General features: G+C 59.6%; 43 protein-coding genes and 3 pseudogenes. 18 read left to right on the top strand and 28 right to left on the bottom strand.

The window, feature by feature from the left end; all coding sequences use genetic code 11:
• Positions 1–105: 105 nt before the first annotated feature.
• The 5 genes from PMI36_RS21140 to cpaB form a co-directional block, all read right to left on the bottom strand.
• Entirely contained in the window at positions 106–996 is an 891-nt protein-coding gene (locus PMI36_RS21140; protein WP_008069709.1) for a type II secretion system F family protein, read from the bottom strand.
• The gene (locus tag PMI36_RS21145) at positions 993–1,877 is read right to left on the bottom strand and encodes a type II secretion system F family protein (RefSeq protein WP_008069708.1); all 885 of its coding nucleotides are present in this window, start codon (positions 1,875–1,877) and stop codon (positions 993–995) included. Before PMI36_RS21145 ends, PMI36_RS21140 begins: the two co-directional genes overlap by 4 nt.
• Positions 1,878–1,887: 10 nt before the next feature.
• On the bottom strand, positions 1,888–3,168 hold the full coding sequence (locus tag PMI36_RS21150) for a CpaF family protein (RefSeq protein ID WP_008069706.1): 1,281 nt from the start codon (positions 3,166–3,168) through the stop codon (positions 1,888–1,890).
• Complete coding sequence (locus PMI36_RS21155; protein ID WP_008069704.1) at positions 3,165–4,370, bottom strand: AAA family ATPase; 1,206 nt, start codon at positions 4,368–4,370, stop codon at positions 3,165–3,167. The genes PMI36_RS21150 and PMI36_RS21155 overlap by 4 nt, the downstream gene beginning before the upstream one ends.
• An 89-nt stretch (positions 4,371–4,459) precedes the next feature.
• Positions 4,460–5,389 carry a Flp pilus assembly protein CpaB gene (cpaB, locus tag PMI36_RS21160; RefSeq protein WP_008069702.1) on the bottom strand — a complete coding sequence of 310 codons (930 nt, stop codon included), beginning with the start codon at positions 5,387–5,389 and terminating at the stop codon, positions 4,460–4,462.
• A 324-nt stretch (positions 5,390–5,713) separates the two neighbouring features.
• On the opposite strand from cpaB, the gene PMI36_RS21165 reads away from it, so the two are divergent.
• Positions 5,714–5,929 carry a Flp family type IVb pilin gene (locus PMI36_RS21165; protein ID WP_008069700.1) on the top strand — a complete coding sequence of 72 codons (216 nt, stop codon included), beginning with the start codon at positions 5,714–5,716 and terminating at the stop codon, positions 5,927–5,929.
• Positions 5,930–5,998: 69 nt separating this feature from the next.
• A complete protein-coding gene (locus PMI36_RS21170; RefSeq protein WP_008069698.1) occupies positions 5,999–6,400 on the top strand; it encodes a response regulator in 402 nt (133 codons plus the stop codon).
• Between the two features lie 186 nt (positions 6,401–6,586).
• Here PMI36_RS21170 and PMI36_RS21175 read toward each other — a convergent pair whose 3' ends face one another.
• Both PMI36_RS21175 and PMI36_RS21180 read right to left on the bottom strand, forming a co-directional pair.
• Positions 6,587–7,441, bottom strand: a complete 855-nt coding sequence (locus PMI36_RS21175) for a MaoC family dehydratase (RefSeq protein ID WP_008069697.1) — start codon at positions 7,439–7,441, stop codon at positions 6,587–6,589.
• A gap of 2 nt (positions 7,442–7,443) precedes the next feature.
• On the bottom strand, positions 7,444–8,796 hold the full coding sequence (locus PMI36_RS21180; RefSeq protein ID WP_008069696.1) for a 3-oxoacyl-ACP reductase: 1,353 nt from the start codon (positions 8,794–8,796) through the stop codon (positions 7,444–7,446).
• A 271-nt stretch (positions 8,797–9,067) separates the two neighbouring features.
• On the opposite strand from PMI36_RS21180, the gene PMI36_RS21185 reads away from it, so the two are divergent.
• The gene (locus tag PMI36_RS21185; protein WP_008069695.1) at positions 9,068–10,345 is read left to right on the top strand and encodes an acetyl-CoA C-acetyltransferase; all 1,278 of its coding nucleotides are present in this window, start codon (positions 9,068–9,070) and stop codon (positions 10,343–10,345) included.
• A 7-nt stretch (positions 10,346–10,352) separates the two neighbouring features.
• On the opposite strand, the gene PMI36_RS21190 is transcribed toward PMI36_RS21185, so the two are convergent.
• Positions 10,353–11,381 carry a bile acid:sodium symporter family protein gene (locus PMI36_RS21190; RefSeq protein WP_008069694.1) on the bottom strand — a complete coding sequence of 343 codons (1,029 nt, stop codon included), beginning with the start codon at positions 11,379–11,381 and terminating at the stop codon, positions 10,353–10,355.
• A gap of 83 nt (positions 11,382–11,464) precedes the next feature.
• Here PMI36_RS21190 and PMI36_RS21195 point away from each other — a divergent pair, with 83 nt between their 5' ends.
• Positions 11,465–12,256 carry an AraC family transcriptional regulator gene (locus PMI36_RS21195; protein ID WP_008069693.1) on the top strand — a complete coding sequence of 264 codons (792 nt, stop codon included), beginning with the start codon at positions 11,465–11,467 and terminating at the stop codon, positions 12,254–12,256.
• A gap of 128 nt (positions 12,257–12,384) precedes the next feature.
• Here PMI36_RS21195 and PMI36_RS32395 read toward each other — a convergent pair whose 3' ends face one another.
• On the bottom strand, positions 12,385–13,113 hold the full coding sequence (locus tag PMI36_RS32395; protein WP_371917492.1) for a methyl-accepting chemotaxis protein: 729 nt from the start codon (positions 13,111–13,113) through the stop codon (positions 12,385–12,387).
• A 129-nt stretch (positions 13,114–13,242) separates the two neighbouring features.
• Positions 13,243–14,331, bottom strand: a pseudogene (locus PMI36_RS32390) (cache domain-containing protein); the annotation flags it as partial.
• Between the two features lie 447 nt (positions 14,332–14,778).
• Here PMI36_RS32390 and PMI36_RS21205 point away from each other — a divergent pair.
• Both PMI36_RS21205 and PMI36_RS21210 read left to right on the top strand, forming a co-directional pair.
• Positions 14,779–15,672 carry a PA4780 family RIO1-like protein kinase gene (locus PMI36_RS21205; RefSeq protein WP_007907116.1) on the top strand — a complete coding sequence of 298 codons (894 nt, stop codon included), beginning with the start codon at positions 14,779–14,781 and terminating at the stop codon, positions 15,670–15,672.
• A gap of 254 nt (positions 15,673–15,926) precedes the next feature.
• Positions 15,927–17,141, top strand: a complete 1,215-nt coding sequence (locus tag PMI36_RS21210; RefSeq protein WP_008069690.1) for an MFS transporter — start codon at positions 15,927–15,929, stop codon at positions 17,139–17,141.
• On the opposite strand, the gene cueR is transcribed toward PMI36_RS21210, so the two are convergent.
• The 3 genes from cueR to PMI36_RS21225 all read right to left on the bottom strand — a co-directional run bounded on the left by cueR (position 17,095) and on the right by PMI36_RS21225 (position 20,473).
• Positions 17,095–17,508 (bottom strand): Cu(I)-responsive transcriptional regulator, encoded by a 414-nt coding sequence (gene cueR / locus PMI36_RS21215; protein ID WP_007907120.1) that lies wholly within the window; start codon positions 17,506–17,508, stop codon positions 17,095–17,097. The genes PMI36_RS21210 and cueR overlap by 47 nt on opposite strands.
• Entirely contained in the window at positions 17,505–19,898 is a 2,394-nt protein-coding gene (locus PMI36_RS21220; RefSeq protein ID WP_008069689.1) for a heavy metal translocating P-type ATPase, read from the bottom strand. The genes cueR and PMI36_RS21220 overlap by 4 nt, the downstream gene beginning before the upstream one ends.
• A 191-nt stretch (positions 19,899–20,089) precedes the next feature.
• Positions 20,090–20,473: a hypothetical protein gene (locus PMI36_RS21225; protein WP_008069688.1), complete on the bottom strand. Its 384-nt coding sequence runs from the start codon at positions 20,471–20,473 to the stop codon at positions 20,090–20,092.
• A 162-nt stretch (positions 20,474–20,635) separates the two neighbouring features.
• On the opposite strand from PMI36_RS21225, the gene PMI36_RS21230 reads away from it, so the two are divergent.
• Both PMI36_RS21230 and PMI36_RS21235 read left to right on the top strand, forming a co-directional pair.
• Positions 20,636–20,833: a heavy-metal-associated domain-containing protein gene (locus PMI36_RS21230; RefSeq protein WP_008069687.1), complete on the top strand. Its 198-nt coding sequence runs from the start codon at positions 20,636–20,638 to the stop codon at positions 20,831–20,833.
• Positions 20,834–20,927: 94 nt separating this feature from the next.
• Positions 20,928–22,124 (top strand): multidrug effflux MFS transporter, encoded by a 1,197-nt coding sequence (locus tag PMI36_RS21235; RefSeq protein WP_008069686.1) that lies wholly within the window; start codon positions 20,928–20,930, stop codon positions 22,122–22,124.
• Positions 22,125–22,132: 8 nt separating this feature from the next.
• Here the strand turns inward: PMI36_RS21235 and PMI36_RS31680 are convergent, their stop codons facing one another.
• A complete protein-coding gene (locus PMI36_RS31680) occupies positions 22,133–22,303 on the bottom strand; it encodes a hypothetical protein (protein ID WP_008069684.1) in 171 nt (56 codons plus the stop codon).
• A gap of 274 nt (positions 22,304–22,577) precedes the next feature.
• Entirely contained in the window at positions 22,578–23,591 is a 1,014-nt protein-coding gene (locus PMI36_RS21240) for a zinc-binding alcohol dehydrogenase family protein (protein WP_008069680.1), read from the bottom strand.
• 117 nt (positions 23,592–23,708) lie between these two features.
• On the opposite strand from PMI36_RS21240, the gene PMI36_RS21245 reads away from it, so the two are divergent.
• Positions 23,709–24,638, top strand: coding sequence for a LysR family transcriptional regulator (locus PMI36_RS21245; RefSeq protein WP_008069678.1), 930 nt, complete (start codon positions 23,709–23,711; stop codon positions 24,636–24,638).
• 32 nt (positions 24,639–24,670) lie between these two features.
• On the opposite strand, the pseudogene PMI36_RS0129435 reads toward PMI36_RS21245, so the two are convergent.
• A pseudogene (locus PMI36_RS0129435) lies at positions 24,671–25,147 on the bottom strand (cupin-like domain-containing protein); the annotation flags it as partial.
• A gap of 130 nt (positions 25,148–25,277) precedes the next feature.
• Between PMI36_RS0129435 and PMI36_RS0129430 the strand changes: the two are divergent.
• The 6 genes and pseudogenes from PMI36_RS0129430 to PMI36_RS21260 all read left to right on the top strand — a co-directional run bounded on the left by PMI36_RS0129430 (position 25,278) and on the right by PMI36_RS21260 (position 29,790).
• Complete coding sequence (locus tag PMI36_RS0129430) at positions 25,278–25,502, top strand: response regulator transcription factor (protein WP_032830208.1); 225 nt, start codon at positions 25,278–25,280, stop codon at positions 25,500–25,502.
• Between the two features lie 460 nt (positions 25,503–25,962).
• Complete coding sequence (locus tag PMI36_RS32385; RefSeq protein WP_219734692.1) at positions 25,963–26,238, top strand: toxin-activating lysine-acyltransferase; 276 nt, start codon at positions 25,963–25,965, stop codon at positions 26,236–26,238.
• Positions 26,239–26,339: 101 nt separating this feature from the next.
• Entirely contained in the window at positions 26,340–26,519 is a 180-nt protein-coding gene (locus PMI36_RS0129425; RefSeq protein WP_032830206.1) for a hypothetical protein, read from the top strand.
• Positions 26,520–27,085: 566 nt separating this feature from the next.
• A pseudogene (locus PMI36_RS31910) lies at positions 27,086–27,223 on the top strand (LysR family transcriptional regulator); the annotation flags it as partial.
• A gap of 316 nt (positions 27,224–27,539) precedes the next feature.
• Complete coding sequence (locus PMI36_RS21255) at positions 27,540–28,274, top strand: ArsR/SmtB family transcription factor (RefSeq protein ID WP_008069673.1); 735 nt, start codon at positions 27,540–27,542, stop codon at positions 28,272–28,274.
• Positions 28,275–28,407: 133 nt separating this feature from the next.
• The gene (locus PMI36_RS21260) at positions 28,408–29,790 is read left to right on the top strand and encodes an MFS transporter (protein WP_008069672.1); all 1,383 of its coding nucleotides are present in this window, start codon (positions 28,408–28,410) and stop codon (positions 29,788–29,790) included.
• Positions 29,791–30,011: 221 nt separating this feature from the next.
• On the opposite strand, the gene PMI36_RS21265 is transcribed toward PMI36_RS21260, so the two are convergent.
• The 6 genes from PMI36_RS21265 to PMI36_RS21290 all read right to left on the bottom strand — a co-directional run bounded on the left by PMI36_RS21265 (position 30,012) and on the right by PMI36_RS21290 (position 36,270).
• Positions 30,012–30,965: an adenosine deaminase gene (locus tag PMI36_RS21265; RefSeq protein ID WP_008069671.1), complete on the bottom strand. Its 954-nt coding sequence runs from the start codon at positions 30,963–30,965 to the stop codon at positions 30,012–30,014.
• 81 nt (positions 30,966–31,046) lie between these two features.
• A complete protein-coding gene (locus PMI36_RS21270) occupies positions 31,047–32,012 on the bottom strand; it encodes a 2-oxoglutarate and iron-dependent oxygenase domain-containing protein (protein WP_008069670.1) in 966 nt (321 codons plus the stop codon).
• Positions 32,013–32,163: 151 nt separating this feature from the next.
• Positions 32,164–33,246, bottom strand: coding sequence for a BMP family ABC transporter substrate-binding protein (locus tag PMI36_RS21275; protein WP_008069669.1), 1,083 nt, complete (start codon positions 33,244–33,246; stop codon positions 32,164–32,166).
• A gap of 349 nt (positions 33,247–33,595) precedes the next feature.
• Positions 33,596–34,954, bottom strand: coding sequence for an 8-oxoguanine deaminase (locus PMI36_RS21280; protein ID WP_008069668.1), 1,359 nt, complete (start codon positions 34,952–34,954; stop codon positions 33,596–33,598).
• A 253-nt stretch (positions 34,955–35,207) separates the two neighbouring features.
• Positions 35,208–35,894: an SDR family oxidoreductase gene (locus PMI36_RS21285; RefSeq protein ID WP_008069667.1), complete on the bottom strand. Its 687-nt coding sequence runs from the start codon at positions 35,892–35,894 to the stop codon at positions 35,208–35,210.
• Positions 35,895–35,919: 25 nt separating this feature from the next.
• A complete protein-coding gene (locus tag PMI36_RS21290) occupies positions 35,920–36,270 on the bottom strand; it encodes a MerR family transcriptional regulator (RefSeq protein WP_008069665.1) in 351 nt (116 codons plus the stop codon).
• An 82-nt stretch (positions 36,271–36,352) separates the two neighbouring features.
• Between PMI36_RS21290 and PMI36_RS21295 the strand changes: the two genes are divergently transcribed.
• Positions 36,353–36,775, top strand: a complete 423-nt coding sequence (locus PMI36_RS21295) for a hypothetical protein (RefSeq protein WP_008069662.1) — start codon at positions 36,353–36,355, stop codon at positions 36,773–36,775.
• Between the two features lie 80 nt (positions 36,776–36,855).
• Here PMI36_RS21295 and PMI36_RS21300 read toward each other — a convergent pair whose 3' ends face one another.
• From PMI36_RS21300 to PMI36_RS21325, 6 genes are all read right to left on the bottom strand, one after another.
• Positions 36,856–37,782 carry an ABC transporter permease gene (locus PMI36_RS21300; protein ID WP_008069660.1) on the bottom strand — a complete coding sequence of 309 codons (927 nt, stop codon included), beginning with the start codon at positions 37,780–37,782 and terminating at the stop codon, positions 36,856–36,858.
• Complete coding sequence (locus PMI36_RS21305; protein WP_008069658.1) at positions 37,782–38,888, bottom strand: ABC transporter permease; 1,107 nt, start codon at positions 38,886–38,888, stop codon at positions 37,782–37,784. Before PMI36_RS21305 ends, PMI36_RS21300 begins: the two co-directional genes overlap by 1 nt.
• Positions 38,889–38,899: 11 nt before the next feature.
• A complete protein-coding gene (locus PMI36_RS21310; RefSeq protein ID WP_008069656.1) occupies positions 38,900–40,465 on the bottom strand; it encodes an ABC transporter ATP-binding protein in 1,566 nt (521 codons plus the stop codon).
• A 621-nt stretch (positions 40,466–41,086) separates the two neighbouring features.
• Positions 41,087–41,668, bottom strand: a complete 582-nt coding sequence (locus tag PMI36_RS21315) for an IMPACT family protein (protein ID WP_008069655.1) — start codon at positions 41,666–41,668, stop codon at positions 41,087–41,089.
• A gap of 7 nt (positions 41,669–41,675) precedes the next feature.
• A complete protein-coding gene (locus PMI36_RS21320) occupies positions 41,676–42,326 on the bottom strand; it encodes a TetR/AcrR family transcriptional regulator (protein ID WP_008069654.1) in 651 nt (216 codons plus the stop codon).
• 196 nt (positions 42,327–42,522) lie between these two features.
• Positions 42,523–43,443 carry a LysR family transcriptional regulator gene (locus PMI36_RS21325; protein WP_008069653.1) on the bottom strand — a complete coding sequence of 307 codons (921 nt, stop codon included), beginning with the start codon at positions 43,441–43,443 and terminating at the stop codon, positions 42,523–42,525.
• Positions 43,444–43,582: 139 nt separating this feature from the next.
• Between PMI36_RS21325 and PMI36_RS21330 the strand changes: the two genes are divergently transcribed.
• On the top strand, positions 43,583–44,932 hold the full coding sequence (locus tag PMI36_RS21330; RefSeq protein WP_008069652.1) for an aspartate aminotransferase family protein: 1,350 nt from the start codon (positions 43,583–43,585) through the stop codon (positions 44,930–44,932).
• A gap of 65 nt (positions 44,933–44,997) precedes the next feature.
• Positions 44,998–46,491, top strand: coding sequence for a CoA-acylating methylmalonate-semialdehyde dehydrogenase (locus tag PMI36_RS21335; protein WP_008069651.1), 1,494 nt, complete (start codon positions 44,998–45,000; stop codon positions 46,489–46,491).
• The last annotated feature ends 101 nt before the right edge of the window (positions 46,492–46,592 follow it).

Below are 46,592 nucleotides of genomic sequence, written 5' to 3'. Positions count from 1 at the left end.
AAGCCCGCTCCCACAGTTGAACCGTGTATATCCGCAAGAAATTGGTTGGCTGTCAGGTCGCCTTCGCGGGCAAGCCTCGCTCCTACGGGATCGTAGCGGTGCTTTTCAACGACCAAAAGCCCGGGCCAATGCGGTGAAGCTGGGGCCAGCCAGTACGATCAGCAGCGCCGGGAAGAGAAACAACATCATCACCACAGACATTTTCGCGGACATCTTGGAGATGTATTCCTGCAAGCGTGTCAGGCGCCGGTCATCGAGCAGTAGTTTGAGTCCCAGCAGCGATTTCATGGCGCCGCCGCCCTGGTGGATCAATTGCTGAAGAATCACACAGGTGTCGGTGAATTCGTCCACCGCCAGTAACTGGGTGGCCTTGTTCAGTTCTTCGCCCAGTTCCAGTCCGGAATCGACCCGGGTCAGTATCAGGCGCAGTTCATGGGTCAGGGCCGGTAGTAACTGTTTGCCTTCGATGCTCAGTACTCGCAGCGACTGCTCCACCGCCATGCCGGATTCGAACAGGATGCGCAGCAGCGGAATGAAGGTCGAAATCTCGATCGCCAGTTGTCTTTGCCGACGGTACGCGGCGGCGGCCAGCAAGCGTTTGGGCAGCAAGTAACCGAAGGCGGTGGCGAAGGCCGGGGTGATCCAGTGGTTGTTCACCTGCGGGAAGAACACGCTCTGGATCAACAGACTCAGGATCAACGCAAGCACCGGTATGCCGATCTGGCAGGCGGCGAACAGCGAGCGTTGCCGGGCGCTGCGCCAGCCGAGGCGGTTGAGCAGCATTTGGGTTTCGTTGTCCAGTTTGACCGAGCGTTGACCGATACGGCTGTTGCCCAGCGCTTGCAACCAGTGACTGACGCGATGGTCGTTCAGCGGTTTGCCGTCCAGTCGTTGAGCCACTTGGCGAGCACGTCGATGTTGGTCCAGCAGCCCACTGAGCAGCAACAGCGTGGCCGCCAGAAACAACAGTGCGCTGATCAGCAGGGCTATTTTCATACGCTGCGCAACATGCGCCACAGCGCCAGGCAACCCACAACCTGCAGGCCAAACGCGGTCGCGAGCATCATTTGCCCCGAGCTGCTGTTCCACATGGCGAGCAGGTACTTCGGATTGGACAGCAAGAAGTAGCCGACGAGCCCCACAGGCATCAGGGCCAGCACCATCGCCGTGATGCGGGTTTCGCCCGTCATGGCGCGCAGTTGGCGCGCAGCCTGGTCGCGTTCACGGACCATTTTGATCAGGTTCTCAAACAGCTCACTGGCATTACCGCCGTAGCGGTGATTGACCTTCAGGCCCAGCGCAAACAATCGAAACTCGTCTTTCTCGTACAGTTCGGCGAAGTCCGTGACAGCGTCAGGCAGGCTGACGCCCAGGTGCACATTGCGCTGAACCCGGCCCATGGCGTTTTTCAGTGGGTCTTCGGCGGCGTCGATGGCGACCAGCACCGCATCGGCCAGGGTGCGTCCGGACTTCAGACTGCGCACGGTGTGATCAAGCAATGGCGGCAGTTGTTCGATCATGCGCTTGAGCCGGCGCTGATAGCACCAACTGATGTACAGCCGCAGAGCCAGAGGTGGCATCAGCAACAACGCCAGCAAACCGATCCAGCTGGCGAGGGCAAACCCCAGCAAAATGCCCACGGCCCAGAGCAACAGCCACAACCTCAGGCGCTCGGTGGGACGACCGAGGCCGGCGCGTAGAAAGGCCCGTTCCAGGCCGGCCCAGGATGATTTCGCCACCGCCAGTTGCGGTTGTCCCTGCATCAAACGACCGAGGGTTCGATCGATGCCGGTCTGGCGCAGGCCGTTGTAGAACAAACGGATCGACAAACCCAGCAACGTCAGGCAAATCAGGATGAGCAGCGCCGGTTTGAGCATGCCGTGATCCTTAGTGCGATAAGGGAGAGAGCGCCGATTCGCGACGCAGCTTTTCGCCGGCGGGGTTGACCGCCTCGCGCAGAAAACCGAAACCGGTGCGTCGATCAAACTTGAATAGCGTATTGGTCACATACACGTCATCACGAATACCCACGACCTCCACCACTTCGCTGACGCAGCGGCGGCCATCGGGCAGGCGCGTCAACTGGATCACCACGTCCAGCGCGGCACAGATCATTTGCCGCAGCGTGCGCTCAGCGATGGTGCGGCCGGTCAGGCCCACCAGGGTCTCCAGGCGCAATAGCGCATCCTGGGCGTTGTTGGCGTGCACGGTGCTCATGGAACCGTCATGCCCGGTGTTCATCGCGGTGAGCACGTCGACCACTTCGACACCGCGAATCTCGCCGAGGATGATCCGGTCCGGGCGCATCCGCAGCGCGTTGCGAATCAGATCGCTGGCCTTCACTTCGCCGTGGCCTTCGGCATTCGGCGGTCGGGTTTCCAGGCGTACCACATGAGGATGGCCCAGTTGCAGCTCGGCGACGTCTTCGATGGTGACCAGGCGTTCGTGAGGGGCGATCAACTGGCTGAGAATGTTCAGCAACGTGGTCTTGCCGGTGCCGGTACCGCCGCTGACAAGGATGTTGCAGCGCTTGCCCACGGCCTCCTGAATAAACTCAAAGATCGCCTGATCGATGGTTTGCATCGCCATCAGATCGGAGCTTTTGAGCATGTCCTTGCGGAATTTTCGAATCGACAGGCACGGGCCATCGAGGGCAATGGGCGGGATGATTGCATTGACCCGGCTACCATCGGGCAAACGCGCATCGACCATCGGTGAAGACTCGTCGAGCCGTCGGCCCAGGGGCGCGAGAATCCGTTGCATCACCCGTTCGACGTGGTGGTCGTCGATGAATCGCAGGTCACTGAGGTGCAACACACCCTCGCGTTCGACGAACACCCGGTGCGGGCCGTTGACCAGAATTTCGGTCACCGTCGAATCACGCAGCAACACCTCCAGGGGGCCGAAACCGGTGAGCTCGTCGACGATTTCCTCAGCCAGTCGCTCCATCTCATAACGGGAAATCGCCAGGTGCAGACGAGCGATGTACTCGGCGACTTTGTCGATGACGAACTGCGACAGCATTTGCCGCGAACCTTCCAGCAGGTTTTTTCCGGACTCTTCGATGGCGTCGATGATGTAGCGGTGCAGCACCAGTTTCAGGCCTTCATGGTCGGTATTGCCGGCCGGCCCGTGGGGGGGCGCGCCGAAGAGTTTTTCCCCGCTCATGGCGCGCCCCTCAATCGGTCGAACCAGCCAGCCTTGGGTTTGTCCAGGTCTTCGGAGCGTTTGGCCAGTCGTTCGCCGAGGGCGCGCAGGCTTTGGGTCAGGTTTTCGCGCGGGGCCAGCTCGAACAGGCTCACCCCCTGATTCTTGGCGTTGAGCCGTACTTCCGGGCTGTAGGCAAGGACCGCGATAACCTCCATGCCGAAGCTTTTGCTCAAGGTATCGGAGTCTGGCGCGACATTGCGCAGATAGCGGTCCACCAGCAACCTGGCGTGGTCGAGCTTGAGGCCTTTTTCGCGCCAGCGGCCGAGCACCTCAAGGTTGCGTCGGCAGTCGAGCACATTCTGATCGGTGTACCACAGCAACTTGTCGCAATGGCTGACGAAGGTACGCAACGCCTCGCTGTCCGACTGGCCAGTGAGGTTCACCACGATGTGCTGGAAATGCTGGCGCAAGGCGCTGAGCAGCATGTACAGCTCGGCGGCACTGGTCTGTTCCAGCGGTTCGTCGTTGCTGGCGTAGGCGAGAATCCGCAGCCCGGCGTCACAGGTCGTGAAAGCACTGTCGATCAGTGTCGCGTCCAGACGCCGCAGATGGCGCAACGCATCGCCAAAATGAAACGAGCTCTCCAGCCCCAGCAACGCAAGGCTGTCGCCACGCGGCAGGCCCAGATCCAGTAACAGTGTCTGCTGACCGCTCTTTTGCACCACGTGCGCCAGGTGGTTGGCGAGCAACGCGCCGTCGGCATTGCTCTGCGCACCGTAAAGCACGGTCAGGCCACCCTGTTGACTCTGTTGCATATTCGGCGTCACGGTCGGCAGGCGTTTGCTCAGGCGTCGCACCAGGCCGGCAACTTCACTGGAACGTGAACCGTAAGAAACGAAATCCCGCGCACCGGCACGCATGGCATTGAGCACGAGTTGGTTGTCCATGCCGTCGCCCAAGGCAACGATTGCCAGCATCGGTTTGGCTTCCAGGGCACCCTCGATCAACGCGCTCTGGGCCACCACATGCTCCCGGTCCAGACCCACGAACACCAGGCTGGCGAAGGTCACGTCCACCAGCGTCAAGAGTTCATCGAGGTTGCCGCCACCGGCGCTGATCACCCGGCCCAAAGGGGCAAGCGCACCTTGCAGCCACTCGAAGTCGGTGCTGTTGCGCGTGATCGCGAGGAACGTCTGGCTCAGGTTCTGGGGTTGGCTCATAGCGATAATCCGCCGCGTTTATCGAAGTGGCCGTTGTCGAGGAAGTACCGCGTGAAGCGTCTGCGCATGGAGAAGCGTCCTCGCTGGATTCAGTGCGTTTGTTGGGTGACTTCATTGCCGCGGATGACTTCCACGCTCGACTTGCGCGGTGCTGCGCCGCCAGTGGCGGGTTTGGGTGTGCCGACCAGGGCCAGTTGACTGAATTGCACCAGTTCGCGATTGACACTGGCCAGGCTCACCTTTGAATCGCGGTTGCCGGCCCAGTATTGGTTCAGGCGTTTTTCTTCGGCGCTGCGCACGGCCAGGCGCAAAACCCCGACCTGAGCCGCGAGCATCAGGCGACTCAAGAGGGGTTCGGGGACCGCAAGCAAAACGGTGCGAGCGCTGGCGCGCAGTTGTTCTTGCTTGAGTCGTTCTTCGTGACTGCGCGCCGGGTGGGCAGGCAGACCATCGTTCATCAGCCCCAACTGGTCACCGACACCGAGCACCCGCAATGCCGGAATCACCACTTGGGCCGATTGCTGGAGGTTGTTGGTGTCCATGCGCAGAAACAGCAAGACGTCGACATAGTCGCCGGGGCTCAGTTGACCGCCGACATTGACCACGTCATCCGCCGCCACGGCGAGGGCACGCTCATCAGGGCGGATCATTCGCGCCAGCGCACCGCCGGCTTCGAAACTTTCATCATTGAGCCAGCTGCCGGCAGTCAGCGTGCGCCAGGGCGTACGGCCAATGGCTTGATCGAGACGGGACAGGCTGCCGGCCGGGGCGGTACGGAGTTTCTCCAGCGTCACGTCGGCGGCGCTAATTTGCTCGAACGGCGCGATGTCACGCAGCAGCACAACCACTGGCTGGCGAGTCGGGTCGTCTGCCGGTGCCAGTATTGGGGCCGATGATGTGCCGGATTGCGCGACGGATTCGGGTGCCGGTTGGCGACTCAGCGCCAGCCCCCAGTAACCGGCAATGATGGCGCCTACCAGAAACAGCCCGGCCAGGCCCATGGTGACGCGACTGTTCATGACGGCTCTCCCTTTCCTGCTGCGTAACGCCCCCAAGAGTTCTAATGAGATGACTTCGCAATCAGGCAGCTATGAACATGGAACTATTTCGCTATTTGACGGTAGCGCAGGTAGAGCAAAAAGCCATTACAGGGCGGTAAATATCTGACAAAAGTAACGGACTGAAGCCAAAAGCACAGTTTTATGACGCCAGTGAACCGATTACTACTTAAGTATTAATAGGTTCTTACAGTTGTTGGTCTGGGGTTTGCCGACAATGCTGATGCTGGCATAGGGGAATCATGTTGCGGCCGTGCAACACCCTCCTGTCATAGGAGACACGTCATGTCCTTTACTAAAGTGATTCAGAAGATCAAATCCGAAATCATTTTGTTCAAATACCTGGCCAAAGATACGGAAGGTGCCTCGGGCATCGAATACGCGATTATTGCGGGTATGGCAGCGGTTGCGTTGGTGGTGTTCATGGAACCTATTTCGGGAGCGGTAACCGATATTTTTACCGTGCTCCGGGATTCGCTAGTGCCTCCTCCTGCTTCTTGATGCCGACAGCTTGCTAACCTGCCAGGGCGGTTCTAACGTCAACGCTTAGTCCATTGCAGGTGTTTATTTATGAATGCTCCCGCGCTGCTACGCCAACAGCTGCTTCTGGTCGACGATGAGGAGGATGCGCTGCTGGAACTGGCCGAGTTGCTGGAGGGCGAGGGCTTTACTTGTTTTACGGCAACGTCGGTCAAACTCGCCCTTCAGCATTTGACTTGTCACCCTGATATTGCGCTGGTGATTACCGATTTGCGGATGCCGGAGGAGAGTGGCATGTCGTTGATCAAGCGGTTGCGTGAGCATACGGCTCGTCAGCATTTACCGGTGATCGTGACGTCGGGGCATGCGGATATGGATGATGTGAGTGATATGTTGCGGTTGCAGGTGCTGGATTTGTTTCGCAAGCCGATTTATCACGTGCGGTTGTTGGAGACGTTGAATAATTTGTTTCCTGGGGTGGTCAGTTCCTGAGTCGGCCCCCTCGCCAATCCCCAGATGAAGAGCGGTATGAGGATTTTTGATCGTTCCCACGCTCTGCGTGGGAACGCCTCTACGGACGCTCTGCGTTCGGCTCTTGGGACGCGGAGCGTCCCGGGCTGCATTCCCACGCAGAGCGTGGGAACGATCAGACAGTGGAGCCGCGTATGTACCGGATAATCAGGCAACAGGCCGCCACTGCCCCGCCATATGCTCAATCTCCCCCGCCCCCATCAACTGAAAATCCCCGCTGGCCCCCGCCGCACTGGACATCAGCGTCACTTCACTGGGAAGGCGCACCGGTTTCCTGAACTGCACCGCAATCTCGACGTTGGCCGTCGGCAAATGATCGCTCAGGGCTGCCAGCGTACGCGCCTTGTTCCACAGGCCATGGGCGATGGCGCTAGGGAAACCGAAGAGTTTCGCGCTGATCGCACTCAGGTGGATCGGGTTGTAGTCGCCGGACACCTTGGCGTACCGCCGGCCAATGTCTGCAGGCGCTTTCCAGTGGGCCACTTCGGTCAGCGACAGCGTCGATGCAAACGCTTCCTCGACCGGCTCGCCTTCCAGTTTGACGCCGCGACAGAGCATCTGGCTTTCCGCCTCCCACAGCACGCCCAACTGATCGTCGAGCGTCGTCACCAAATCGAACGTCGCCCCCTTGGCATGGGGTTGCAGGTTCTGCACGTTCACGCTGACCCGCACCCGGTGCACACCGCCCATGGGGCGCAATACGCGGATGCGATTGCTCAAGTGAATCAGCCCCAACAGCGGGAACGGAAACGCTTTGGCGGTAAGCAATTGCATCTGCGAGGCAAATGCCAGGATGTGTGGATACGTCGGTGGTAGCAGCCCGTTGTCGGCGAAACCACAGACTTTTCGATAAGCCTCCAGGCGTTTCGGATCGACATTGACCCAGCAGTGATAACCCAGGTCAGGCAGCGTGGTGCCGGTGATTTTGCGGCGCGTTGCCGCCTTCACATACAGCGTTTGCAGGCCCGGTTCGCTATGGAGAGTGTGCCAGTCGGTGGTCATGGTCAGGCTCCCAAAACGCTTTGCCCGCAGACGCGCAACGCCTGCCCGGTAAACGCTCCGGTGCCCGGTTGTGCCAGCCAGGCCACAGCTTCGGCGACGTCTTGCGGCAGGCCGCCCTGGCCCAATGAACTCATGCGCCGCCCGGCTTCGCGCACGCCGAAGGGTAGGTGTGCAGTCATTTGGGTTTCGATGAACCCTGGCGCCACGGCATTGATGCTGATGCCGCGCTCACTCAGCAGCGGCGCCCAGGCCTGGGCCAGGCCGATCAACCCGGCCTTGCTCGCGGCGTAGTTGGTTTGCCCGCGATTGCCGGCGATGCCGCTGATGGACGCCAGCAGGATCACTCGGCCGTTGTCGCGTAAGGTGCCGCTGTCGAGCAACGCCTTGGTCAGTACTTGCGGCGCGTTGAGGTTGACCGCCAGCACCGCGTCCCAGAATTCCGGGGTCATGTTGGCCAGGGTTTTGTCCCGGGTGATGCCTGCGTTGTGGACCACGATGTCGATGCCGTCGGGCAAGTGTTCGATCAGCTGTGTGGCGGCGTCTTCGGCGCAGATATCCAGCGTGATGCCGCGCCCGCCGAGGCGTGCGGCCAGGGCCTCGAGATCGTTCTTGGCCGGTGGCACGTCGAGCAGGATCACCTCGGCACCGTCGCGGGCCAGGGTTTCGGCGATCGAAGCGCCGATGCCGCGCGCCGCGCCCGTCACCAGAGCCTTGCGCCCTGACAAGGGGCGACTCCAGTCCATCACCTGCGCCTCACACGCCTTCAAGCGAATGACTTGTCCGGAAATGAACGCGCTTTTGGGCGAGAGGAAAAACCGCAATGGGCCTTCCAGTTGATCTTCGGCACCTTCGCCGACATAGATCAGCTGCAACGTGCCGCCGCTGCGCAGTTCCTTGGCCAGCGAACGGCTGAAACCTTCCAGGGCGCGTTGGGCACTGGCGGCGAACGGGTCGCTCAAGGTCTCCGGCGCCCGGCCAAGAATTACCAGGTGCGCATGATGATCGAGGTTTTTCATCAGCGGCTGGAAGAACTCGCGCAACTGTTTCAGCTGATCGACCTGCACCAGATCACCGGCGTCGTACACCACGGCTTTGAGTTTCTGGCCGTGGCCGGGAATCCACGCGCTGGCCAGGGTCGGATCGGTGCCGTAGCTGTAAATCGTGTCGGTCAGGCGGTTGGCGAGGGTGCTGACTTTTTCCGCCAACGGGCCACCGCCAATCAACAGCGCCCCCTCGATAGGCCGCAACCGGCCTGCTTGCCAGCGTTCCAGTCGTACCGGTGACGGCAGACCCAGGGCACCGACCACACGATGGCCGATGGACGAATTGGCGAAGTCGATATAGCGGTCAGACATGGATCACGCTCCAGCAGCTGGGGTTAAAAGTGTGGACCAGGAATGGCAATTAGTCGTTCGATCCACGAGATACGGCCTACGCTTGAACATTGCAGGTTGGTTTGGGATTGGGTTTAGCAGGACTTTCAGGAAATGCAGCCCCCTGTGGGAGCGGGCTTGCTCGCGAAAGCGGTGTGTCAGTCAACGGAGATGTTGAATGGGCCGGCCCCTTCGCGAGCAAGCCCGCTCCCACAGGGTTTGGTGTTCATAGTTGATTAAAAGGAGCTTTTTCATGACTCAGCTGCGTCGCGTCGCGATTATCGGTGGTAACCGTATTCCCTTTGCCCGGTCCAACGGGCCGTACGCCACTGCCAGTAACCAGGCGATGTTCACCGCAGCGCTGGAAGGCCTGATCGAGCGCTATAACCTGCACGGTGTGCGCATGGGTGAAGTGGCGGCTGGAGCGCTGCTCAAGTATTTGCGTGATTACGGCCTGACCCGCGAATGCGTGCTCGGCTCGCGGTTGTCGCCTATGACGCCGGCCTATGACATCCAGCAAGCCTGCGGCACGGGGCTGGAGGCGACGTTGTTGGTGGCGAACAAAATCGCCCTGGGTCAGATCGAATGTGGCATTGCCGGCGGCGTCGACACTGCCTCGGACGTACCGATCGGGGTCAACGAAAGCCTGCGCAAGATCCTCCTGCAAGCCAACCGCGCCCGAAGCACCGCCGACAAACTGAAAACCTTCCTGCAACTGCGCCCCCGCCACTTGATGCCCGACTTTCCAAGCATCGGCGAGCCGCGCACCGGCCGGTCGATGGGCGAACACTGTGAAATGATGGCCCAAACCTGGAGCATCCCGCGTGACGAGCAGGATCAGCTGACCCAGCAAAGCCATCAGAAGCTGGCCGCGTCCTACGCCGAAGGTTGGCACAACGATTTGATGACGCCGTTCCTCGGCCTGACCCGGGACAACAACCTGCGCCCGGACCTGACCCTGGAAAAACTGGCCTCACTGAAACCGGCCTTCGAGAAAAGCGCCAAGGGCACCCTGACCGCGGGCAACTCCACGCCACTCACCGATGGCGCGTCGGTGGTGCTGCTGGGCAGTGAGGAATGGGCGAAAGAGCGCGGCTTGCCGATCCTCGCCTATTGGCGTGACGGCGAAGCGGCGGCGGTGGATTTCGTCAACGGTGCCGAAGGCCTGCTGATGGCGCCGGCTTATGCCGTGCCGCGGTTACTGGCGCGCAATGGCCTGACCTTGCAGGACTTCGATTACTACGAAATCCATGAAGCGTTTGCCGCGCAAGTGCTGTGTACGTTGAAGGCCTGGGAAGATCCGGAGTTCTGCAAAACCCGCCTTGGGCTCGACGCACCGCTGGGCTCCATCGACCGCAGCCGGCTCAACGTCAAGGGCAGCTCACTGGCCGCCGGGCATCCGTTTGCCGCCACCGGTGCGCGCATCGTCGCCAACCTGGCGAAGCTGCTGGACGCGGCGGGCAAGGGCCGAGGGTTGATCTCGATCTGCGCCGCGGGCGGTCAGGGCGTGACGGCAATTATCGAGCGCTGATTGCGGATTACTGGGGGTTGAGCAGTGCCGCGCGTTGCTGCGCGGCCAGTTCCCGGTTGCGGTTGGCGTAACCCTCGGCCATCACCGAGCAGACGATCAGCTGCAACGGGTGATAGATCATGATCGGCAGCAGGATCAAGCCAAGGCCGGGGTTGGCACCGAAGATCAGCGCCGCCATCGGTGCGCCGGCCGCCAGGGATTTCTTGCTGGCGCAGAACACCGCGGCAATCTCATCGGCGGGGCTGAACTTCAGCGCGCGAGCGGTGCGGGTGGTCATCCACAGGATGATTGCCAGCAACATCGCACTGCCCAACAGCGCAGTCAGAATCACGCTGTTGCCCTGTTGCTGCCACATCCCCGAGACCATCGAGTTGCAGAACGCCGAGTACACCAGCAGCAGAATCACCAGTTTGTCGGCGATGTTGGTGTAGCGCTTGTGCCGAGCGAAAAACTTGCCCAGGAGCGGCCGCAGCAATTGCCCGAGCACCAGCGGCAATAGCAGCATGGCGCATAAATCGAGCAGGGTTGAGCCCAGATCAATGCCACCCGCGCCGCTGCCGACCACGAAGCTCACCAGCAACGGTGTCAGAAAAATCCCCAGCACGCTGGACAGGCTCGCGTTGAGAATCGCTGCCGGTACGTTGCCGCCCGCGCTACCGGTCAGGGCCACGGACGAGGAAATGGTCGAAGGCAGGGCGCAGAGGTAGAGGAAGCCGAGCATCAGCAGTGATGGAAAGTGCGAGCCCAGCAATTTGTCGCTCAGCAGCCAGATCAACGGAAACACCGCAAAGGTGAAGGCTTGAACCATCACGTGCAGCTTCCAGTTTTTCAGCCCGTGGCTGATTTGCTCACTGGAGAGGTTGACCCCATGGAGGAAGAACACCAGAAACACGCCGACGTTGATCACGTACTCCGCGTGCATCCCGCCGCCAATAGCACCGAAAGTCGGGAAGACATACGCCAGCAGCGTGGCGATCAGCATGCCGCACAAGAACCAGTCGGTGACCACGCGTTTGAGGTGTTTGAAGGCATGCATACCGGCACCGAATACGTTTGTAAGAATTGATGACTTAGCCTAACGTCGGCTCCATCAGCCGTCTTGCGACATAAGGCCAATCAATGCCGACTAACGGACAACTTTCCCTCGAACGCACCATCCCGGCACTGACGGCGTTGCCGCGTCCGTTGTATGCACGAGCGGAAAGTCTGAACGCCGGTTCGTGGACGTCGCCTCATCGTCACGATTGGGTGCAGTTTTCCTACGCCATCAGCGGCGTTCTTGGTGTGCATACCGCCGAAGGCAGTTTCTTTGCGCCGCCACAGTGGGGGATCTGGATTCCGGCGGATCTCGAGCATCAGGTCGTGACGTCGATGCGTGCCGAGATGCGCAGCCTTTACGTGCGCCGCGAGGACTGCCAATGGGCGGAGGGGCGTTGCCGGGTGCTGGAAGTCACGCCATTGGCGCGGGAGCTGATCAAACGCTTTTGCCTGCTTCCCGTGGAATATCCACAGGGCGACAGCCAGGAAGCGCGATTGGTGGGCGTGCTGCTGGATCAGTTGGCGAGTCTGCCTGAGGTGGGGTTTTCCCTGCCGCTGCCCCGGCATGAACGTTTGCTGGGTTTATGCAACGAGCTGATCGACAGCCCTGAGCGCAATGCGACCTTACAAGAATGGGCCGAGCGTTTGGGCTCGTCGGAGAAAACCTTGATGCGCTTGTTCCAGCGTGAAACCGGGTTGAGCTTCCGCGGCTGGCGGCAGCGCATGCGGCTGCTGTCGTCGCTGAGTTTGCTGGAGGAGGGGAACAGCGTGACCAATGCCGCGCTGTCTTGTGGGTATGACTCGACGTCGGCGTTTATTGCGGCGTTCAAGGGGTTGTTCGGGTTTACCCCGGGGGAATTGTTCAAACAGTAACACCACCGGACCAATGTGGGAGCGGGCTTGCTCGCGAAGAGGCCGTCAGATTCAACATCTCTGTTGGCTGATAGTCCGCTTTCGCGAGCAAGCCCGCTCCCACACTGGATCTGCGGTGTTCTTGGATATCAGGTCCTGAACCGTCGAACCAACCCATCCAGCTCATTCGACAACCCAGCCAGGCTCTGCGAGTCCAGTCGCGCCGAGTTCGCCAGTTCCGCCACCAACTGCGCATCGCCATGAATCTGGCTGATGTGGCGATTGATGTCTTCCGCCACTTGATGCTGTTGCTCCGCCGCCGTGGCGATTTGAGTGTTCATGTCGCGAATCACATCCACCGATTCACGAATTTGCCCAAAGCTGCTGCGCGCTTCACCGATGCGGGTCACCGATTGCTGCGACACTTCCAGGCTCGCATGCATCTGCTGCGTCACCTGGCTGGTGCGCTTGGCCAGGTTGCCCAGCAGCCCGTCGATTTCCGCCGTGGAATCGGCCGTCCGTTTGGCCAGGGCGCGAACTTCATCCGCCACTACCGCAAAACCACGACCCTGTTCACCCGCCCGGGCCGCTTCGATGGCGGCGTTCAGGGCCAGCAGGTTGGTCTGTTCAGCGATGGAACGAATGGTCCCGAGGATCGACTGAATGTCGTTGCTATCGCGCTCAAGTTGTTGCATCGACTGCGCCGACTGTTCGATTTCCTGGCTCAAGCGATCAACACTGCTCACTGCGGCATCGATCTGCTGCTGACCTTCGCGCGCCTGGCGCTGGCCGCTGTCGGCCGACTCGGCGGCCTGGCTGCAGGAGCGTGCGACTTCGTTGGCGGTGGCGACCATTTCGTGGAACGCCGTGGACACCATGTCCACCGCTTCACGCTGGCGCCCGGCGGCTTCGGCCATGTCGCTGGACACCTGCGTCGAGCTCTGGGAGGTGGCGAGGATCTTGGTCGCGGCGCCGCCGATGCTTTGAATCAAATTGCGAATCGCCGTCAGAAACTGGTTGAACCAGTTGGCCAATTGAGCCGTTTCGTCGCTGCCACGGATTTGCAGGTTCTTGGTCAGGTCGCCTTCACCTTGGGCGATGCCTTCCAGACCACTGGCCACGCTGCGGATCGGTCGCACGATCAGGCTGGCGAAACTGGCGCCGACGATGGCGAAGAACACCGCCAGTACCGCCGCGATGATCGCGATCAGCCAGGTCAGTTGAGTGGCCGAGCTCATCACGTCGGTCTGCTTGATCAGGCCGATAAAGGTCCAGCCCAGTTGTTCCGACGGCCAGACGTTGGCCATGTAACGCTCGCCATTGAGCTCCACTTCTACCAGCCCTTTGCCGGCCTTGGCGAGTTGCGCGTAACCGTCGCCGAGACTGGTCAGGGCTTTGAAGTTGTTTGCTGGTTGCTTCGGATCGACCAGCACCGTGCCGGTGTTTTCCACCAGCATCAGGTAGCCGGTTTCGCCGAGTTTGATCTGTTTGACGATTTCAGTGAGCTGCTTGAGCGTCACATCAATGCTGACCACGCCGCCGTTGGTGCCCAGTTTGTTGTCGATGGTGCGCACGGTGCTGACGTAAGTCGCGTCATCCTGGGCCCAGTAATAGGCTTCGGTGCGAAATGGTTTGCCGGGTTTGGCCTGCGCGGCCTTGTACCACGGGCGCTGGCGCGGATCGTAATTGCTCAGCTTCGCATCGTCCGGCCAGGACACGTAACCGCCCGCCGCCGTACCGAGGATGGCGTAGGCGTAGGCCGGGTGGCTGTTGCCCAGGTCCTGAAGGAGGGCGAAAACCTTTTTGTCCGACTCGCCTTGGGGAATACTCTCGGCGTTGGCGCTCATGTAGGTCTTGAGGCTGTCGTCGGAGTTCTTGATCAGCGGTTGGGTGGCCAGGTAATCGACGTTCTGGCTGATGCCATCAAAGAACAGCTGCATGGCATTGCTGACCTGACGAATCTCGCGGCCGCTGCCATCGACAAAATTATCCTTGGCATCGCTGCGCAAGTTCAGCACCACGAGGGTGGCGACCAGCACCACGGGCAAGCAGGCGATGATTGCAAACGCCCAGGTCAACTTCTGTTTAATGTTCATCCGCGCTCCAGTTTTTTCTTGTAGGCCCACGCAGTGCAGATGACTCGCGGATTATTGGCAGCCGAAAACGTTTGATACACCCCGATCCTTGAGTGCGCCCTCGTTATCATTGTCGGGGCGATTGTCGGACAATTCCTTTTCTCTCTAATGACTTCGGCTGAGGAACGTGGAAATTGAGGCCTGTTGAGAAAAATCCGGCGAAGGGTAGGGATCTACGTGTCAGATTCTGTCGCAAATGCCCTTGTAGCCCTTCGTCAACAAGTGGCGCAGGCTCAGCTATGATCTTGAGCGGTCGATGAGTTGTGTCTGATTAATCCGGCACATTGTGTGCTTCTTGATGTTCATGGGAACGTTCATAGGTCGGCAACCCCTCCCGCGAATGAGTGGATTGCCGTATAACGAATGACTTTCGCGTGTTTGGTAATAAAGGACCCACAATAAAAGCTGATGAAGACTCCAAAACGCATTGAACCCCTGATCGAGGACGGTCTGGTCGACGAGGTGCTGCGCCCACTCATGAGTGGTAAAGAAGCAGCTGTTTATGTGGTGCGCTGCGGCAACGAGCTGCGTTGTGCCAAGGTCTACAAGGAGGCGAATAAACGCAGTTTTCGTCAGGCGGCCGAGTATCAGGAAGGCCGTAAGGTGCGCAACAGCCGACAGGCTCGAGCGATGGCCAAGGGCTCCAAGTTCGGCAAGAAAGAAACCGAAGACGCCTGGCAGAATGCCGAAGTGGCGGCGTTGTTCCGCCTGGCCGGTGCCGGTGTGCGAGTCCCCAAGCCGTATGACTTCCTCGAAGGCGTGCTGCTGATGGAGCTGGTGGCCGACGAGTACGGCGATGCCGCGCCGCGTCTGAACGATGTGGTGCTGGAGCCGGACCAGGCGCGCGAATATCACGCGTTTCTGATTTCGCAGATCGTGCTGATGCTGTGTACCGGCCTGGTGCACGGTGACCTGTCCGAGTTCAACGTGCTGCTGACGCCAACCGGCCCGGTCATCATCGACTTGCCTCAAGCGGTGGATGCGGCGGGCAACAACCACGCGTTCAACATGCTGGAACGGGACGTGGGCAACATGGCGTCGTACTTCGGTCGCTTTGCACCGGAGTTGAAACGCACCAAGTACGCCAAGGAAATGTGGGCGTTGTATGAAGCCGGCACCTTGCACCCGGCCAGTGTGTTGACCGGCGAGTTCGACGAGCCGGAAGAGCTGGCGGACGTCGGCGGGATCATGCGCGAGATCGAGGCGGCCCGTCTCGATGAAGAGCGCAAGCAAGCGATCCGCGCAGCGGACGACGCGCCACCGAGCAAAGCCGAAGAACCGCCTCCGCCCTGGATGCAGTGATCGGTTGACCCAAAACCCGGCTTCGGCCGGGTTTTTTGTTCAGTGGATCATCGAATACCAAAACTTGGCGAAGATCCAATGTGGGAGCGGGCTTGCTCGCGAAGGCGGCGTGTCAGTCAACGGTGATGTCGACTGACACGCCGCCTTCGCGAGCAAGCCCGCTCCCACAGTAGATTGTTGGTGTAAGTGAAGCCGTGTTCACACCACGCCCTTACACCAGCGATCTTCGAACCCCCCACACTCAAGGACTGAATGTGAACTCCACCCGCAATGCCCAACTGATCATCGCCGCCCGGCTGATTTCGGACTTCGGCGCTTTCCTCAACATGGTTGCCCTGGCCACCTACGTCTACCTGCTCAGCAACAGCGCCATGAGCGTCGGGATCTTCCTCGCCAGCCGTGTAGCCGGGGGGATCTTTGCCAGTTTGATCGGCACCCGGTTCTATCGCCGCTGGGCCGGGCGACTGCCGCTGATTGCCTTCGACCTGCTGCGCGCCGGTTTGCTGGGCCTGCTGCTAGTGTTGCCGGTCACTCAACAAGCGCTGCTGCTACCGCTGATCGCGTTCGGTTTGGGGTTCGGCAATTCGATGTTCGCCATTGGCCTCAACAGCCAATTACCGCACATGATCGATAAGGCGCAGTTGCTCAAGACCAACGCCTGGATGACCTCGGCATCATCTGCGGCGATGGTCGGCGGGAGTCTGGTGGCAGGGTTGTTGGTGGCGGGGTTTGGCTTTGAAACGGTGTTTGCCCTGAACGTGGCCACTTACCTGTTGGCGGCGTTGTTGATTGTGCCGCTGCGGTTTCCCAGACCTGCACCCAGCGATGAACCCCATCACCAACAAGGCGAATGGTCAGCCCTGCGTCAGGGTTTACGCACAGCGCCGGTGCTGGCGGCGATGCTTGCCGTCGCGATGGCCGACACTTTGGGCAGCGCCGCACACAACGTCGGCTTCCCGATCATTTCAAAACTGCTGACACCCGAGTCGGCCAGCACCACCCTGGGCCTGATGCTGGCGGTCTGGGCCAGCGGGAAATTCATTGGAGCGCGAATCGCCAGTCGCCTGAAAGGTACGGACAACGTTCATCTGGAACGGCGATTTTTCTTTGGCGTGTTGCTGATGTCCTGCGGCTTCATCCTGATGTTTCAGCAGCAAACGCTTTACGGCTTGCTGCTGTTTTCATTGCCCGCAGGCTTGGGCGACGGGTTCTCGGAAGTTGGCCTGATGTCGCGCCTGCAACGTGAACCGGACAACCTGCGCCTGCCGATTTTCAGCTTTTTGACGCTGCTGCAAATGACCGGGTTCGGCATCGGCATGTTGATCGCCGCGCCGTTCTATTCGTGGTGGACGCCCGGCGCAGTGGTGTTGTTGTTTCACGGCATTCCCCTCACCACGTTGCTGGTGGTGAAGGGGTTGGCGCTCAGGAATGGGCGGGTTCGGCGCAGCAGCCCGACGCCAGCTCCTTGAGGATCGGGCAGTCCGGGCGGTGGTCGCCGTGGCAATGCTCTACCAGGTCTTGCAGGGTGTCGCGCAGTTGGCCGAGTTCGCGAATCTTCTGGTTCAGCTCGTCGATGTGCTGACGGGCCAGCGCCTTCACATCAGCGCTGGCTCGCTGACGGTCCTGCCAGAGGGTCAGCAGTTTGCCGACCTCTTCCAGCGAGAAACCCAAATCCCGAGAACGCTTGATGAACGCCAGAGTATGCAGATCGTCGTCGCCATAGACCCGATAGCCGCTGTCGGTACGATGGGCAGCCTTGAGCAGGCCGATGGATTCGTAATAACGGATCATCTTTGCGCTCAGACCGCTCTGGCGGGCCGCTTGGCCAATGTTCATCGGTGATCCTCCAGGTCTTTGGGTTTCCAGGTTTTCAACAGTAACGCATTGCTGACCACGCTGACGCTCGAGAGCGCCATGGCTGCGCCGGCCAGCACCGGGTTGAGGAAGCCGAACGCCGCCAGTGGCAGGCCGATCAGGTTATAGACGAAGGCCCAGAACAGGTTTTGGCGAATCTTCGCGTAGGTCTTGCGGCTGATCTCCAGCGCCGCCGGCACCAGCCGTGGATCGCCGCGCATCAGGGTGATCCCTGCCGCGTGCATGGCGACGTCGGTGCCGCCACCCATGGCGATGCCGATGTCTGCCGCGGCAAGGGCCGGTGCGTCGTTGATGCCGTCGCCGACCATTGCCACCACACCGGTTTTTTTCAGTGCGGCGACGGTGGCGGCTTTGTCCGCCGGCAATACTTCGGCGTGGACATCGCTGATGCCCAGCGCCTCGGCGACCACCTTGGCGCTGCCGCGGTTATCGCCGGTCAGCAAGTGGCTGCTAATGTTCCGTGCGCTTAAGCGTTGCACCGCTTGCAAGGCGCCGGGTTTGAGCGTGTCACCGAAGGCGAACAGGCCGAGCACCCGTGGCTCGGGGCTTTGTGCGATCAGCCAGGACAGGGTCCGGCCTTCGGTTTCCCAGGCCGTTGCGGAGTCAGCCAATGGTCCGGCGCTCAGGCCGCTCTCTTCCAGCAGGCGCCGATTGCCCAAAGCCAGTCGCCGACCATCGAGATTGCCGGCAATGCCGCGCCCGGTCAGCGATTGACTGTCGCTGACATCAGCCACGGTCAGGCCGCGCTCGGTGCAGGCATCCAGCACAGCCTTGGCCAACGGGTGTTCACTGCCGCGTTGCAGCGCACCAGCCATTTGCAGCAAGGCGGCTTCGTCACCTTCGATGGCACTCAGATGCGCGATGCGCGGTGTGCCCGAAGTCAGCGTGCCGGTCTTGTCGAACACCACGGCGCTGACTTCATGAGCGCGCTCCAAGGCTTCGGCGTCCTTGATCAGAATCCCGTAGCGCGCCGCTACACCCGTGCCGGCCATGATTGCCGTCGGCGTGGCCAGTCCGAGTGCGCAAGGGCAGGCGATCACCAACACTGCGACGGCGTTGATTAACGCGGTTTCCAGAGGCGCGCCGTACAGCCACCAACCGAGCAGGGTCGCCAGCGCGATCAGCAGAACCACAGGCACGAACACCTGGCTGACTTTATCCACCAGTTTCTGTATCGGCGCTTTCGCCGCCTGCGCGTCTTCGACCAGGCGGATGATCCGTGCCAGTACGGTTTCTGCGCCGAGCGCCAAGGTCTGAACCAGCAGCCGACCTTCGCCATTGATGGCACCGCCGGTGACCTTGTCACCCGGCTGTTTTGGCACCGGCAGGCTCTCGCCGCTGATCAGTGCTTCATCGGCGTGGCTCTGGCCTTCCACAACGATGCCATCCACCGGGAAGCGTTCGCCGGGTTTGACCATGACCAGATCGTTGAGGCGCAAAGCGCTGATCGCAACCTCCTGCTCACGGCCATCAATCACCTGAATGGCTCGCTCCGGACGCAAAGCTTCGAGGGCGCGGATGGCGCTGGCAGTCTGGCGCTTGGCGCGGCTTTCCAGGTATTTGCCCAGCAATACCAAGGCGATCACCACCGCCGAGGCTTCGAAATACAGGTGCGGCAGGCGACCGACAGCGGTGGCCCACTCGTAAACGCTCAAGCCGTATCCGGCGCTGGTGCCCAGGGCCACCAGCAAATCCATGTTGCCGGCACCGGCGCGCACGGCTTTCCACGCAGCGACATAGAAGCGTGCGCCGAAGACGAACTGCACCGGGGTGGCCAACGCAAACTGCACCCACGCCGGGAGCATCCAGTGCACGCCGAAAGGTTGCAGCACCATCGGCAGCACCAGCGGCAAAGCGAGGGCGATGGCCGCCAGCAAGGCCCAGCGTTCGCGATGCAGGCGTTGCTGTTGAACGTTGGCTTGCGGGTGTTCGACTTCCCAGACGCTGGCGGAGTAACCGGCTTTGGTCACGGCGTCGATCAGGGTTTGCGGATCGACCTGGCCGAGCAGTTCGAGGTGCGCACGTTCGTTGGCCAGGTTAACGCTGACACTCTTCACGCTCGGCACCTTGGTCAGCGCCCGTTCGACGCGGCCGACGCAGGACGCGCAAGTCATGCCGTCGATGCTCAATTCCAGGGTCTGCTGTGGCACGCTGTAACCGGCCTGCTGCACCGCGTCCATCAAGGCAGGCAGGCTATCACTGGGCGCTTGAACCCGAGCCTGTTCGGTGGCCAGATTGACGCTGACGGCCGTGGCGCCGATGACTTTGCTCAAGGCTCGCTCGACACGTCCGGCGCAACTGGCGCAGGTCATGCCGGCAATCGGCAGATCGAAGGTGGTAGATTCGGACATCGGTCACGCTCCCTGTAGAAATTACCTACAGGATCAACCTTGCCATGCTGGCAAGGTCAAGCGCCACTCTGAAAATCGCCGCAGGTCTAATGTGGGAGCGGGCTTGCTCGCGAAAGCGGTATGCCAGTCGACATCATCGTTGACTGACACGCCGCCTTCGCGAGCAAGCCCGCTCCCACATTGGTTTTGCGTCAATACTCGAGGGCGGCAGGCTTGAGGTACATCCCTTCCTGCGTCATTGCAATCCGGAACTTCAACACATCCCCGGCCTTGAGCGTGATGTTCTGCGAACCCGGCGCGAGCATGCCCGGGTTGCAACCCGGCACCTGGCCCGGCAGCAGTTTGAGGCGCAGGGACACATTGCCCGGCGGCAGGTTGAACGAGGTGCTCTGTTCCTGGAACAGTCGCGCCGATAGCTGATCCTGGATGTACACGCCGATCTCGCAGGAAGTCGAAACCTCCAGGCGCTCGCGGGAAATGATCAGCACGCCATAATCCTCCCCGGCGGCTTGAACCGAAGGTGTCGCGGCAAATAGGCTGAGGAAGCCAAACAGGCTGAGAGCTGACCAGCGCATGGCTGAAATCTCCTGATGTCGAGTCATAGATGGACGCAGCTTGGCCGAGCGTGGCGCCGATTGCCAGCCCGGCAGCTTGCTTCAGAACTTGACCTTGCCATGGTGGCAAGCTCGAGACTGCCTGCACCCCTCATTAAAGGGTTTCATTCCAGGAGTTGTCCCATGCAAGTGTTCAATGTTGAAGGCATGTCTTGCGGTCACTGCGTCAAGGCCATCACTCAGGCGCTGCAAGCCAAGGATCCCGCGGCCAGTGTGCGCATTGATCTGGCGGCAAAAGAAGTCGGCGTTGAAAGCGCACTGACGGCCGATCAGGTGATCGCCGCGATCAGCGAAGAGGGCTATGGCGTCAAATTGGCCTGAGTTTTTTAATAGTTAGCGACCTAACGGAATGTTCAAGGCGTCCACGCAAGGCTAGACTGTCGGCCTGCCGATCCCTGTCTAATCTGGACGCCTGATGAACTTTCGCACAATCCTGATTCTCGGCGCCTTGAGCGCTTTCGGTCCGCTGGCGATCGATTTCTATCTGCCGGCATTTCCGGCGATGGCGCTCGCTTTCGGCACCGACGAAAAACACGTTCAACTGACCCTGGCGGCCTATTTCCTCGGCCTGTCCATTGGTCAACTGGCGTACGGCCCGGTGGCCGATCGCTTTGGGCGACGCATTCCCTTGCTGACAGGTGTCGGCTTGTTCACCGCCGCTTCATTGGCCTGTGCTTATGCGCCGACGCTGGAATGGCTGATTGGTGCACGTTTCGTCCAGGCGCTGGGCGGGTGCGCGGGCATGGTGATTTCGCGGGCGGTGGTCAGCGATAAATGCGATGCGGTGGGTTCGGCGAAGGTCTTTTCGCAGTTGATGCTGGTGATGGGCCTGGCGCCGATTCTTGCGCCAATGCTGGGCGGGTTGCTGGTCAACACGACGGGCTGGCAATCGATCTTTCTGGCGCTGACCGGTTTCAGTGCACTGGCAGGGTTGGCGGTGGCTCTCGGGTTGCCGGAAAGTCTGCCGGCCCATGTGCCGCGCCAACCGTTGTCGGGCGCGCTGCGTCAGTACGGTCGGTTACTGGCGGACCCGATCTTCCTCGGCCATGCCCTGACCGGCGGTGTCGCCATCGCCGGAATGTTTGCCTACATCGCCGGTTCACCGTTCGTCTTCATCAAGCTCTATGGCGTGCCGGCCGAGCATTTTGGCTGGCTGTTTGGAATTAACGCGGCGGGTTTCATTCTGGTGGCCCAGGTCAATGCCCGGATGCTGGCCAAGCGTGGTCCGGCTTTTTTACTGGCGCGTACTGTCTGGTTCTATCTGGCGGGCGGCCTGGCCCTGTTGGCGGTCAGCGCGTTGCACACCGAACAGTTGTGGCCGTTGCTGATTCCGCTTTTCCTCTGCATCGCCAGCCTGGGTTGTATTGTGCCTAACGCGTCGGCCTGCGCTATGAACGGGCAGGGCGCGCGGGCGGGCAGTGCCTCGGCGATGCTCGGTTGCCTGCAGTTCAGCGTTGCCGCCGGGGCCGCAGCATTGGTGGGTGTTTTACACGATGGCAGCGCCATGCCCATGGCCATGGTCATCAGCCTGTGCGGGATTCTGGTGGTGAGCGCGGCGACGCTCACCCGGCGTTTGCAAAATGCCCGGGCGCTGACGCAAGCCCAGGTCTGAGGACGGACTCAGCCAGCAGCGCGATGCTGACGGTCGGGAATCTGATGGGGCGCGTGCAAGCGCGCTTCAAGCGTTTTAGTGAAGGCCAGGGCTTCGGCCTCACTGCGGAACGTCACAGCGTGTTGATCCAGGTGGACCTGCCAGCGGGATGTTGCCACTTCTTTTATCAGGATCTTCATTGCTGAACTCCTATCGTAAAAGACGTCTCGTAAAAGACATCACATAAATGATTGTTCGCAGAGTTTTCGATTGTAGACCCGAATACGATCGCAATTGTGACAACGGTCAATTCTCTGACTGACGGCAAAAATTCGCCGGCTCCTACAAGACCGAAACATCCGGGATGTACGCCGATCCACGTAGGAGCTGCCGAAGGCGGCGATCTTTTGATTTTGCTTTTAAAACACAAGATCAAAAGATCGCAGCCTCCGGCAGTTCCTACAAAGGCTGCGATCAGAACCCTTCAAGCACAATTTTGCCCTTGGACTTGCCGCTCTCCAGCAGAGCATGGGCACGCCGCAGGTTGGCCGCGTTGATGGTCCCGAAGTGCTCGCCGACCGTGGTTTTCAGCGTGCCCGCATCGATCAGCCCGGCGACGCGGTTGAGCAGGTTGTGCTGCTCGATCATGTCTGCGGTTTCGAACAGCGAGCGGGTGTACATGAACTCCCAGTGCAGCGACAGGCTCTTGCGCTTGAGCTTGGTCACGTCCAGCGACTTCGGATCATCGATCAGCGCCAGTTTGCCTTGCGGCGCCAAAGCCTCTACCAATTGATCCAGATGTTGATCGGTCTGGGTCAGGCTGGCGACGTGGGTCACCTGCTCGAACCCGGCACGTTTGAGTTCTTCGCCCAGCGGCTGGCTATGATCGATCACCTGATCGGCGCCCAGGTCACGCACCCAGCTCTGGGTTTGTGCACGGGAAGCGGTGCCGATGACCTTCAAGCCGGTGAGCTGGCTGGCCAATTGCGTGAGGATCGAACCCACTCCGCCAGCGGCACCGACGATCAGCAGGCTCTGGCCTTCATCGGTTTTGCCTTCGCGCACTTGCAGGCGTTCGAACAGCAATTCCCACGCGGTAATGGCGGTCAGCGGCAGGGCGGCAGCTTCGGCGAAACCGAGGGTTCTCGGCATATGGCCGACGATTCGCTCGTCCACCACATGCAACTCGCTATTGCCGCCGGCACGGGCGATGGAGCCGGCGTAGAACACTTTGTCGCCGGCCTTGAACAAGGTCACTTCGCTGCCGACGGCCTTGACCACACCGGCCACGTCCCAGCCCAGCACCTTTGCCGCGCCGCCTTCCGGCTGGACGTTCTGGCGAACCTTGGTATCCACCGGGTTGACCGAGATGGCTTTGACCTCCACCAACAGGTCGCGCGGGCCGGCGACCGGTTCTGGCAGTTCGATGTCTTGCAGGGATTTTTCGTCGCTGATGGGCAGGGAGGTGTAGTAGGCAATGGCTTTCATGTGGGCTCTTGGGAGGGAATGATTTCGATGGGACAGATGATTGGTTATTTCCCGGCAAGATAAAACCCGCTAAAAGAGCAGTCTCTTTCAATATTTTTTTGATAATCAGGGCTGAAGATGTTGCGTTTCGATGACTTGCAGTTGTTCGTTCGGGCCGCGGACCTGGGCAGTCTGTCGGCGGCGGCGCGGGTGATGGATATGTCGGCGGCGGTGGCCAGTGCGGCGTTGAAGCGCATCGAACAACAACTCGGTGCCCGCTTGCTCGCCCGTTCTACCCGCAGCCTGCGCCTGACCGCCGAAGGCGAAGGTTTTCTGGAATACGCCCGGGCAGCCTTGAGCAATCTCGATGAGGGCCGCCGCTTGCTGGCCAGCGGGCAGGATCAGGTCAGCGGCATTTTGCAGCTGTCGGCGCCTTCGGATTTCGGTCGCAACCTGCTGTTGCCATGGCTCGATGAGTTTCAGCGCGAGCATCCGAAACTCACGGTACGGTTGCTGCTGGGTGACCGCATCGCCGACTTGTTTCGCCAACCGGTGGACATTGCCCTGCGGTATGGCGAGCCGGAAGACTCGAGCCTGGTGGCGTTGCCCATCGCCCCGCAGAACCGTCGTGTACTCTGCGCGGCGCCGAGTTACCTGGCCCGGCATGGCGAACCTCGGTATCTGGAGCAATTGGCTCAGCACAATTGCCTGTTATTCATGCTCGGTAGTCGGGTTCACGATCACTGGAGTTTCCACGATGGCAAACGCGAAGTGAGCCTGACGGTCAGTGGCGATCGCTTCAGTGACGACGCCGATGTTGTGCGTCTGTGGGCCGTCGCGGGGACGGGGATTGCGTATAAGTCCTGGCTCGATGTCGCCGCCGATGTGCTGGCCGGTCGGCTGAAAGTGCTGATGCCGGAGCTGCTCTGTGAGCGTGCACCGCTGAATTTGCTGTGCGCCCATCGCGCACAATTGAGTAAGCCGGTGAACCTTTTGCGGGAAATGCTTGCCAGCCGATGCGCTCGAATAAGCAGTCAATTTCCGACGAAATCGGATGTCGATCATTAGTCGCAGACACGCCAAATGAGTACGAGAGATGCTTAATCCCCCAGCAATGCATAGGTCTCGCTACGAATGGCGTCCACCCAAAAGTTTATTGAGAGTGACAAGCTCAGCGAGCTGACCTCGTGGTACCAGCCCTCGGGTAAATACAACATATCGCCAGGTCGTAGTTGAAGGTGAAAGAATTTCACCTGCCTCGCCTTAGGAAACCTGTCGAAGTCCGGAGAGGACGGGTTGAAGTCACAGCCCTCCAGCCCGCCCTGGGGTGAAGTTGACCAACTGCCTAATGCTTCGCGGTGGTGCGGCGCGGCTAGCAGTATCGCCTTTTCACCCCAAACTTGAGCAAAAAGGTTGTCGGAGTCGTCACGATGAAGTGGGGTTAGCGTACCTTTCGGGCCCAACCAGAAGCGTGGGGGAAGATATAGGCGCCTTTTGAAGTAATCGGGGAACCTGATCAATTCGCGTGCTGATCCGTTGCGGAGATTCCTGTGGGCTCCGCCAGGCCTTCGAGGCTCGCTCTGGGGTGGACGGGTAAATTTCTTGCCTGGCTATTCGTATCACCCCAGCTATCTCGCATTACATGGCTGTAGGAACAGCATGGCCGGTGACCGGGAATTGATTGTGCAAACGTTGCCTGAATGACGAATGGAGCAGTACTTGAGAATTACCAGAAGAGAGCGCGAAGTTATACTGTCACTAGTAAATGGATTGACTAATAAACAAATCGCTCAGCAACTGGGTATCAGTAAATATACAATCAGGGATCACCTTTCATCCATATTTGAAAAAATGGATGTCACAAGTCGTATCGAGCTAGCCGTTTTGGTTGTTGGAATGAAAGAAAACCTCTGGTGTGCTATTTCGAAATAAACGTCGTCGCGAGGTAGTCATAGTCTTCTAATTTTTTTATCAAGAAGCACTTATATTGAAGATGGCTATGTTCTGATATTAAGCACTAGCGACAATAAGCAGCTGGGCGTTGTTTGTTGTTGCGTGAAGTTGTGCTGAGCGCCACACCTACAGGTGTAGGGTGGTGTTTTGCTGCTATTTCCTCTAGGGTTGTGGATAGCAATTACCACCTTGCCGTTGGAGTGGTTTTTATTGGGCGAGGTACCGGCCCTTGGATCGAAGGGTGCAACATTGTTTACTTAAACGATTCGATAGCAGGCAAGCAACGTTCAGGCGACATACTCCGAGATTATAGTTATATGGTGAAGTCCGCATCGGAGCGCCATCGTGACTTGCCATTGAAAACCTTTAAGGCCGAGCGCTATGGAGGAGATGGTTTAATAGGACAGCCACCCCTATAGGTTATGTCACCTAGGCACATCTGGCGGATGATGTCGAACACCGTTTGATAACGGACCCGGACTTTCTGCTTCATCCGGCCGAGTGGAATGAGGGTGGGCGTACTTGGATCATTGATTACTGCTTTCCTTATGGTGGGAGTAAGGAGTCTTTCCATCAGCTAAAGGATATTTTTCGAGCGCAGGGTATTGAACAGGTCTCTTGGGTGCGCAGGAACGCAGATTATTCAGTCAGAAAAAAAGTGCGGTGCAGGCTGCGAGAGTCAGTGGCACCGTATCGGGAAGGATTATATGACTGATGTAATGAGCCAGTTGGTCTGGCCAGAATTAGCGTCACCGCTATGTGCGAAACGATGCCAGTAAAAACAGTTGTGCGACCGCATACCGTTAAATGAGAAGGATGAATATATTGAAAGGCTTTGTCGTGTTTTTAATTGCAATTTTAATTGGGGTTGCAGTTGGTACAATTGCCGAGTATTGGGAGGTGAATAAATACATCAAGTATGTGTTGATGGCTGCGATTATAACTATTTTTCTTCGGTTGTTGGGCTATAAAAATGGGGGTGGTCGACAAGTTTGAATTGTGCAGTATGAAATTCAATTGAATTGGTACTAACTAAGGAAGCAAGATGAGAAATTTAACGGACAAAGAATTGCTGATGGTTTCCGGCGCAGGATCGGGGATGACTGTATCGCCAGAGACCGTGGGTGGCGCAGTCGGGGGGACGATCGGGGGTATGGCAGGCGGGCTAATCGGAGGAGGAGTCGGCGTTATCGTAGGCGGCGCGATAGGTAACTCTCTGGCAAACGGAACGCGTGACCCAGGCTCGGTGAGCACCAGTGGTATTCCTTGGGGAGCTTCGATGGGCGGCCCTTACCAGCCCGTGCAGAAGGAGAGCTGACCAAGCGCGCCCATTTGCGTGCCCGCAAGCTGGATTCAACGGGTCGCGGCGAACGCGGCCCATTGGTTCCGTCCGTCTGTCCCATCCCGATGAGCTGATCCTGCCCGTTGACCAGCAGGCGGCGGCCCTCATCGAGATTGCTCAAGGCTGCCCCGGGCGTATTCCAGAAAGCCTCGCCTTCAGCGGTCAGGCGCAGGCTACGGGTAGGACGGGCGAGCAAGCGCGCCGAGTTGCTGTTCGATACGAGCGCCTACCGCTGAATTTGCTGTGCGCCCATCGCGCACAATTGAGTAAGCCGGTGAACCTTTTGCGGGAAATGCTTGCCAGCCGATGCGCTCACATAAGCAGTCAATTTCCGACGAAATCGGATGTCGATCATTAGTCGCAGGTAAATAGCGAAATTTCTGTCAGCAACTATCACCACCAATGGATTCCCAAGGGCAGGAACCAGCGGTTAACCCGCTTATACTAGCGCCCGCCTCATGTACGCACCGTCGACCTCGCAATGGCGAGTCCAGGTTCGATTCGGTCATACCCGATGGTCATCACCGGACCTTCGTTGCACCCACGAAGCAATGGCTTGGGTGAGTGGGTGGCTTTGCCCGGTCCATGGCGGTTTTCGCGTCTTGGCCGACGACACATTACTGGTCAAGATGTCTCTGAGCAGTAGACGAAACGATTCAACAGGGAGTGAATACATGGAACATGCACCTTGCATCAGCCAGATCGCCACATTACTGGCTGACCCCAAGCGCAGCGCAATGATGTGGGCCTTGATGGACGGCTCGGCGCGACAAACCGAAGAGCTGGCGTTGCTGGCCGGCCTGTCGCCGTCTTCGGCCAGTGCGCATTTAGGGCGTCTGTCCGCCGGAGGTCTGTTGAAGGTCGAAACCCGTGGCCGCAAACGGTTTTTCCGGCTTGCCGCGCCCGAAGTCGGCGCCGCGATAGAGGCCCTGGCCAGCGCGACCCTGGCCAGCGCGCCTCGGGACATTCCAGAGGTTTTCAAACGCACGAGCCCTATCGCCAAACCTCAGGCGGCGCCTTCGTCATTGCTGCGGGCCAGGCTCTGCGACGACCATCTGGGCGGCACCTTGGCCGCCGACCTCTACCAGCGCCTGCTGGATGCGGGCTGGATCGAGCAATTCGATCAGCGGGTCATGATCACTCACAAGGGCGCCACACAATTGGCAACACGCGGTGTGTTCATCCAGGCGCTGGCTCATCGCAACAGCAGAGTCGCCTGCGCTTGCCCGGACTGGAGCGAAAGACGCCCGCACATGGGCGGTTCATTGGGCGCGGCGTTGTTGCAGCTGTTCATGCAATCGGGCTGGTTGAGCCTGCCCAACGATTCGCGAGCGTTGCAGATCACCGCTTTGGGGCAACAGGAAATCCATCGCTTCGCCAAGGAAACCGAACTGGAAATGGCGCTTTAGAGCCGTTGAGGTGCGACGTCCGGGATTTGTTTCAGACGTCGTTCATAGCTGTGGACAGGTCGCATCCAGCAATAATCCCCAGCTGCTATCGCGCACACTCGATCCGGGGATTTCAGGATTGGGGGAATGTGGCATGGAAACACGAAGCTTCAGCGCGGCAGAACGATTGGAACGGCTGCCCATCAGCGGTTATCACCGCATCATTTTCATCATCATTGCCCTGGCGTTTTTCTTCGACTCCATGGACCTGGCGATGATGACCTTTCTGCTCGGCTCGATCAAAACCGAGTTTGGCCTGAGCACGGCGCAGGCCGGGTTGCTGGCCAGTTCGAGTTTTTTCGGCATGGTTCTGGGCGCATCGCTGTCGGGCATGCTGGCCGACCGCTTCGGGCGCAAACCAGTGTTCCAGTGGAGCATTGTGCTGTGGGGCATCGCCAGTTACCTGTGTTCCACGGCGCAAAACGTTGAAACGCTGACGCTGTTCCGAATCCTGCTGGGGATCGGCATGGGCATGGAGTTTCCGATTGCTCAGTCGATGCTGTCGGAGCTGATTCCGGCAAAGCGACGTGGGCGTTACATCGCGTTGATGGATGGTTTTTGGCCGCTCGGCTTCGTGGCGGCCGGGGTGCTGTCGTACTTCCTGTTGCCGGTGATTGGCTGGCGCGACATCTTTCTGGTGTTGGCGGTGCCGGCGGTGTTCGTCCTGGCGATTCGTTTTTTCATTCCCGAGTCACCGCGCTGGCTGGAGCAAGCCGGACATCATGACGCGGCGGATAAGGTCTTGCTCGGCATCGAAGATCGAGTCCGGGCTTCATTGGGCCGTGCGGATTTGCCTGAACCGATTCGTCTGCCCCGGGTGGCGAGTCAACCGGGCACTTTCTTCTCTGCGCTAGGGGAGATCTGGTCGCCGCAGTATCGCCAGCGCACGATGATGATCTGGAGCGTGTGGTTCTTCGCCTTGCTGGGTTTCTATGGCCTGACGTCCTGGCTCAGTGCGCTGTTGCAACAATCGGGTTTCGCAGTGACTCAATCGGTGTATTACACGGTGCTGATTTCCCTCGGCGGGATTCCCGGTTTCCTCATGGCCGCCTGGCTGGTGGAGCGTTGGGGGCGTAAACCGGTATGCGTCGTGACATTGCTCGGCGGTGGCGTCATGGCGTTTCTTTATGGCCAGAGTGCAGTGTTCGGCGGCAACGTCAGTCTGTTGATTACCTCGGGGCTGCTGATGCAGTTTTTCCTGTTCGGCATGTGGGCGGTGCTCTACACCTACACCCCTGAGTTGTACCCGACGTCGGCACGCGCCACGGGCTCGGGGTTCGCGTCAGCCATCGGCCGCGTAGGGTCGTTGCTCGGGCCGTTGGTGACCGGGCTAGTGTTCCCGATGACCGGGCAGGGCGGGGTGTTTGCGCTGGGGGCGATGTGTTTTGCGATTGCGGCGGGGGTGGTGTGGATGTTCGGGATGGAGACCCGGGGCAAGACGTTGGAAGAATTGAGTGAGCCGGTGGTTATCAATTAATCACCGATTAAATGTGGGAGCGGGCTTGCTCGCGAAAGCGGTATGCCAGTCGACATCATCGTTGACTGACACGCCGCCTTCGCGAGCAAGCCCGCTCCCACATTGGGTTTTGCGGTGATTTTTACTGTGAGGTAGATGCAAAAAAGATCGCAGCCTTGGGCAGGTCCTGCAGGTGTACACATAACCCTGTAGGAGCTGCCGAAGGCTGCGATCTTTTGACTTTAAGGTTTCACCAACCGCGCATCCAGGCTGTTCTGCGCCAAGCGCTTGGCCTGATCCTGGGTCATGCCCAGATCGGTGTACAGCGCGTGGAAGTTCTCGGTGACATACCCGCCGAAATAGGCCGGGTCATCGGAGTTCACCGTGACTTTCACACCGCGCTCGAGCATCTCGAGGATGTTGTGCTGGGACATGTGATCGAACACGCAGAGTTTGGTGTTCGACAACGGGCACACGGTCAGCGGGATCTGCTCGTCGATGATCCGCTGCATCAAGCGCTCGTCTTCGATGGCGCGCACGCCATGGTCGATGCGCTGGATTTTCAGCAGGTCAAGGGCTTCCCAGATGTACTCGGGCGGGCCTTCTTCACCGGCGTGGGCCACGGTCAGGAAGCCTTCGCTGCGGGCACGATCGAACACGCGCTGGAACTTGCTCGGCGGGTGGCCCATCTCCGAACTGTCCAGGCCCACGGCGACAAACGCATCGCGGAACGGCAGCGCCTGGTCGAGGGTTTTCTGCGCTTCGTCTTCGCTCAAGTGACGCAGGAAACTGAGGATCAAACCGCTGGTGATGCCCAGTTGCTGCTCGCCATCCTTCAGTGCGGCGGCGATGCCGTTGAGCACTACTTCGAACGGGATGCCACGGTCGGTGTGGGTTTGCGGGTCGAAGAACGGTTCGGTGTGAATCACGTTCTGCGCCTTGCAGCGCAACAGGTAGGCCCAGGTCAGGTCGTAGAAATCCTGAGAGGTGCGCAACACATCGGCGCCCTGGTAATACAGGTCGAGAAATTCTTGCAGGTTATTGAAGGCGTAAGCCTTGCGCAGCGTTTCAACGTCGCTCCACGGCAGGGCGATCTTGTTGCGTTCGGCCAGGGCGAACAGCAGCTCAGGCTCCAGCGAACCTTCCAGGTGCAAGTGCAATTCTGCCTTGGGCAGAGCGTTCAGCCAGTCGTACATTTTTGAAATCTCATCAGGTGCAATGAGGGCATTCTACAGATGCCCGCAGAAACAATGAGCAAAACCTGACCAGCCGGTTCATTACACGGCTTCCTGTTGCCGTCGATGGGCGTAGGTGTCGGCGAAGCGCGACAGCAGGAATTCGGCGCAGGTGGTGGCAGGATACTTTGCCGGATGGCGTTCATCCTGGCAGCCGGGCAGGCATTCGATAGGCGTGTCGGGGTGCGGCTCGGCAAAGAACGGCATCGAGTAACGATCCACACCCGACGGGCTGATTACCCGGTGCGGCGTCGACAGGTAACGGTCGTTGCTCCAGCGCGCCATCATGTCGCCGAGGTTGACCACGAACGTGCCTTCAATCGGCGGCGCATCGATCCATTCGCCCCGCACATTGCGCACTTGCAGTCCGCCAGCGGCATCCTGATAGAGCAGGGTGATGCAGCCGTAATCGGTGTGAGCGCCGGCACCTTGCTGATCTTCGGTGCTGGCAGTGTGGCGCGGCGGGTAATGAATCATCCGCAGCACGCTGACCGGTTCTTTGAAACGGCTATCGAAGAAATCGCGCTCGATGCCCAATGCCAGAGTCATGGCCCGCAACAGGGTTTGAGCGAGCGCCTGCATGTCGACGTAGTGTTGCTCCATCAGCGATTCCCAGCCGGGCATCGACGGATGACGGTTGGGACCGCGCAAGGGTTTTTCCGAAATCACCTCGGGATGATCGGCCGGCAGGTGCAGGCCCATGTCGAAGGTTTCTTTCAGATCGCTGGGTTTGCTCGGGTCGAGTTGCTCGGTTGCGATAGCGCCATAGCCGCGGTGGTGGCGGGTCTGGGTGATGTCGATCTTGAGTTTTTCGGCGGTGGGCAGGGCGAAGAAGCGTTGGGCGTGGTCGAGCACGGCGTCGATACGCGACGGGGCGATCGGGTGGCCCTTGATATAGAAAAAGCCCCATTCGCGGCAGGCATGGTCGATTTGTGTGGCGACCGATTGCCAGGCGTTTTGTTCATCGCTGTAGAGTGGGGCGATGTCGATGATCGGGAGTTGGTTCATGTTGCTGTCCTACGCTGGCTCAAGAGTACCGAAGATCCATTGTGGGAGCGGGCTTGCTCGCGAAGGCAGTGTGTCAGTCGACATCAATATCGCATGACACACCGCTTTCGCGAGCAAGCCCGCTCCCACAGGGTTTTATGTTCGGCCGGAATTACTTCGGTATCTCGGCCTTCATGCCTTCGACGTAGTAGTTCATCGACGCCAGCTGCGCATTGGTTGCCGTCGCGCCCGCCGGGATTGTCTCCACGCCGGCCTGGTCTTTGATCGGTCCGGTGAACGGATGCAGGGCACCGCTCTTGATGTCGGCGATGATTTGCTCGGCTTCTGCTTTTACCGCGGCCGGCACCAGGTCGCTGATCGGTAGCTCAACCGTGCCTTCCTTCAGACCGCCCCAGTAATCCTGGGATTTCCACGTGTGGTCGAGCACGCTTTGAGTCGCCTGAATGTAATGCGGCCCCCAGTCATTGACGATAGACGTCAGCACCGCTTTCGGCCCGAAGTGCGCCATGTCCGACGCATAACCGACGGCATACACGCCGCGACGCTCGGCCGCCTGGATCGGTGCCGGGCTGTCGGTGTGCTGGAACACCACGTCCACGCCCTGGTCGATCAGCGCATTGGCGGCGTCGGCTTCCTTGCCCGGGTCGAACCAGGAATTGACCCACACCACTTTGATCTCGGTGCCCGGGTTGTACTTGTTCAGGGCCAGTTGAATGGCGTTGATGTCGCGGATGACTTCCGGAATCGGGAATGAGGCGACGTAGCCGACTTTCTTGGTCTTGGTCATCTTCGCTGCGAGGAAACCGCCGACGTAGCGGCCTTCATAAGTGCGCGCCAGGTAGGTGCCGAGGTTCTTGTCCTGCTTGTAGCCGGTGGCATGTTCGAAGGTCACCTTGGGAAATTGTTTGGCGACTTTCAGGGTCGGGTTCATGTAGCCGAAAGACGTGGTGAAAATCAGGTCGTACTTGTCCTTGGCCATGTTGCGGATCACCCGCTCGGCATCGGCGCCCTCGGGGACGTTCTCCACGTAGTTGGTGGTGATCTGCTCGCCGAACTTCTCTGCCAGCGCCTTGCGTCCCTGTTCATGCTGATACGTCCAGCCGTGGTCACCGATCGGGCCGATATAGACGAAGCCGACTTTCAGCGGGTCGGCGGCACTGGCGGTCAGGCTGGCGCTCAGACCGATGGCTGCGGCGACAGCGCAGAGCAGCTGCTTCAACGGACGTATATGCATGAACGGGAACTCCATTTTGTTGTGAGGTAGGTCAGGGCAATGCAAATTGCTGACCAACAGGACAACAAATGGATCGAAATCGCGTAACGGCCATCGCGGGCAAGCTCGCTCCCACATGACCTGCGCAAATCCCGTAGGAGCGAGGCTTGCCCGCGAAGAGTCCCTGACGACCACCACAGAACCATCCCGGTGCACCGTCTCGAATACACGCCATCCACTGGTGCGGGCGTCTCACACAAAACTGTGGGAGCGGGCTTGCTCGCGAAGACGTTGTGTCAGCCGACATCAATGTTGCATGACACACCGCTTTCGCGAGCAAGCCCGCTCCCACAGTTTGATTGATGTTGTGTCAGGTGCCGGCGATCAACTGCCGAGCCGCCTGGCTGTGATCGGCAATCAACCCTTTCAGATCCAGCCCCTCAACCTGACCGTCGATCACCCGCCACTTTCCGCCGACCATCACCCGGTCCGCCCGATCCGCCCCGCACAGCAGCAGCGCCGATACCGGATCATGGCTGCCGGAGAAGCGCAGTTCATCCAGTTTGAACAGCGCCAGATCCGCCTGCTTGCCCACCGTCAGTTCACCGATATCGGTGCGCCCGAGCAAACTCGCCGAGCCCTTGGTCGCCCAGCCCAGTACCAATTCCGGTGTGATTTTTTCCGCGCCATAGCGCAGCCGCTGGATGTACAGCGCCTGACGGGTTTCGAGGATCATGTTCGACGCATCATTGGACGCTGAACCGTCAACGCCCAGCCCCAGCAGCGCACCCGCAGCGGTCAGGTCCAGCGTCGGGCAAATGCCGGAAGCCAGGCGCATATTCGAACTCGGGCAATGGCAAATACCCGTGCCGGCCGCGCCGAGACGAGCGATTTCGTCGGGGTTGAAATGAATGCCGTGGGCCAGCCAGGTGCGCGGGCCGAGCCAGCCGACGCTGTCCAGGTAATCCACGGTGCGCAGGCCGAAACGTTGCAGGCAGAAGTCTTCTTCGTCGAGGGTTTCCGCCAGGTGCGTGTGCAGCCGTACATCGAGGGTATTCGCCAGTTCGGCGCTGGCGGACATGATCTGCGGGGTCACCGAGAACGGTGAACACGGTGCCAGGGCTATTTGAATCTGCGCCCCATCACCGCGCTCGTGGTAGGCGGCAATCAAACGTTGGCTGTCATCGAGGATCACTTCGCCTTCCTGGACGGTCTGCTGCGGTGGCAGGCCGCCGTCTTTTTCACCGAGGCTCATCGAACCGCGAGTGAGCATGGCGCGCATGCCCAGTTCGCGAACACTCTCGACCTGCACGTCGATCGCATTTTCCAGACCTTCCGGAAACAGGTAATGGTGATCGGCCGCGGTGGTGCAACCGGACAGCAGCAACTCGGCCAATGCGACTTTGGTGGCGAGGGCGAGTTTTTCAGGGGTGAGACGAGCCCAGACCGGATAGAGGGTTTTCAGCCACGGGAACAACGGCTGATTAACCACCGGCGCCCAGGCACGGGTCAGGGTTTGATAGAAGTGGTGATGGGTGTTGATCAGCCCTGGCAGGATCACGTGTTCGCGCGCATCGAAAACGTGGTCACAGGGCGCGGCGGGTTGTTGACCGGCGGCGAGCACTTCGACGATCAAGCCGTCTTGCACAACCAGACCGCCACGGGCATCGAGCGCGTTGGCCGTGAAAATGGCGAGGGGACTTTTTAACCAGGTACGGGTCGCAGGCATGTTGGCCGGCTCCTCTGAAAGTTGGGTTCAGGGTTGCCAGCTCAGTGTTGCCCTGTCTGCTGATCCAGGGTCGCCGCGAGGGCGAGGTGCGGAGTTTCGAACAAAAAAGCTTCGCGGGCAAGCCCGGCCCGACAGGACAACGCAAAACCCCTGTGGGAGCGGGCTTGCTCGCGAAGGCGGTGTGTCATTCACATCAATGCCGACGGACACTCCCTCTTCGCGAGCAAGCCCGCTTCCACACTCGATCTGTGTGTTACCAGGGAATGGTCTCACCCCTGTAGTTCACAAAATGATGCCCGCCCTTGCCGGCATACGCATTCACCTGATCGATCAACCCGCGGGTGCTGGTTTCCACATCAATGTCCGCGCCTTCACCGCCCATATCAGTTTTCACCCAACCCGGATGCAGCGACAGCACGGTGAGTTTCTGTTCGCCCAATTGCGTGACGAAGCTGTTGGTCATGGAGTTCAGCGCCGCTTTGCTGGCCTTGTACAGCGCCAACTCCGGCGCGTCGGGCATGGTCACACTGCCCAGCACCGAACTCATGAACGCCAGCACGCCGCTGCCATCGCGAATCTGCCCCACGAAACGCTGGGCCAGATTGATCGGCGCCACGGCGTTGGTGAAGAACAGCTGACCCACCTCGGCCAACGTCGCGCCACCCGGCGTCTGGACCTCCGGCCCCTTGACCCCGGCATTCACGACCAACAGGTCGAAGACTTCACCCTTGAGTTGTTGGCTAAGGGCGATGACCGCTTGCTGATCGTCCATGTCGAGTTTTTCGATCCGCACCTTGCCCAGCGCTTGCAAGGCTTCGGCGCCCTGCGGGTTGCGCACGGTGGCGGTGACTTGCCAGCCGTCGGCCAGCAGGGTTTTCACCAGACCGAGGCCCAAGCCTCGGGAGGCACCGATGATGAGTGCGGTTTTTGCCTTGGACATGAATGGCTTCCTTGATGGATGAAAATCACGGATTTAATGGACAACGTTGACCGAGCCGATGTTGCAGTTCCTGACGCAAGACATCGAGTTCGGCGATGCGGGTTTCGATCAGGTTCAGTTTGTCTTGCAGCAGTTGGGTAACGGCATTGGCCGGGTCGGGCGACTGCCACAACGCGGCGACACTGCTGCCGATCTCGCCAAGGGTAAAGCCCAGTCGCTGAGCCGTCTTGATGTACAGCACCAGTTGCACCATCTCCGCCGGATAGTCGCGATAACCATTGGCGCTACGTTGCGCGGCGATCAATCCGCGCTGTTCGTAAAAGCGCAATGTGTCGCGGCTGACGGCGCTGGCCTGGGCTAATTCACCGATGCGCATCTTGATGTCTCGAGAGGGCTTGACCCTGGAGCATACTCCAGGCTTTAGCCTTGTTGCTCCCTGAATTTATGGAGCAAGACGGATGTGGACTTCAACGCAATATCGTCAAGTGGTGCGTGGCAGTGCGTGGTACGACCTGATCGTGACCGCTGCTTTTGTGACGCCGTGGAGTTTTGCGGCGTTGCATGGCGTGTTGTCGAGCCTGAGTCAGACTTTCAATTTGCCTGGCGAGCTACCGCCGTTCGAGCCGATGCACATGCTGATGGCGAATTTGTTGGGTTCGATTGTGTGCGTGTGGGCGGTACTGCGGATTCGTGATCCGCAGCAGGTGTTTGGGCGGTATGACGCGGTGGGGCGGTTTCTGTTTTCGGCTTGGCAGCTGTATGCCTTGCTCCACGGCGCAAGCTCATTGCTGGTTGTTTTCTTGGTCTTTGAATTGGCGTGGGGCGTTGTTCAAGTGTTGCCTGTTCGGGCGCCTTCGCGGGCAAGCCCGCTCCCACAGTGATTTTGGCGAACACGGAATTTTCTATCGACACAAAACTTGTGGGAGCGGGCTTGCCCGCGATGAGGCCCTTGAAGCCGACCCTAATGCCCAGCCTGCCACGGCTGCCCCAACGACACCGGCGCATACAACCGTGTGCGCACGGCATCCCGGGACAACAGCACCAACACCACAATGGTCGCGACATACGGCAGCATCGCCAGCAGGCTCGACGGAATCGCCAGCCCCAATCCCTGTGCCACCAAATGCAGGATGCTGGCGAGACCGAACAGATACGCTCCGAGCAGCAATCGCCACACCCGCCAACTGGCAAACACCACCAGCGCCAGGGCAATCCAGCCGCGACCGGCGCTCATGTTTTCCGCCCACATCGGCGTGTACGCCAGGGACAAATAAGCCCCGGCCAACCCCGCCATTGCCCCACCAAACAGCACCGCCAGCGTACGCACGCGCAACACCGGCAAGCCCATGGCGCTCCCCGCGTCCGGGTTTTCGCCAACGGCCTGAATAATCAACCCGACGCGACTTTTCAGAATCACCCAGGCCACTAACGTGAACAGCGCGAACGACAGGTACACCAGCAAGTCCTGGGCAAACAGCATCCGCCCGATCAGCGGGATTTCACTCAACAACGGAATCGCCACCGGCTCGAAACCCGCCAATGGTTTGCCAACCCACGCTGCGCCGACAAAGGTCGACAGGCCCACGCCGAAGATCGTCAACGCCAACCCGGTCGCCACCTGATTGGCGTTGAACACCAGTGCCACCAAGGCAAACAGCGACGACAACAGCATCCCGGCTAGCATTGCCAGCAACACGCCAAGCCAGAGGTTGCCGCTGTTTAGCGCGACGATAAAACCGATCACCGCCCCAAACAGCATCATGCCTTCCTGCCCGAGATTGAGGACGCCACTCTTCTCGCAAATCAGCTCGCCCAGCGCCACCAGCAACAACGGCGTACCGCAGCGAATCATGGCGTAGAAAATATTGCTCAGCAGATCGATATCCATCACAAGGCTCCTGCGTGTACGGCGGTGGTTGGTGCACGGCGAGCCCAGCGCAGGTTCAAACGCGGTCGGTAGAGAATCAGTACGTCACTGGCCAGCAGGAAAAACAGCATCATCCCCTGGAACAATTGAGTGATCGCTTGCGGCAGGTTCATGCTCATCTGTGCGCTTTCGCCACCGATGTACAGCAGCGCCATCAACAGGCTGGAAAACAGAATGCCGATGGGATTCAGCCGCCCGAGAAACGCCACGGTGATCGCCGCATAGCCGTAACCCGGTGAGACCTGCGGCACCAGTTGGCCGATCGGCCCGGTGACTTCGCACACGCCGGCCAGTCCCGCGAGGCCGCCGCTGATCAACAGCGCCAGCCAGATCAGTCGCTTCTCGCGAAAGCCGACGAAACCGGCGGCGCGCTTGTCCAGCCCGAGCACTTTGATCTGGAAGCCGACAAAGCTTTTCTGCAGCAATACCCACACCGCCACCAGCGCGAGCAAGGCGAAATACACACCGGCATGAACCCGGCCGTCCTCCATCAACAGTGGCAGTCGACTGGCATCGCCGAACATTGCCGACTCTGGAAAGTTGAACCCCGCCGGGTCCTTCAGCGGCCCGTGGACGCAGAACAGCAGCAGGTTCAGGGCGATGTAATTGAGCATGATGCTGGTGAGGATTTCATTGGCGTTGAAGCGCGTGCGCAACCACGCCGTCAGCCCGGCCCATGCGGCGCCGGCCAGGGTGCCTGTGAGCAGGATCAACACCAGCGCCCAGCGGCCTTGCCAGTCAATGATGTTCACCGCCAATGCACTACCAGCGAGGGCGCCGAGCAGCAACTGACCTTCGGCGCCGATGTTCCAGATCCGTGCCTGATACGCCACCGCCAGGCCCAATGCGCAGAGCAGAATCGGCAATGCTTTGACCAACAATTCGGAAACGCCATACAAGTCGCTGATCGGTGCAATCAGCAGCGTGTGCAAGGTCAGCAACGGATCGTGACCCAGCGCGACAAACAGCAATGAGCCACAGCCCAGCGTCAACACGGCCGCCAGCAAGGGCGAGCACCACAACATCAGGCGTGATTGCTGGCCACGGGGTTCGAGAGAAAGCAGCATGTGAAACTCCGTTAAAGCGCTACGGGGGCAGGTGATTGAGGTGTGTCGAACTGGCCGGCCATCCAGCCGCCGACGTCGCTCAGATGGGTGTCGACGGTGGCCTGCAATGGCGATAGCTGACCGCCGCACAGGGCGCCGAGGCGATCGCAGATCTGGAACAGTTCGTCGAGGTCTTCGGAGATCACCAGGATCGCCGCGCCAGCATCGCGCAAGGCAATCAACGCCCGGTGAATGGTCGCGGCCGCGCCGACGTCCACGCCCCAGGTCGGGTGCGCGGCCACCAACAGCTTGGGCTGCTGAAGGATTTCCCTACCGAGGATGAATTTTTGCAAGTTGCCGCCGGACAGGCTGCGAGCCGGTGCCAGGGAATCAGGTGTCTTGACCCCGAAGCGGCGAATGATGTCTTCCGCCAGCGCTTGGACCTTGTCGCGCTGGACCAGCCCGTGGCTGACCAGCCCCTGTTGAAAGGCGGTCAGCAGGGCGTTATCTGCCAGGCTCAGCTCCGGCACCGCGCCATGACCCAGACGCTCGGCGGGGACGAACGCCAGGCCAAGTTTGCGTCGTGCATCCGGCCGCAGATGCGCCACCGGTTGCCCGCCGAAACTGATCGTTGCGGTGTCATCGCGGGGCAACCGTTCTTCACCACTGAGCAAGGCCAGCAACTCATCCTGACCATTGCCGGCCACTCCGGCGACCCCCACGATTTCGCCGCGGCGCACGTCGAAATCAATATTCTTCAGAGAGCAGCCGAACGGGTCCGGGTTGTGCCAGGACAACCCCGTCACGTTCAAAAACGCATCAGCCCCCATGACCTTTGGATAGTCAGTGATCAGCTCGGCAGCTTCACCGACCATCAACTGCGCCAGTTGCCGATCCGAGCACTGCGCCGGCACGCAATGCCCGGCTACCCGACCGCCGCGCAACACCGTAGCGTTGTGGCACAACGCGCGCACTTCGCCGAGCTTGTGGCTGATAAACAGAATGCTGCAGCCCTCGGCCGCCAGTCGACGCAAAGTGACGAACAATTCGTCGGCTTCTTGCGGGGTCAGTACAGATGTCGGCTCATCGAGAATCAACAGGCGGATGTCCTGCATCAGGCAGCGAATGATTTCCACCCGTTGACGCTCGCCGATGGACAGGCTGTGGACAAGTCGCTCCGGTTCCAGGGCCATGCCGTAGCGTTGGGACACTTCACGAATCTTCGGTTCGAGCTGCTTCGGCGTACCCGCCGCCGCGCCCATGGCCAGCGCGATGTTCTGCGCCACACTCAGGGTTTCGAACAGCGAGAAATGCTGGAACACCATGCCAATCCCGAGGCCGCGCGCCTGGGCCGGATTGCGCATGGTCACGCGCTGGCCCTGCCAGATCATTTCCCCTGAGTCGGCGTGAGTGACGCCGTAGATGATCTTCATCAGGGTACTTTTTCCCGCACCGTTTTCGCCGAGCAGGGCGTGGATTTCACCGGGCGCAATACTCAAGTCGATGGCGTCGTTGGCCAGGCAACCGGGATAACGTTTGCTGATTCTGCGCAATTGCAGGCGGGGTATTTGATCGGGGATCGGCACGGGGTTGGACATGACAGGCTCAGGTCGACAGAAGTTATGCCTGGGGATAAAGCAATTTCCTGGCCATTGAGTCAGGAAATCGGCAAGGTCTTGCTGGTTTAGGGTTGTGGGCGGTGTCTCGCCTTATTCCAACTCCGAATCAGGCACCACTTGAGGGCACGTTCTTTGATCAGGCTCTGGTTTTGCGCGCTGTGAATTGATCAAAAAACGAGCAATACCTTGCAAGCTATGTCGGATACGGGGCTGCGCCAGCCATGAACGGGTTATCCACAGGTTGTTCCACAGTATTTGTGCGCAAGCCGAGCGGAGGGGCATAAGCACTGAGGGGCTTTCTTCTAATGGCGATAAACCGCTCTAACTGTTTGTTTTTACGTGGAATAAATGTTGTCGTTGGGAATTTGGATGAAAAATGAGCAAAGCCCGCAAAGCCGCATGACAGAAGGGTTACAGGGGAATGTGCTCAGGTTATCCACAGCCGGGTGCACAGCAGATGTGGGCAAGTATCGAGAATAAGGAAAACCGGGGCGCCCCAAAAGATCGCAGCCTTCGGCAGCTCCTACGGGATTGCATTTCTTATGGAAGTACACGGTCGGCGTAGGAGCTGCCGAAGGCTGCGATCTTTTGATCTTTCTTTTATCGCTGCAACAAAATGCGCCCGCGACTCAAGTCCGCCAGCTGCGTTTGCAGGGTATCTATCTGCCCCTCGCCGATCGCCAATTGCAGTTCCACGCCATTGGCCGTGAAGGTTTCTTCCACGACCAAACCACCCAGTTCCGCTACCCGAAGCTTCACCAGCGCCAACTCGCCAAATGCACAGGCACAACTCACCGGCACCCGACTGATCAGCTCGACCTTCGGCGCCCCTTGCAGGCATTTGTTGGCACCGCCGCCATAGGCCCGGGCGAGGCCGCCGGTGCCCAGTTGAATGCCGCCATACCAACGGATCACCAGCACCGCGACCTGATCGCAATCTTGCGCTTCGATCGCTGCCAGAATCGGCCGGCCAGCGGTGCCGCCGGGTTCGCCATCATCGTTGCTGCGATATTGATCGCCGAGTTTCCAGGCCCAGCAATTGTGCGAGGCGTTCAAATCACTGTGCTGCTCGATGAACGCTTGGGCATCGGATGCGCTAGTGATTGGTCCGGCGAGGGTGATGAAGCGGCTTTTGCGAATATCTTCGCGGTATTCGCAAAAGCCGCTGAGGGTAAAAGGCATAGGTGTCTTAGATAGCAGGCGTCAGGCCGCAGCCTTTGAGAATGATGCGGATCAGGTTGTTGCCGGCGTCTTCCATGTCTTGCTTGGTCAACTTGGTGCGCCCGGTGACACGGCAGATCTGCGTGGCAAAATCGGCGTAATGCTGGGTGCTGCCCCACAGCAGGAAGATCAGGTGCACCGGGTCGATCGGGTCCATTTTGCCGGCGTCGATCCAGGTCTGAAACACTGCGGCCCGGCCCTGAAACCAGGTGCGGTAGTCCTGGTTGAAATGCTCGCTCAGGCATTCGCCGCCGCTGATGACCTCCATGGCGAAGACCCGCGAAGCTTGTGGCTGGCGCCGGGAGAATTCCATTTTTGCGCGAATGTATCGCGTCAATGCTTCTGCCGGATCATCCTCGACGGTCAGGGTATTGAAAGTACTGTCCCAGAGTTCAAGGATGTTGCTCAGCACCGCCACATACAAACCGAGTTTGTTAGTGAAGTAGTAATGCAGGTTTGCTTTGGGCAACCCGGCCTTCTGCGCGATGGTGTTCATGCTGGTGCCTTTGAATCCGTGACGGGCGAACTCGTCTTCGGCGGCTTTGATGATGGTCTCTTCGTTCTTCTGACGAATGCGGCTGGCGGGTTTGCCGCCGTGGGCTGGGACTTCAAAGGTCATAGGCACTTCCGAACGGGTAGATGGGTGTAACCAGATGCGTTGATAGCGCACCCGCAGGTCGCAGACAAGTCCTGTTGCGATAAAACCTGAACACCACAATCCCTGTGGGAGCGGGCTTGCTCGCGAAGGCGGTGTGTCAGTTGCATTAATGTCGACTGATACTCCCTCTTCGCGAGCAAGCCCGCTCCCACAGGTTTTAGCGTGTTGCAGCCAGGCTCTCCAGAAAACTCTCCAGTACCAAATGGGGGCGACGTCCCTTGCGTGTGACCGATGCCAGGCTCAGGTCATAAAAACGTGCCTTGGGTTTCAGCGCACGCAATCGGCCTTGTTGCACCCAGAGGCTGGCGTAGTGGTCCGGCAGGTAACCGATGTAGCGCCCGGTCAGAATCAGAAATGCCATGCCTTCGCGATCCGATGCACTGGCGGTGCAGTTGAGCGCCTGATAGTGGGCCTGGATCTCGGCAGGCAAACGGAAGGTCGGGGCGATGGCGTCCTGGCTGTTGAGACGCTCATCGTCCAGTTGTCTGTCGTCGACATAGAACAGCGGATGGCCAACCGCGCAATACAGCAGCGAACGCTCGCTGTAGAGCGGCTGATATTCCAGCCCCGACAGCGCACTGGCCTGCGGCACCACGCCAACATGCAAGCGCCCGTCGAGCACGCCTTGTTCGACTTCATTGGGCGCGATCATGCGGATCTGGATCTGTACATCCGGGCCACGCTCCTTCAATTGCGCCAGGGCATGGGTGATGCGCATGTGGGGCAGGGTGACTAGGTTGTCGGTCAGGCCAATGGTCAACTCACCGCGCAAATGTTGGTGGAGGCCATTGACCTCGGTGCGGAAACTTTCCAGCGCACTTAATAGCTGCAACGCCGATTGGTAAACCTCGCGGCCCTCTTCGGTCAGGGAAAAACCGGCGCGACCGCGCTGGCACAGACGCAGGCCGAGGCGTTGCTCCAGATCGCTCATCTGCTGGCTGATGGCCGAGCGACCGATCCCCAGCACCGACTCTGCCGCGGAGAAGCCACCGCATTCCACGACGCTGCGAAAAATCCGCAACAGGCGGATATCAAAGTCACTGACTTGCGCCAGCGGATCGGGACGACGGCTGCTCATGCTTTGTTTGCTCAAAGTTTAGTGGCGGGCTGACTGAAGGTTAGAAAAGTTGGATTTCACCGACTTTATCTCCGTGGCAATTTAGCTGCAAGAAAGCTTTTCATCTCCACGCCGCTTATTGCCCTGCGAGGTTTTGCCCATGAACGTGCCTGAAAACGCCCCGACTTCCCTGGCCAGCCAGCTCAAGCTCGATGCTCACTGGATGCCCTACACCGCGAACCGCAATTTCCAGCGCGACCCGCGACTGATCGTGGCTGCCGAGGGCAGTTGGCTGACAGACGACAAGGGCCGCAAGGTCTACGATTCGCTCTCTGGTCTGTGGACCTGCGGCGCCGGGCACACCCGCAAGGAAATTCAGGAAGCGGTGGCCAAGCAACTGGGCACCCTCGATTACTCGCCGGGCTTCCAGTACGGTCACCCACTGTCGTTCCAGTTGGCCGAGAAAATCACCGACCTGACGCCGGGCAATCTGAATCACGTGTTCTTTACCGACTCGGGTTCCGAGTGTGCAGACACGGCGGTGAAAATGGTGCGTGCTTACTGGCGCCTGAAAGGCCAGGCCACCAAAACCAAAATGATCGGTCGTGCTCGTGGTTATCACGGCGTGAACATCGCCGGCACCAGCCTTGGTGGCGTGAACGGCAACCGCAAACTGTTCGGTCAGGCGATGATGGACGTTGATCACCTGCCGCACACTTTGCTGGCGAGCAATGCTTTCACTCGTGGCATGCCGGAGCAGGGTGGTATCGCGCTGGCGGATGAATTGCTCAAGTTGATCGAGCTGCACGATGCCTCGAACATCGCAGCGGTATTCGTCGAGCCATTGGCTGGTTCCGCTGGCGTGCTGGTTCCGCCGCAGGGTTACCTCAAGCGTCTGCGCGAGATCTGCGATCAGCACAACATCCTGCTGGTGTTCGACGAAGTGATCACCGGTTTTGGTCGTACCGGTTCGATGTTCGGTGCCGACAGCTTTGGCGTGACGCCGGACCTGATGTGCATTGCCAAGCAAGTCACCAACGGCGCGATCCCGATGGGCGCAGTGATTGCCAGCTCCGAGATCTATCAGACCTTCATGAACCAGGCGACGCCGGAATACGCGGTGGAATTCCCGCACGGCTACACCTATTCCGCCCACCCGGTGGCTTGCGCTGCGGGCCTGGCGGCACTCGACCTGCTGCAAAAGGAAAACCTGGTGCAGAGCGTGGCGGAAGTGGCACCGCATTTCGAAAATGCATTGCATGGTTTGAAGGGCTCGAAAAACGTCATCGACATTCGTAACTACGGGTTGGCCGGTGCCATCCAGATTGCGCCTCGCGACGGCGATGCCATCGTGCGTCCGTTCGAAGCCGGCATGGCTCTGTGGAAAGCCGGGTTCTACGTGCGCTTCGGCGGCGACACCCTGCAGTTCGGCCCAACCTTCAACAGCAAGCCGCAAGACCTCGATCGCTTGTTCGACGCGGTCGGCGAAGTGCTGAACAAACTCGACTGATTTTTCCCTTCTATATAGAGGCGCCCGGTGATGGGCGCCTGTGGACAACTTTTCTGGAGCCCTGCATGAGCCTTATTCCGCATTTGATCAATGGCGAACTGGTGACCGAAGACGGTCGTACGGCCGACGTGTTCAACCCGTCCACCGGTCAGGCGATCCACAAACTGCCATTGGCCAGCCGTGAAACCATTCAAAAAGCCATCGACTCGGCCAAAGCTGCGTTCCCGGCCTGGCGTAATACGCCAGCGGCCAAGCGCGCTCAGGTGATGTTCCGTTTCAAGCAGCTGCTGGAACAGAACGAATCCCGCATCGCCCAACTGATCAGCGAAGAACACGGCAAGACCCTAGAAGACGCTGCTGGTGAATTGAAGCGCGGGATCGAGAACGTCGAGTTCGCCTGCGCTGCGCCGGAAATTCTCAAGGGTGAGTACAGCCGTAACGTCGGGCCGAACATTGATGCCTGGTCGGATTTCCAGCCATTGGGTGTGGTGGCCGGTATTACCCCGTTCAACTTCCCGGCTATGGTGCCGTTGTGGATGTACCCGCTGGCGATCGTCTGCGGCAACTGCTTTATCCTGAAACCGTCCGAGCGCGATCCAAGCTCGACGCTACTGATTGCTCAGCTGCTGTTGGAAGCCGGCCTGCCGAAAGGCGTGCTGAGTGTGGTACATGGCGACAAGGCTGCGGTGGATGCCTTGATTGAAGCGCCGGAAGTCAAAGCGCTGAGCTTCGTCGGCTCGACACCGATTGCCGAATACATTTACGCCGAAGGCACCAAGCGCGGCAAACGCGTCCAGGCGCTGGGCGGGGCGAAGAACCACGCGGTATTAATGCCGGATGCGGATCTGGATAACGCCGTCAGCGCACTGATGGGCGCGGCGTACGGTTCGTGTGGTGAGCGTTGCATGGCGATCTCGGTGGCTGTATGCGTCGGCGATCAAGTGGCCGATGCGTTGGTGGCCAAACTGGTACCGCAGGTCAAAGCGTTGAAAATCGGTGCCGGTACGACCTGTGGCCTGGACATGGGGCCGCTGGTTTCCGGTCAGGCTCGCGATAAAGTCAGTGGCTATATAGAAGACGGCGTTTCAGCAGGGGCGACCTTGGTGGTGGATGGTCGTGGTCTGAGCGTGGCCGGTCATGAAGAAGGTTTCTTCCTGGGCGGTTGCCTGTTCGATAACGTCACGCCAGAGATGCGCATCTATAAAGAAGAGATCTTCGGGCCGGTGCTGTGCGTCGTTCGGGTCAACAGCCTGGAAGAGGCGATGCAACTGATCAACGATCACGAGTATGGCAACGGCACCTGTATCTTCACGCGTGATGGGGAAGCTGCGCGGTTGTTCTGCGATGAGATTGAAGTGGGCATGGTCGGCGTCAACGTGCCTTTGCCGGTGCCGGTGGCTTATCACAGCTTTGGCGGCTGGAAGCGTTCGCTGTTCGGCGATCTGCATGCCTATGGTCCGGATGGCGTCCGTTTTTATACCCGTCGCAAAGCTATTACCCAGCGCTGGCCGCAACGTGCGAGCCATGAGGCTTCGCAATTCGCATTCCCTAGTTTGTAAGTAGAAGGGAAGAAGGCCGGCCCTTAGGGGCCGGCCTTCGTGTTTTCGGGGCTTCTTTGCCTTATATGACAGAATTGTGAAATCAGGGGTTGACGGCAGAT

It is taken from the genome of Pseudomonas sp. GM79 (assembly GCF_000282495.1).
Lineage (GTDB): Bacteria > Pseudomonadota > Gammaproteobacteria > Pseudomonadales > Pseudomonadaceae > Aquipseudomonas.
Note: the sequence above shows the minus strand (reverse complement) of the source record. Positions and strands in the feature narration are given on the sequence as shown.

Bases quoted from the DNA above. Each gene is read 5' to 3' on its own strand.
- PMI36_RS21140 (WP_008069709.1), bottom strand. From the start codon at position 996: ATGAAAATAGCCCTGCTGATCAGCGCACTGTTGTTTCTGGCGGCCACG.
- PMI36_RS21145 (WP_008069708.1), bottom strand. From the start codon at position 1,877: ATGCTCAAACCGGCGCTGCTCATCCTGATTTGCCTGACGTTGCTGGGT.
- PMI36_RS21150 (WP_008069706.1), bottom strand. From the start codon at position 3,168: ATGAGCGGGGAAAAACTCTTCGGCGCGCCCCCCCACGGGCCGGCCGGC.
- PMI36_RS21155 (WP_008069704.1), bottom strand. From the start codon at position 4,370: ATGAGCCAACCCCAGAACCTGAGCCAGACGTTCCTCGCGATCACGCGC.
- cpaB (WP_008069702.1), bottom strand. From the start codon at position 5,389: ATGAACAGTCGCGTCACCATGGGCCTGGCCGGGCTGTTTCTGGTAGGC.
- PMI36_RS21165 (WP_008069700.1), top strand. From the start codon at position 5,714: ATGTCCTTTACTAAAGTGATTCAGAAGATCAAATCCGAAATCATTTTG.
- PMI36_RS21170 (WP_008069698.1), top strand. From the start codon at position 5,999: ATGAATGCTCCCGCGCTGCTACGCCAACAGCTGCTTCTGGTCGACGAT.
- PMI36_RS21175 (WP_008069697.1), bottom strand. From the start codon at position 7,441: ATGACCACCGACTGGCACACTCTCCATAGCGAACCGGGCCTGCAAACG.
- PMI36_RS21180 (WP_008069696.1), bottom strand. From the start codon at position 8,796: ATGTCTGACCGCTATATCGACTTCGCCAATTCGTCCATCGGCCATCGT.
- PMI36_RS21185 (WP_008069695.1), top strand. From the start codon at position 9,068: ATGACTCAGCTGCGTCGCGTCGCGATTATCGGTGGTAACCGTATTCCC.
- PMI36_RS21190 (WP_008069694.1), bottom strand. From the start codon at position 11,381: ATGCATGCCTTCAAACACCTCAAACGCGTGGTCACCGACTGGTTCTTG.
- PMI36_RS21195 (WP_008069693.1), top strand. From the start codon at position 11,465: ATGCCGACTAACGGACAACTTTCCCTCGAACGCACCATCCCGGCACTG.
- PMI36_RS32395 (WP_371917492.1), bottom strand. From the start codon at position 13,113: ATGGTGTCCACGGCGTTCCACGAAATGGTCGCCACCGCCAACGAAGTC.
- PMI36_RS21205 (WP_007907116.1), top strand. From the start codon at position 14,779: ATGAAGACTCCAAAACGCATTGAACCCCTGATCGAGGACGGTCTGGTC.
- cueR (WP_007907120.1), bottom strand. From the start codon at position 17,508: ATGAACATTGGCCAAGCGGCCCGCCAGAGCGGTCTGAGCGCAAAGATG.
- PMI36_RS21220 (WP_008069689.1), bottom strand. From the start codon at position 19,898: ATGTCCGAATCTACCACCTTCGATCTGCCGATTGCCGGCATGACCTGC.
- PMI36_RS21225 (WP_008069688.1), bottom strand. From the start codon at position 20,473: ATGCGCTGGTCAGCTCTCAGCCTGTTTGGCTTCCTCAGCCTATTTGCC.
- PMI36_RS21230 (WP_008069687.1), top strand. From the start codon at position 20,636: ATGCAAGTGTTCAATGTTGAAGGCATGTCTTGCGGTCACTGCGTCAAG.
- PMI36_RS21235 (WP_008069686.1), top strand. From the start codon at position 20,928: ATGAACTTTCGCACAATCCTGATTCTCGGCGCCTTGAGCGCTTTCGGT.
- PMI36_RS31680 (WP_008069684.1), bottom strand. From the start codon at position 22,303: ATGAAGATCCTGATAAAAGAAGTGGCAACATCCCGCTGGCAGGTCCAC.
- PMI36_RS21240 (WP_008069680.1), bottom strand. From the start codon at position 23,591: ATGAAAGCCATTGCCTACTACACCTCCCTGCCCATCAGCGACGAAAAA.
- PMI36_RS21245 (WP_008069678.1), top strand. From the start codon at position 23,709: ATGTTGCGTTTCGATGACTTGCAGTTGTTCGTTCGGGCCGCGGACCTG.
- PMI36_RS0129430 (WP_032830208.1), top strand. From the start codon at position 25,278: ATGGAGCAGTACTTGAGAATTACCAGAAGAGAGCGCGAAGTTATACTG.
- PMI36_RS0129425 (WP_032830206.1), top strand. From the start codon at position 26,340: ATGAATATATTGAAAGGCTTTGTCGTGTTTTTAATTGCAATTTTAATT.
- PMI36_RS21255 (WP_008069673.1), top strand. From the start codon at position 27,540: ATGGAACATGCACCTTGCATCAGCCAGATCGCCACATTACTGGCTGAC.
- PMI36_RS21260 (WP_008069672.1), top strand. From the start codon at position 28,408: ATGGAAACACGAAGCTTCAGCGCGGCAGAACGATTGGAACGGCTGCCC.
- PMI36_RS21265 (WP_008069671.1), bottom strand. From the start codon at position 30,965: ATGTACGACTGGCTGAACGCTCTGCCCAAGGCAGAATTGCACTTGCAC.
- PMI36_RS21270 (WP_008069670.1), bottom strand. From the start codon at position 32,012: ATGAACCAACTCCCGATCATCGACATCGCCCCACTCTACAGCGATGAA.
- PMI36_RS21275 (WP_008069669.1), bottom strand. From the start codon at position 33,246: ATGCATATACGTCCGTTGAAGCAGCTGCTCTGCGCTGTCGCCGCAGCC.
- PMI36_RS21280 (WP_008069668.1), bottom strand. From the start codon at position 34,954: ATGCCTGCGACCCGTACCTGGTTAAAAAGTCCCCTCGCCATTTTCACG.
- PMI36_RS21285 (WP_008069667.1), bottom strand. From the start codon at position 35,894: ATGTCCAAGGCAAAAACCGCACTCATCATCGGTGCCTCCCGAGGCTTG.
- PMI36_RS21290 (WP_008069665.1), bottom strand. From the start codon at position 36,270: ATGCGCATCGGTGAATTAGCCCAGGCCAGCGCCGTCAGCCGCGACACA.
- PMI36_RS21295 (WP_008069662.1), top strand. From the start codon at position 36,353: ATGTGGACTTCAACGCAATATCGTCAAGTGGTGCGTGGCAGTGCGTGG.
- PMI36_RS21300 (WP_008069660.1), bottom strand. From the start codon at position 37,782: ATGGATATCGATCTGCTGAGCAATATTTTCTACGCCATGATTCGCTGC.
- PMI36_RS21305 (WP_008069658.1), bottom strand. From the start codon at position 38,888: ATGCTGCTTTCTCTCGAACCCCGTGGCCAGCAATCACGCCTGATGTTG.
- PMI36_RS21310 (WP_008069656.1), bottom strand. From the start codon at position 40,465: ATGTCCAACCCCGTGCCGATCCCCGATCAAATACCCCGCCTGCAATTG.
- PMI36_RS21315 (WP_008069655.1), bottom strand. From the start codon at position 41,668: ATGCCTTTTACCCTCAGCGGCTTTTGCGAATACCGCGAAGATATTCGC.
- PMI36_RS21320 (WP_008069654.1), bottom strand. From the start codon at position 42,326: ATGACCTTTGAAGTCCCAGCCCACGGCGGCAAACCCGCCAGCCGCATT.
- PMI36_RS21325 (WP_008069653.1), bottom strand. From the start codon at position 43,443: ATGAGCAGCCGTCGTCCCGATCCGCTGGCGCAAGTCAGTGACTTTGAT.
- PMI36_RS21330 (WP_008069652.1), top strand. From the start codon at position 43,583: ATGAACGTGCCTGAAAACGCCCCGACTTCCCTGGCCAGCCAGCTCAAG.
- PMI36_RS21335 (WP_008069651.1), top strand. From the start codon at position 44,998: ATGAGCCTTATTCCGCATTTGATCAATGGCGAACTGGTGACCGAAGAC.